This is a genomic window from Bradyrhizobium vignae (genome assembly GCF_004114425.1).
GTDB classification, from domain to species: Bacteria; Pseudomonadota; Alphaproteobacteria; order Rhizobiales; family Xanthobacteraceae; genus Bradyrhizobium; species Bradyrhizobium vignae.
Genome location: NZ_RDQF01000043.1, coordinates 1 through 54,278 on the forward strand (window position 1 = coordinate 1; position 54,278 = coordinate 54,278).

The window sequence follows — 54,278 nt, forward strand, 5'->3', positions numbered from 1 at the left end:
ACCCGGGAGGCGGCATCGTTGAGGGCCTGCGTGCTCTTCTGAAGATCACCGGCTCCTGCCAATTTAATGAATCGATCGCGCAGGTCTTCCCGCTCGAGCAGCACAAAGATCACGAAAATGACCACGAGCCCGGAAGTCGCGAGCGGTGCCAGCAACGGACCTATGACAGAGCGAATGAGCTCCAACGGTCTCGGCTGGGGCGGCTCCAGCCGCACCGTGACAGGTTCCCGAGTCCCGGTACCTGCGCCAAGCCCGGACGAGGCGGCCTCGGACTTTTTCTCCTCGCCCGAGATCTCTCTGCCAAGATCCTGCATCGTCGTGGTGACCGTGTCGACGACTCCACCGCCTGGGGCCGAACTCTGCAACGAGTGGATCTTCTCGGTGATGGTGGTCTGATAGTTTGGGAGGTTGGTCGCGAGCTGGACAAGTTGCCGCCCGACGACCAAGGCGATTCCCGCGACCACGATAAAAGCAAGGGAAACGGCGATTAGTACCGCTGCGATGCGAGGTACTTTCCAGCGCCTTAGCCAATTGACCAGGGGTGTGAGAACGAAGCTCAGCAGGATAGCAAGAGCAAAAGGAACGAAGATTTCCCGGCCGAGATAGAGCGCTCCGATGGCTAGGACGATGCCACCGGCGGTCAGCATGGGCGAAGACGCGACGCGCGAGGCCGGTGTGCCTTGCGGCGCCGCCGGAGCCAGCTCAGCCATAGGGGCGAGCCTTTCAATAGGGTTTCGGCCAATCAACCCCAGATCAACGGGTTTGATCCATCCCGAACATTTCCAGGTTTCTGGGATCTGCCCGCCGACGCGCTCGGCTCGTAGTCCAGACGGTGGTTTGGCGCGTCGCGCTCGGCCTTCTCGGATCAGGGCGAGCGATGTCAGTCGGGCAGCTAGGAACGCACGACGCAACCGCACGTTCGGACTCCAGCTAGTCGCGATCCGCGATTCCGAAACTCACAGTGGAGGGAGTCAAAATGAGGTCCATCGCGAGCGCTCTCGTGTTCGCCCTGGCGATGTCGGCTTCGGCTGCATTTGCCCAGACGACCAAACCGGATGTCTCATCCGCGCCGAGCGCGCAGAACTCGGGCACTGGCATCGCCGGTCAGCCTGGCAACAAGAATGGTCCGGCGGCAAAACCGGGAGAGACCGTCGGCTCCAGCTCCACGCTCAACCAGCAGAATCCGACCGTCCAGCAGCAGGACACGTCCAACATCAAGGGGCTGCCCGGAAACAAGAGCGGTCCGCCGGCTAAGAAGCCGGATCAGCAGTGACGTTGTCGTTGGCGATCGATAGCCACATGATGATCGAAGCCGAGACGCCGCTCGTCAGGTCTTCACGACTGGGAGGAGACGCGATGCAGTCGGCGCTCGTTCTCGGACTTGCGGCCTCGAGCTCCATGGTCTCGGCTCAACGGGTGAAATGGACGACCTATTCCATCCCGCAGACGGGTACCTCGGTGGATTTCCCGGCCACGATCTTTATCGAAGAAGCCGGCCGGCCGGATGGCTACGGACAGCGATTTCGGACGGCTGACGGCCGAGCCGATCTTACGATACAGGCCGCACCCAACGTCTCGAACGATTCACCCGCCGCATTTCTCGCAAAGAAGCATCCGCCCGCGCGCATTCAGTACAAGCGAACGACGCCTCGGTTCTTTGCGGTGTCCAGCTACAAGGGCGATACGGTCTGGTACAACCGGTGCAACTTCTCGAGCGGATTGATTCACTGCGTCCTGATCAACTACCCGGCGAGCGAAGAGCGCGAGTGGGACGACATCGTCACGCGCATCAGTCTCTCCCTGAGGGGCAGATAAGACGGGTGTGGGTTGGCCCTCGAGGCAGGTCGCTTGAGGCTTGAAAGTGGATAATACCGTTCGTGTTCTGGTCGTCGAGGACGAAGCGCTGATCTGCAGCGTCATCGAGGACGCGTTGCTCGACAACGGTTTCGAGGCCTGCTCGGTCCATTCGGGAGAGGCGGCTATGTCTACGTTTCGCGACGGCCGCGAGGGGTGTCGGGCGCTGCTCACGGACGTCAACCTGGGTGACGGCATCAGCGGATGGGAGCTGGCGCGTCAGATCAGGGAAATCACGCCTGATTTTCCCGTGGTCTACATGACAAGCGCCAGCGCGCCGGATTGGAAATCGCAGGGTGTCGACGGCAGCGTCCTGATCAGGAAGCCCTTTGCGCCGGCGCAATTGGCCGCCGCCGTCTCGCAGCTGCTCGGTGGCGGGGCCGTGCCAGGTTGAACCGGATCGTTGGGAGGCGCGGATGGTTCGGCGCGGACCAACGCATCGTCAGCGTGGCGGCGATGCTTTGGCCGGGCATGCGGCCGCGGCGCGAGCCGTCGCTACCGCCATCCAGTCCCGCAGCAGGCCTCTGTCCTCCCTCGAAAAGGACGCGCGCCGCTTGAGATCGTCCAGCGTCTCGCCGGGATGGCATCGCTCGAAGTCTTCGCGGATCAGCGACTCGAGATAGGCGCGGTCCCAGGCGCCGCCTGATTCGAGATGCTGGTCGGTCCTCATGGTTGGTGGGCACAGTCGAGGGGTCGGGATGCCTGCACAACGGCAAGAGCGAATGTTGGTTCATCTGCCCGATCGGCGAAGACGTATTGAGGCCGAAGCCGTTCGCAACGACGGCGGACGCTTTGCATGGAAGACGTGCCCTCGAACGGCGAACTCGCGCAGTTGGGCCTCGCCCGCATCAGCTACGGCCCCATTCCCTACGTGGAATCCATGAGTAAGCTTCGGGAGAAGGCAAGGAAATTGTTTTCCTGAACCGGGCGGCGGACGGCCAGGGTACCGTTCTCTGGACGGGTGCCGCCGGTTGGCCGAGGGCGACCCGGGCGTCGAAAGGCACGAATCTGGCCGCCCTTCGCGACTTTGGAACTGGCGTGGCCCCGCTCGAGCCTTAAGGGCGGAGCGCTATCGCTTGCGAAAGTCAGGGCCGGCTGCGATGCGGCGTGACGGACATTGACGCCCTCACGTCGAGCGGATATCCGCATTCGGGATCCTGAGCGATCGTCAGAGGATCGATGTCCGAAAACCACTGCGAGATCGCCTCGCGGGGATCTCCCGCCGGACGCTTGCCGCGTCCCTGTCGCACGACCTCGCGGGCCACCCGGGCGAAGAACTGCCGTGCCGTTTTGTCCGCGTCGACGCACTCGCCGACGACTTCCGCGAAAGTCTCGAGCGCGACCTTCCTCACGGCGGTGGGCGCGAACCCGGACGCGACGTCGGTCAACTGCCGCAGGTCGGTGGGGCTCATGGCGCCGACGGTCGCCAGCAGGTCGCCGATGAACGTGCGATGGCCGCGGCGCCAATTACGCCACAGGTCGTCGTCGTACTGATGCGAGAACAGCCCCCGCGGCAGGCCGTCGACGTAGGTCTGGTCCCGTTCGATCGCACCGGACAACCGCTTGAGCATGGTTTCGACGTCCTCGACCGTAAGCATCTGTTTGGGCATCATCGTTTCCTTTGAGCTGGCGAGCGGACCGATCCGTCGCGGCATGGCCAGTGTGGCCTCTGCTTCCAGATTCACGGTATCGGGAGGAACCAAGAGGCTCAAACGCGATAGGGAAGCTAAGGCGAGTTAGCTGCTCGATCGCGCGTTCTCCCCATGTTTATTCTCGTCGCGATCGGCTGGGACTTCCGGTGATCCGGATCTCCCGCACGAGGTCCGGCGTGATCATGATAACCAAGCGAGGCTGACGGCTTCCGGTGCCCTACCTCGTGGATTTGGGCGATCAAGGAAGACCACCGCTCGACGGAGGCGGAACGCTCTCGTTCGAATCGACCAGGCTATCGAGGGTGGCCAAATCCTCGGGTGCGAGTTCCTCGCGAGGATTGCGCCTGTTCAGCGCCCTGAAGCTCTTTTCCAGAGCCTCGACAAGCCGGCTATGCTTCCTCGACACCTTCCGTGCGCCGACGAATAAGGTCCGAAGTGCCTCCATTCGCTTCGTGTCGGTGTCGAAGTCATCCGGAGAAGCGAGCACCGCATCGCGGAAGGCCTGCCGCACCCGCGCTCTGAACAACCGCTTTTCCTCGCGTTGCTCGGAAAATCGAGGGGGGCTGTCGGGTAGCGTCTTATGGAAGATGAACCAGTCTAGACTGCGCATCATGATGCGGAAAAGCGCGTCGATCTGTACCTGGTTGCTCAGAGTGTCGGGGATGGGCGTCGGACCGACGACTTCGATCTGGGCGAACACTTGTTGCGAACGCGGCAGCTTGATCGGTGCCGGCACGCCGGGTTGCCAGAACCGTCTCTCGGAAAAAGCTTCCTGCGTTTCTGCGCGAGCGAAGAAGCCGGGGTAGGGATTCAGCGGTTCGAGACCCGTCACCCGACGATCGATGCCGGAGCTGACGACGCCCACCTGGCTGAAGCGGGGATGGCGCCATACCGCGTGGACCGGCACGCCGCCTGCTGCGTAGACGACGTCGTCGCAGACCATGAAATTCTCTGCGAGTATTCTTTGGAGCTGGGCGGTCACCTCATCGCATTTGTTCGGAAGATCGAACCGCGAGAACGATTCCGTGTTTACGATTTTATCTCCTTCGGGAACGACTTTCAGGAGATCACGCGTCGCGTAGATATCGTCACGCCACTCGTCTGGGGTCACCAAGTGCTGCCGGACAACGAGGAAGTTGCCGAGGTCGCGGAAGTTTGGCTCTCCGTAAGGCCACCAGATTTTGCCGGCGAAGCTCAAGAGTTCGACGACCTGGTCCGAAGCGGCCGGGATCGCGAATCTTGCCACGCTCGACGGATATACGATACGGAAGGCCACGGGCGCGTCTTTACGTGTAACGTGGTGCACGATCCCGACACCCTTGGTGCGCGGATAGGGACCAAACCGCAACAGCCCGCGCAGGGGGTGCAGGTCGACGTCGGATGTTCGCTCGGGATGGAATGCGAGCTCGGCTTCCGGGATGAAAAGGTGAGGCGATATCTCGCTCGTCATGGGCGGCCTCTTCCTGAATAAGCTGTCGTATCGTCGAGCCTGAAGGCCGCATCCACGCCCGCGCTGATGCCGAGGGCCAGGATATCGCGCTCCGGGCACGCGAACAGCGTCGACCAGAACGAGAGAAGGGCATTGAGAGCCGGATTGTAGCGCCTCACTGTGCGCTCGCGGGCAAAATCGGTCGCCGCGGTTCTGTTCCCCTGCGTGATGCCTTCGAACACGGTGCGCGGCTCGAGCAGAAGCCAGAGCCGCCCGTCCGCCCAATCCAGCCGGATGCCCAGGCCCTCCCGCCAACTAAGTTCGGGATGCTTCGGTACCGTTCCACCAAGGCTGCCGGTCAGTTTCTTGAGCGGCCCCCGCTTCGCGTCGTCGATCGAGGCCGGGGTCAAGAGATCGCTGCTTCGGCGACGATCTGCAGTCATCGCATGCGTCCGGGTCAGCGCGCGGGTCAACGCCTCACGGAGAAGCCCACGCTCTTGGCTTTTCGGGGAGACGCGCCGCTGACTTATGTAGAGCTGCTGCTTGAACTCCCAGATCATGTCCCACGCCGTCGGGATACCGGCGGCCGCCGATCCACCGGCTCCGAGCAACCACATCAGATTTCCGCCCCGTTGCGAGAAGCGGCGCGCAAAATCATCCGCAGCGACGGCTAGATAGGTCGAATCGGCTGACATGCGAGTATTCCAGTTGTAGGACTTGCCTTGTACGGCTTAGGATTGGTCTTCTGTCATCCTGCACACCGGAATCTTTTGGTCGCTCCCGTCACTTCGACTTCGCGCGACGTACGCCTTCGCCCGTCTTGTCACTCGCGAAGGTGAACTCGATATCGCATTCGACTTCGAGATATTGCCGCAGCGTCTGCAGCACGGCCTTGCGGCGCGGATCGGTTCGATCGGATGGCTTGGCCGTCTCGAACGTTGCGATGGCCTTCCGCGACACGCCAGCCTTCTGCCCAAGTTCGGTTTGACTCCATCCGAGCAGCGCGCGCGCTGCTCGAAGCAGGGAGGGGGGTGAGCAGGTGGTCGTCCATCGGAATCTATCAGTTCTCCGGCCGGGCCTCCGAACGGGGCGAGCTGACCCAATCAATGGTTAAACTTTTACCTTTCCTGTTAACCTGCAGAACACAGCAGCTAAGTCATTGATTTCAGCTGGCACTGAACGGTTTCCTAAACCGTAGGTCGGATATCGACGGGATTGTCGACCCAGCCCATTCTTGGAGGTCCAGTAGATCGGCAATCTCGGTGCCGCGCTCCAATTGCTTTGCGCCCTGCGGGCCGAAGACAACCACCTCGGCGCGGCCGCGCTGGTTCAGCCATCGCAGGATCGCATACCGATCGAGTTTGTCGCTCTCTTCGCCCCTCGGCATGGGATCGAGCAGTTGCAGGGCTGTCTCCGCAAGCCGCGTCGATCCGAACCTCTGATGCCATTCCGGTGAATGGCGCTCTACCTCTGCGGGACGAACGTCCATTGGAAGCTCCGCCAGGCGTTTGGCCAGGCAATCCTCCAGGGTCTCAGTCACTCGGGTCCGTTGAGTAATGGGTTTGAGCCTGCCGAACCGCTTCACGACTGCGGTCGCGTCCTTCACGAAATAACTGCCGGCCATTGCGATGAGAAGGCGAGAGGCGTCGAGCGGCGTCATCGCCGCAGCACTTCTGCCGAAACCTTTGAAGGTGATCTCCTTGGCAGCGCGGATGGTCTTCAGATGAAGTTGAGCTGTTTCGCGCGGGACACCCAGCGCATCCCCGACGACGTCCGCCAGTCGTATCGATGTAACCTGACGGGGCGACAGCTCCAGCGGCGGCCGGGCTACGAAATCGACGTCGAAAAGGTGCTGCGGGCGTGCGCGAAGCACGAAGTCGTCGTCGAGATCAACGCACATCCGTGGCGTCTCGACTTGGATTGGCGCTGGCACCGGGCAGCCCTCGAATTTGGCTGCATGCTGAGCATCAATCCGGACACGCACTCGATTCCCGAGCTCGACCAAATGCACTGGGGCGTCCTGATGGCCCGCAAGGGCGGTGTCCCCACCGAGCGGGTCCTGAACGCGATGTCGCTCTCAGAGATCACGCGCTACCTGCGCCAGAAGCGGCGCTCGCTCGCCCGCGCCGCTTAATGCCGCAGAAGCACGAATTCTCATTGCGGGGAAGGGTGGTGACGGTCGCCGCCGATCGCGGGCACCACTTTAGCAAGCCTTCACGGGATCGGATCGTGCTGGTTGAAAGCCATGGCGTCGAAGGCGACGCCCACGCCGGCCCCTTCGTCCGACACGGCTATCTCGCCCGCCGCCAGCCTCAGCGGATTATCGCGTGCCGTGAGACGCATCGGACTTCGGCAACACGGCCGCGAGGTCTGAATAGATCACGTCGGCCGTGCGCTGATAGTGCTGCTGGAGCAGTGCGACAGCGTCATCCGTCTTGCGATCGAGCACCGCCTGAAGGATCTGCGCGTGCTCGGTCCCGATCTTGCGGACCGGATAGGCCTTGGCGATCGACATCATGCGATAGCGATAGAGCCGGTCGGCGAGCTGCTCGCAGAAGCCGAGCAGCGGGCGCGAGCCGCACTGCCCGATCAGCGTCGCGTGAAAGGCGCGGTGCGCCTTCTCCCAGTCGGGATTGTCCGTGAACTTGCCCGGATCGAGTGAACGCGGCGTGCGGTCGAGGCGGTGGTGCGTCACCAGCAGTGCCTCCTCCCAGTCCTGGGTGGCGTTCTGCATCGATTCGCGCAAGGCGAGACCTTCGACCCAGCAGCGTGTCTTGGTTAGCTCCTGGAGTTCGTCCTTGCTGACCGGCTTCACGAAGAAGCCGCGCTGCTCCATGCCGATGACGAACTCCTCCGTGGTGAGGCGGTTGAGCGCCTCGCGCAGCGGGGTCTGTCCCACATTGTAGTGCTCCATCAGGAAGCGCGACTGGAGCTTGCGTCCGGGCGCAAGCCGCGTGGTCAGGATGTCGGCCTTGAGGCGGGCATAGATGGTCGTCGCCAACGTCGCCGGCGCATCCGTCTTCGGGCTGAACAGGTCAGAGCTCATAGCGTGCTGATTCATCAGGCTTTTTGTACATCAGGCTGCGCCAAAGCCATAATTTATAAATTTCTGCTTTACGAAGCTGTTTGTATACATTAATCCTCGACCAACAACAATCGGCCTGGTGGCGATCGGCGGCTGTTTCGGCGCGCGTCTCCCGGCCTTTCACGAGGAAGCCCGATGTCCGATTTTCCGGTGGTCGCGTTGCGTAGCGTCGAGATCGCGACGCCGCATCTCGGCGCCTCGGCGGATTTCTATCGGAAAGTCTGGGGGCTCGATTTTGCCGCTGAAGCCGACGGCACGATCTATCTGGCGGCCACCGGAGCGGACTTCCACGTTCTTGAATTGACGCAAGGCACCCGCCCCGCGTTGCGCAAGATCAGTTTTCGCGTGCGTTCACGCGAAGACCTCGACCGCCTGTTCGCGCGTGCGCACGAGGCGAGCTGCGAGATCATCTCCCCGCCCGGCCCATCGCGTGCGCCCTCGGGCGGCGAGCACTTCGTGATCCGCGAGCCGCAAGGCTGCTGCATCGAGTTCGTCCAGGGCGACCGCACCAAGACCGCGCGCGTCCTGGCTGATCGCCCCGAACGGCTCGCGCATGTCAACATCAACAGCGCCGATATCGAGAAGTTGTCGAGCTTCTACCAGCAGGCGCTCGGCTTTCGCCTGACCGACCGCTCGAAGCTGATGGCCTTCCTGTGCTGCAACAGCGATCACCATGCCGTCGTGCTTGCGGAAGCCCCTATCAACGGGCTCAACCACATCGCCTTCCTGATGCCTGACCTGGAATCGGTGATGCGCGGCTCGGGCCGCATGGTCGACCATGGCTTCCCGATCGGCTGGGGCGTCGGCCGCCACGGGCCCGGTGACAATGTGTTCGCCTATTTCGTCGACCCGACCGGAGTCGTCATCGAATACACCGCCGAAGTCCTTCAGGTCGACGACTTCTATCGCGCCAAGGGCCCCTCGGAATGGGTCTGGCCGCCCGGGCGCACCGACCAATGGGGTATCGCGCCGCCGAAGAGCGAAGCCTGCAAGACCGCGCAGCTCTCCGTCTTGTTCGACACGGAGCGCCGCGCATGACGACGTCCTCCGCCCCTATGTATTACGACGTCCTCGTCGTCGGCTTCGGACCAACCGGCGCCGTCGCGGCCGGCCTGCTTGGCCGCCTCGGCCATCGCGTGCTCGTCGTTGACCGTCTCACCGGCATCTACGACAAGCCCCGCGCGATCGCGCTCGACCACGAGATATTTCGCCACTTCGACAATATGGGACTGGCCGAAGCGATCGCGCCCCATGTCGAGCCCTTCACCGCTTCCGAGCATTTTGGCACCGATGGCCAGTTGATCCGGCGCGTCCACATGGTCGCAGAACCCTATCCGCTCGGCTACACGCCGAGCATGGTGTTCAGCCAGCCGCCGGTCGAGGCGGAGCTGCGTCGTCACGCCTTGAGCTTCGCCAGCGTCTGCGCCGAGCTCGGCGTCGAGCTGCTCGATCTCGCGCAGCGATCCGACCGTGTCGAGGCAACGCTGCGGGACGCCGACGGGCAGTCGCGGAAGGTGACGGCGCGCTACGTCCTCGGCTGCGATGGTGCTTCGAGCACGGTGCGCCAGATCGGACGCATCGCCCTCGAAGACCTATCTTCGATGAGCCCTGGCTCGTGGTCGACGTGCGGGTGAACGAGGGCGCGCTTGCAAAGCTGCCGCAAAATTCCGCGCAATTCTGCAATCCGGCACGGCCTGTCAGCTTCCTGATCGGCCCGAAGAACCATCGCCGCTGGGAGATCATGCTGCTGCCGGACGAGGACTCAAAGCAGATGGAGCGGCCGGAGAATGTCTGGTCGCTGCTCTCACCGTGGCTGAGGCCGCAGGATGGCGAGCTGTGGCGCGCAGCCTCCTATCGCTTCCACGCGCTGGTCGCCGCCAACTGGCGCAACGGGCGCATCATCATCGCCGGCGATGCCGCGCATCAGCAGCCCCCCTTCATCGGCCAGGGCATGTGCCAAGGCCTGCGCGATGCGACCAATCTCGTCTGGAAGCTCGACTGCGTGCTCAAAGGCACCTCGCCCGAGACGCTGCTCGACTGCTACACTGCCGAGCGCAAGCAGCACGTGATCGAGCTGACCGGCAAGATCAAGGCCATCGGCCAGTCGATCTGCGAGCGTGATCCGGCGGCCGCGCGGCGCCGCGACGCGCAGATCCTCGACCAAGGCGGCGGCAAACCGCTGGAGATCACGCGGCAGGAGATCATTCCGCCGCTGCGCACGGGCTTCCTGGCGGAGCACGTCGGAGCCGCGCGGGGCACCCTGTTTCCACAACCGATGGTCCTGCACGGCGGCGCGCGCTGCTTGCTCGACAAGATCACCGGGCCGGGCTTGCGCGTGGTCATCGACGGTCGGCGCAGCGATGTGCCCGCTCTGATGGCGCTCTGCGCCGCTCACCCTGAATTGGCCGCAACGGCGATCGCGCCTTCCGGCGTCGGCGCCTCAAACGTGCTCGAAGAGACTGACGGCGTGCTGGCCGGCTGGTTCGACAGGTATGGGGTCGCTGCCGCAATCGTGCGGCCCGATCATTACGTGTTCGGAACGGCGCAGGATGCGGCCGAGCTCGACGATCTCTTGCGCGACGTCACCGCGCGCCTGCATGGACAACCCGATCCCAATCTCAGAATGGAGAAGACAGCATGAAGCTCGCAACCGTTGCCATCGATGGCCGCACGACCTGGGGCCTCGTCGAGGGTAACAATTTCATCGATATCGGCGCCGTGCTCGTTTCTCGCTATGCCGATCTCAGAGCCGCCATCGCCGCCGCTCTGGCGGGCGTCGCGGATGCGAAGCCGAAGGCAGCGGTCACGCCGCTTGCGAAGCTCAGCTTCCTGCCCGTCATTCCGAACCCCGACAAGATCCTGTGCGTCGGCCTGAACTACGAGACACACCGGAAGGAAACCGGCCGCACGGAGGTCGAGCATCCCACCATCTTCTCACGCTACGCTAACAGCCAGACCGGCCATTTGAGGCCGATCGTCCGGCCGCGCGTCTCGACCGACCTCGACTTCGAGGGCGAGCTTGCAGTCGTCATCGGCAAGGCCGGACGTTACATTTCACGCAGCGAAGCGATGGGCCACGTCGCCGGCTATGCCTGCTACAACGACGGCAGCATCCGCGATTTCCAGCGCCACACCCACCAATTCACGCCGGGCAAGAATTTTCCCGATACCGGCGCGTTCGGACCGTGGATGATGACGCCGGACGAGCTCGGCGATTTGGCCGAGCTCAAGCTCACCACCCGCCTGAATGGCGAGGTCGTGCAGGAAGCGCAGATCAAGCACATGATCTTCGATATCCCGCGGCAGATCGAATATTGCTCCACCTTCACTCGGCTCGAACCCGGTGACGTCATCGTCAGCGGCACGCCTGGTGGGGTGGGCGCCCGGCGCAGCCCGCCGCTCTGGATGAAGCCCGGCGACATCGTCGAGGTCGAGGTCGAGCGGCTCGGCGTGCTGCGCAATCCGGTCGAGGACGAGGCGCGGTGAAACGTCCATCGGACGGGAGCTGCTCCGAGCGGCGGCGAAGCCCATCGGCTTCGTCCGCCCGCGGGAATGCTGCTGATTAAAACCAGACAAACAAGACGGAGAGGGGAAACGTCATGAGCAACAGCGCAGATGTCATGGTCGGTACCAACGACGCCACGACGGCAGCGCCGATCATGGCCGCGTTCCGCAAGCTGGTCATCGCCTCCTCGCTCGGCTCGGTGATCGAGCACTACGACTTCTTCATCTACGCCTTCACCGCGCCCGTGGTGTTCGACCGCTTCTTCTTCCCCAAGATGGATTCGACCGCGAGCATGCTGGCCGTGTATGCGACGTTCGCGGTTGGTTTCGTCGCCCGGCCGCTCGGCGGCATGGTGTTCGGCCATTACGGAGACCAGCTCGGCCGCAAGGCGATGCTGACGATCACTTTCGTGCTGATGGGCGTCGCGAGCTTCCTGATCGGCTGCCTGCCGAGCTATGATTCGATCGGGCTTCTGGCGCCGATCGCGCTGGTCGCGCTGCGCTTCGTGCAAGGCTTTGCCTTCGGCGGCGAATACATGAACGCGGTGTCGCTGACGCTGGAGAATGCGCCCTCGGCAAGGCGCGGCTTCTTCGCCTCTTTCGTCAACGCCTCGGGTCCGATCGGCGTGATCCTGGCATCCGGGTTCATCGCGCTGCTCGGTTTCTTTTCGACGCCGCAGGATTTTGCGCAATGGGTCTGGCGCGTGCCCTTCGTGCTCAGCCTCGCGCTGGTGGTGCTCGGCACCTACATCCGCCTCCAGGTCGACGAGTCGACCTTGTTTAAGGCAGTACAGGCCTCGGCCGCGCGGCCGAAGGCACCGCTGCTGGCAGTGGTGCAGTCGTGGAAGAAATCGGTGCTGTTCGGCTGCCTAGCCAACATGGCGCACAGCACGTTCCAGTACATGAGCACGGTCTTCGTGCTCGGCTATGCCGTCAAGACGCTCGGCATGGCGCAATCCAGCGTCACCTTCGGCACCATGGTCGCCAATGTGCTGGAGATGTGCATGGTGCCGCTGATCGCGAGTTACTCGGACCGCCTCGGCCGCCGCCCGTTTATCGCACTCGGCATCCTGCTGGCCGCGGCCTGGTATCCGATCTACTTCCAGCTGGTCGCGACCAAGGATCCGACGCTGCTGATCATGGGCCTCGTTGTCTCGATCGGGATCATCCACGCGCTGATGTTCGCGCCGGAGGCTGCCTTCACGGCGGAGCTGTTTCCGACCGAGGTCCGCGTCAGCGGCTCCTCGCTCGGCAAGCAGCTTGGCATCATCCTGGGCGGCGGCATCGCGCCCCTGGTCGGCACCGCCCTGATGGGATCGAGCGGCAGCTTCACCCCGGTGATCCTCTATTTCGAGGCGATCGCGGCCTGCGCCTTCATCGGCATCCTGTTCGCCCCGGAAAGCGCGAAACGAACCCTCTAGGCAAGCCCGCACCCCGGGAGGAGCCGAGCTCGACGGGGGCTTGATACCCCTCGAAATCGCCCGAGATTGACCGCCCACCGGGCCGAACCGGTGGTACACAGCGGTGGTCACAAGCTTCGGCGGGCCTTCCGGGAATCCTTGTTTTTCGGCGGTATTCGCACACGCGGCGCTGTGAGGAAGAGAGTCCCACTCTCTCCGCCACCTTACGATCAGCACTGATCGATGCCTGGTAACTCTGCCCAAGCGACAAGGCTGAATTTGCGCGTTTGAGGGATTGAGCTTCGCGTTACGGTAACAAATCCTAGCAATTTCAACGGCCCTGACCAGACTACGAATCTGGTGAGTTCGTCTCGGAGAGATTGCGCGCACGCAACATATCTGCGACACGCGATATCTAAAGTATTGACATTATTGCCATCAAAACGGTTTCCTAAACCGTAGGTCGGGCGTGTGCTGGCCGTAGTTACTCTTCTCGCTATTAGCAAACGAGGCCTCAAAGCCTGGCCACGACGCGCGAGGTCTCCCACATGCGCAACCTTCCTACTGAAGGCTTTTAGGATAACCTGGACCTCTACTGGACTAACCTAGTCAGTAGCGGAATCGCCGGATGAACTCGTCCTATCGCGCGGCATCGCATTTGACCGCAGCGTCGAGAACACGAAAGAGTGGCGATGTCACCTACATCGAGAGCGTCCGGATCTCATCTTGGGACATCTCGCCGTTCTTGAACAACCGCCGCCAGCTGTCTCGGACCGGTGGTTTGAATTCAACCGGGGTCATCTCCCAGCTCGTGAAATTCCATTGCAGCGTCGCGAACTCGATCTTTAGCCGGTACAGGTCCCATTCATTCCATGCTTGGGGCGACAGTTGTTCGATCTCGGTGGGTAGATCGAGCTCAGCCATTTCATCCGCAGGGGCCGGCGTCTGGGACTTCATTAGCATGTTCACAATGGCCCCTAACGGGCTGTCGTCACCGCACAGTCCAAGAATATGCCGAGCGTTGACATCTCTCTCAGGCTCACCACGTCGCAGCCTCCGCCGCAGACGATCCATGCCTCTTCGCGTATGAACGTTGGAGTCCACGATGGCTCTGACGCTTTCGTGAAGGGTCGCAATTGGCAGATGTCCAATTTCGCGCGGCGGCTTAGGCTCCGGAAAAGCCTCGATCTCGACCGTCCCGGCCGGTGCCGGTGATTCTGCTTTTCTGACAAAACCAATTTCCGGTGCTTGTGGATCCGGCATGGGTTCGATGACTTGCGACGACGAAAGCGGTCCTACGGGACCTTCCCCCCGCAATATGCCAGCGAGCTCTGCGTTGGGGTCACGCCGAAGTGTCAATTGATGCGGGAGAGCACCGGGAAGCGACGCCGCGGTTGCCAGGATTAGGGATGAGATATTGGTTGCAACCTGCGGGTTGACTGCAAGTACCGAGCCTTGCGCTTGAGCCGCAAGCAGCGTTGCTGCCCACACATGGTGGACATCGTTGATGTCAATCAGAAGACGGTGTCGTCGATCGACATTCCTTGCCTCCCGGATGAGAAGAGCGTGCGCCGGACGGAAATGGGCAAACAGCTTCAAATCGATTGTCGCGTTCCCTCCGCTGAACAGCGAGACCGTTATCTGGTTCTTCTGACTATCGATGTTCAGGACTTGTGCAAGTTCGCCGCGGCGTATGACAGGTGGGCAGCTGGAATAGTCGTCCCGTGTGAACACGATCCACTCGTCGTGTGACAACTGGATGGGTTTGAGCGGATGGCCCAACTGGATGGAAGTCCCGAGTTCGCCGCTGCGAATCCGAAGCGTGCGAATCTGGTCATTAAGCCCCTCGAGAAGGCGTGGATCATTGCAGACTAGAAAATCGAAGCTGGTGCTCTTATCGAAGAAGCGCTCGGCGGGATCGAATTCGATCTTTCGATGTTGGGCCATCAATTCAATGCTCCTAGCGATAAGCCCACAGCGCAGATATCTCTCGACGTCATCTTCGCTCTGAGCCGGATTCAGGGCTGCAAGGCGATCCACCGCATACGCCGCCAAGCGATGGCTCGCGATGCCAGTCTGTTTGCTCTGATCATGCACTAGAACGAGAGGCGCACTTCGCGCGTCTGCCGTTGCGATTAGGCGGGCAAGTGTCTGATCGTGGATGGACTCAGCTCGCGGAACGATGACCAGCCGATTTTTAACGATCAGTGACTGCGTGTTCGGCAACTCGGCCAGCGCAGCCTTAATGGTACCTACTTGCGGCTTCGCTGCTTTAATCGCCTGCGCTAATTGGCGGCAATCGGAATGATTGTTTCCGAGCACCAGGGGTGGGTTGTCATGTTCCGCTGTGTCGACGATGCTTTTGAAGCAGTCGATTGCCGCTTCGTGACTTTGGGCGGTGACCGCGCGAATGGTGCTGATTTGCGATTTATCAGCCGCTCGATCCACCAGCCTGCAGGCCTGTTCGATGGTTGAGCGAACTGGGGCAGTGGTAACGACCCGGGGGTAGGTCGCCGTAGGGAGCACAGCAAAACTTTCGAGATCGCAATGGCTCAGGATAGTCTCGAGATGCAAACTCCGTTCGTTCTCGTTGTCTACGAACCGGTCCATCAAGCGCTGCAGCTCGGCAACGCGGATCGCCGAGCGTCCGCGCAACAGCTTGTCGATCAGGCGGACGGCATCACCGTGGATCGCTTCGATGTTCAGACGCGTCGTCCGCGCCCGTGTGTGCTGAACGCGAGGGTCGTCAAATTTCGTACCGACCGGCCAATGACGGCCGGGAAACGGGGCAATTGGGTCGACGACCAGATCGATGCCGAGCTCGGCAAAGTAGCCCAGCAGTTGGCGCTGATGAAATTCGGGCCAGCGATTGCCTTCGATCGTCGCTGTTTTTCCGCCCGTCTTAAGTTGTAGGGGATGCGCGAACATGTCGCGAATTGCGGGTCCCGAGATTTCGTCGAGATGGATCTCACGGCGCGGAAAAAACACATGACCGTGCCGGTTTCGATCGCGTGGTCGCATCCGCGCCGGATCGTGGATCGCTGCGTGGATCGCAAGGCGCCGCTTTCCAGCGATCAACAGCGCGATGCGTTTAATGAACTCCGCACATTCGGCAAGCGTGATTTCCGAGTCTGGTGGCAAAGCCACGACCACGGCAACGCCATTTTGCCTACGGCTATCGGCGCCGAAGTTGCCCCAATAAACCTCAGCCTCATCGACGCAATTGGCGAAATGTTCAATCTCGCAGAATCGCTCGGAGACCTCGTCCGTACGGATGATTTCGCTATGAACGAGGTCGCCGTCCAAATTCGAGAAATCAAAGTGCCGCGCCAAACGGGTGTCCAACACCCGGCTACGGCCCAGGTACCCTAGAAATCCGGGCGCGCCGGCGTCTCGCTCAACGTGGGTAAATGAAACTCCTAGGTAGATAATTGCCATTGATGCAACCAAATACTCCGATCTGCATATTGAGCTTGCCGTCGATTCCGGAAAATTCAAAGGGGCGACCTTGAAACTAGTCAAAAATAATCGGGTGGCGGAGGCGATTTTCTCATGGCATCAGGGTCTTAGGGGGGGCGCAACAGGCGAGGATGTCATGAGAGGCGAGGCGGCGACCGAGATCAAAAAGTTGGAGGCAGAAGCCGCACGATTGCTCAAACGGCGCCTGCGCCATGAGGCGGAGGCTGGCCAGTTGGCCAAGGACGAGAAGGCTCACGATGAGGCCGTGGAAGCCACGATCCTGAGCAGTCTCCGTGAGGCGGGATTGACGAAATTGCCGCTGACGCAGGTTCTGGCCACAATCCGTGCGCTTGGGGCCGAGGCCGCTGCGAAGGACATCCCAGGAACCGTGCGCTCGAGGCCACTGAGCGTGCGTCGGGTGGATCGCTGTACGGCTCCGAGGACGCGGCTGTGCGCGAGGTGTTCGTCAAGATTTCTCGCAATGTTTCGGCCGATAATCGTGCAATCATCGACGATGCAGGCTTGGGCTGGAACGGCAAGCTCGGGGGCTGGAAGGGCAGGGTGGACAGCACGGCGATCGAGAAATTGCAGAATCACTTCGTGGATCGCGTCGTAATCCTCGGCGAGCAGGAGCCCCCCTCACAGGCTGGATCAGCGGACGAAAGCACACCTCCGGCGCCAATGGGGCCGGACTCCTCCTCAGATGCACTCGCCACTCCAGCAGAGGATGAAGGTGTCGATTTGGGTTCGATGCCTGAGGCCGGGATGATTGTAGGCGCTGCCACTCCACCCGCGGACGACGCCTACGACAACCCCGATGCCGCCGTCGTCACCAGCGCCGGCGATGCTGTTGCCAGGCCGGCCGCGCCGCCGAGATTTGGTGCGTTTCCCAGGCCACTTGCCCGTCTCTCGCAGGTCGATGAAGAACCGGATCGTCCGCCGGGCCTCTGAAGAAGGACGACGAAGCGAGCTTCCGGCTTGCCTTCTGGATTTCGTACTCTCATTGGCGGGAGTTCCGACCTCCTCTGCCACGGCTTGTTGGCCGCCCGCACCGCGGTCGGCTGACGGCACGCGGCTGCTTTCGATCGCGCGTCACTTCGTCGGGGCCTTCCATGGCGTCCCCGGCGCGCGTTCCGCTGGCACCTCGCGGAGAACGGCGTGCGGCTGGGTGCGAGGATCGACGTGTTTTCCGATGCGATCGCACGCGTCGACGATCGCGCACTCGCGCCGGTCGCGGCCTGAGAGCGCGAGACTATGGCTTGCGCTGCCGCCGCGTGACGTCTTGTGCGATCTTCAGGAAATTGAACAAATGCGGCATCCGGTTGTCGCGACGGTAGTTCAGCGACAGCGCGGTCCCTGGATTATGTCCCTCATAGGCGCGGTAGGAGACGCCGGGGCGTTCCGCCTCCGAGACCGATTTCGGCACCAGCGCGATGCCGACGCCGACCGAGACCAGGCTGATCGCGGTCTGATAGTCCTGGGCCAGCACCTGCGATTTTGGAATGAAGCCCTCTTCGAGGCAGATGTTGAGGATGTGGTCGGCGAAGCTCGGGCGTGGCTTGCGCGGGTAGAGGATGAATGTCTCCGCCTTCAGCGCCGACAACCTTGTGATCGCTTGTTCGAGCAAAGGCGATGTGTCGGACAGCGCGAGGATCAACGGCTCCTGCAGCAGCGGCTCCGACTTCAATTCCTCGTCGTCGAGCGAGGGGCGGGCGATCGCGATATCGATCTCGCGCTGGATCACCGCGCGTTTCTGCTCGGCGTTGTTCATCGCCGACAGCGCGAGTTCGACGTCGGGATAGGCGGAGCGAAACGCCTTGATCACATTGGGCAGCACGCCATAGGTCGCCGATCCAACGAAGGCGACGCGCAGATGTCCCGAAAAACCTTCTCCGATCCGCTTGATCTCGCGATGCGTTCGGTCGAGTCGCTCCAGCACGTCGCGCGCACGCTCCAGAAGCACGCTGCCGGCCTGGGTCAGCCGGATCTGGCTTCGGCTCCGGTCGATCAGCATGACGCCGAGATCGCTCTCGAGTTGCGCGATCTGCCGGCTGAGCGGCGGCTGCGCGATCGCGAGCCGCGAGGCGGCACGGCCGAAATGCAGTTCCTCGGCGACGGCAACGAAATAGACCAGTCGCCTGAGATCCATGACGTCGTCGCGATCGGTCACGGTCAGCCGGACGCTTGTTCGCGCGCTTCCGCGGAAGCGGCCTGGAGGTCCTGCCTGGTTTGGTATCGCGTGGTCATCAGCGCACGATCGAGACGATGGTTCCAGCGTAAAGACTGGGCGTAGGTCCCCGGGTTGTCAATTGTCCGCGGAACGACGCCGCCTGCCTAGTCCTTCCGGGCGAAGGCGCGGATCTTGTCCTCGTCGACCTCGACGCCGAGACCGGGACCGTCGGGAACGCAGATCTCGAACTCCTCGAATCTGATCGGGTTGACGACCAAGTCCTCCATGAGGATCCGCGGGCCGAAATGCTCGGTGCCCCATTCGAGCTTGGGCAGCGTGGCGAATGCGGCGAGATGCGCTGCTGCGCCGATGCTGCTCTCCAGCAGGCAGCCGCCATAAAGCTCGAGGCCGTGCGCGCGGGCGACCGCAGCGGCGCACTTCATCTCAAACAGTCCGCCGCTCTTCACGAGCTTCAGCGAGTAGACGCTGCCGCAGCCCATCGTGCCTGCACGGGCGATCTCTTCCTTGGTGAAGGCCGCTTCGTCGACCAGCAGCGGGATGGACGTGCGGGCCGCGACGCGTGCCATGGCGTCCAGCTGCAGCGCCGACACCGGTTGTTCGATCAGGGCAACATCCAATTCCTCCAGCTCGGGCATGAAGCGGATGCATTCGGCCTCGGTCCAGCCCTGGTTAACATCGACGATCAGGCGGACCTCGTCGCCCAGGCCGGCGCGCAGCGCCTGCAGCCGCTTCAGATCGGCTTGTGGCCGATTGAAGCCGAACTTGATCTTGAACTGACGGTGTTCGCGGCGCCGCAGCTTCTCGCTGGCTTCCTCGACCTCCTGGCCGCTGTCGCCCGAGGCCAGCGCCCAGATCACCTCGATGCGTTCGTGTATTGCACCACCGAGCAAGGCGCTGGCGGGGAGGCCGAGTGTCTTGCCCGCGGCATCCAGCAGGGCGGACTCGATCGCGCCCTTGGCCGCGAAATTGCGGGTCGCGGCTTTGCCCATGCGGAGCGCATTGGCCTCGAAGGCGAGGGCAGGCTGCCCGAGCAGCGCCGGCCCCAGATAATTCGTGACCGCGGCCTTGATCGATTCCACGCTCTCCTCGGCCCAGCGCGGCCCGCCGAGCGTCGAGGCTTCGCCGATGCCCGTCACGCCGTTGTCGAGCAGGACGCGCACCAGCACGTAGCCCTGATGCGTGACTTCCGTGTTCGACAGCTTGTGCCGACGGCGGGTCGGGGCCTCCACGATGGTGGCGCGGATGCTGCGGATCGCGGTGTCCTTTGTGTGAGCCTGCACTCGCTCCACAGGCTCGGCGACTTCGATCACGGCACGACTCATATATCCTCACAGGTAAGTTCAGAATGAGCCCTGCCAGGCTGGTGGGGCCTGGCAGGACATCACGGTATTACTCGGCCGCGACGAGCCGTTCGACGGCCGCCTTCTTGAGCTTGAAGTCGAAGTTGAGAACCAGATCGGTGTCGGCACCGGCCGGTGCCTTGTTGAACTTGCCGATCAGGCTCTGCTTCACGGCGAAGACAGAGTCGTTGTCGAGATACTTGGTCTCGGAATCGTAGATCTGCGAGATCAGCGATTGATAGCCGTCCTTCGCGAGCATGAAGTGGATGTGACCCGGGCGCCAGGGATGGTGCCCCATGTACTTCAGGAGCTCGCCGCCCGCGCCGTCATAGGGGATCGGATAGGGCTCGGGGCGGAGCGCCACGAACGCGTATTCGCCGTTGGCGTCGGTGGTGAACCGGCCGCGCAGATTGTAGGCCGGCTGCTCCGGATCCTGCAGATCGTAGAGCCCGTTCGGCGCGTCTTCCCAGACGTCGATGGTGACGCCCTCGATCGGCCGCCCTGCGGTGTCGCTGATGCGCCCGCTGACCTTGACAGTCTGCGCGTTGTCGAACGTCTTCTTGATGATGGAGGCGCCCTTCGGCAGTACCGGCGGGTTTTCCCGGTAGAACGGCCCAAGCACGGTGGACTCGCTCTCGCCGTCCGTGACTCGGTGGTCGAGCATATCGACCAGCACCTCGACACCGAGGATATCAGCGATCAGGATGAACTCGTTGCGCTTCTCGTCCGAGATGTCGCCGGCGCGCCGCAGGAATTCGCAAGCCGCGAACCACTCGGCAAAGGTCAGGTCGACCTCCTTGCAGAACGCGTGCATGTGGCGGATCAGGCTAGTCATGATCTGGCGGTTGCGATCCGGAATGTCCTTCGAGAGCGCGGCGATCACGTGGTCGGTGATGGTGTCCTTGGTGACGTTCAGCATGGTCATTTCCTCCTCTTGTTGCAGGTTGATCAAACTTGCATCCCGTTTTCGGGAATATCGGTTGTTGGCTTCACCACACAAATTCGTAAGCAGCATTCTCCAGCATCGCGGGCGCAGGCTGCGCGTCGGCAAGGCCGCCAAAGCGGCCGCGAAAGAACAGCAGCGGCTTCTTGCTGGGCTCCAGCGCCATCTCGCGGACGCGGCCGAGGAAGATGGTATGGTCCCCGGCGACGATCTCGTCGGCGAGATCGGTCACGAAATAGGCCGCCGCGTTGGCGATCACGGGTAGCTCGTTGCGCCGTTCGAAGATGTCGCAAAGGTCGAGCCTCGGCTTGCCGGCGAAATGCCACGCGAAATCCTCCATTCCCTCGGCGAGGACGCTGACTGCGAAGCGGCCGCTGTTCTGGATGTTGCGAAGCATCTTCGCGCTTTTCGCGATCGAGATGGCGACCAGCGGCGGATCGAGCGAGACCGACATGAAGGCGTTGGCCGTCATGCCATGGTCGCGGCCCTCGCAATGCGTCGTGACGATGGTCACGCCGGTGCCGAACTGCCCACACGCATCGCGCAGTTCGCGCGGATCGATCGCGGTCATTGGCCTGCGGCCTCGGCTTGGGCCAGATCGGATCGATTGGCCGGTGGCGCGGTCACGATGTCTCGCCAGTTTTCCAGCGTCGCCGCGGCAGCAGCAAGGCCGGATCGCCGCAAGCTCCGGATCCGGCTGCTGGAGACGACCTCGCCATTGCCGCAGCGCACCGGCGGCAGGATGCGGGTGTTGAAGTGTTGCCGCAACAGCAGCGCAGTGCCGCCCTTACAGGACCCGAAGCGGAAATCCTCGCCGACGATCACTTCACGCGGCTGCAGCCGCTGCAGCTCGGCGAGGAAATCCGCCGCGGTGCGCCGCACATAGAATTGGTTGAAGTCGGCGACGATGATGTGGTCCGGCGCGAATGTTGCGATGCGCGCAAGCTTTTCGCGCAGCGATATCAACGGCTCGGCCTGGCCGAAGTACACCTTTGGCGGCGGATCGAAGGTGTAGACCACGGCGGCAACGCCGCGGCGTTGCGCTGCCGCAATTGTCTGCCGGAGCAGCTCCTGATGGCCGCGGTGGACGCCGTCAAACGCGCCGATCGTCACGACGCAGGCGTCGAGGGCCAGCTCCCCATCACGATGGAAAGCGACAGCGCTGCTGTCAAAACCCTTGCCCAAACCCGTCGCCATGGCTCGCTCCGGTTTTCGCTCCCTGGCCGTGCTGCGCGAGTGCTCCGTCAGCTGCGGCGTTGCGTCGGCCGGACGATCATTGCAGTCCGGTCGTGCCATCGAGTCATAGCCCCACTTGGGCCGGTCCGCGCGGTATGGTGTGATACCTTTCGCCCGCTCCTTGTGAGCGCGTAGCGTTCCCTCCGATGTCGCGCCGACCAAGAGCGTGACGGGATTGGTCTCGGGCCGGTGTTGCAATGCCGCCGGTCCAGCGACACAAACGGAGGAGAAGTGTCCATGACTACAGCAGCCGCCCTGCGAGCCGACATGCCTGCGTCGACCACCAGCGTCTATACCGGCGCGGAATTCCTGGACAGCATCCAGGACGGAAGAGAAATCTACATCTACGGCGAGCGCGTCAAGAACGTCACCCAGCATCCCGCCTTTCGCAATTCGGCGCGGATGGTGGCGCGCTGGTACGACCGTTTTCACGAGAAGAAGGATCAGATCGGCGTCCTGACCGACACCGGGTCGGGACAATTGACCCATCCGTTCTTCCTCGGCTCGAAGACGGCCGACGATCTGATCAAGGGCCGCGACGCGATCGCCGAACTCCAGAAGGTTGCGTTCGGCTGGATGGGCCGTTCACCTGATTACAAGGCATCTTTCCTTGGCACGCTGGGGGCGAATTCGAGCTTCTATGGCGACTACGCCGGCAACGCCAGGAAGTGGTATGCCCGGACCCAGGAACGGCTCGACTTCTGGAATCACGCCATCGTCAACCCTCCGATCGATCGCGATCGGGCGATCGAGGAGGTGCGCGACGTCTTCATGCATGTGGAGAAGGAGACCGACGCCGGCCTGATCGTCTCCGGGGCGAAGGTGGTCGCAACCGGCTCGGCCTTGACGCACTACAACTTCATCGCGCACTACGGCATCCCGATCAAGGACAAGTCGTTCGCGCTGATCTTCACGGCGCCGATGGATGCCAAGGGCGTCAAGTTGATCGCCCGCTCGTCCTACGAATTCACGGCGGCGGCGACCGGCTCGCCGTTCGACTACCCGCTGTCGAGCCGCTTCGACGAAAATGACTCGATCCTCGTATTCGACAAGGTGCTGGTGCCTTGGGAAAACGTCTTCATCTATGGCGACGTCGCCAAGATCAACCAGTTCTTCCCGGCGTCCGGTTTCATCCCGCGGTTCACGCTGCATGGCGTGACGCGGCTGGCCGTGAAGCTCGACTTCATCGCCGGCCTGTTTTCGATGGCCGTCGAGGCGACCGGCTCCAAGGACTTCCGCGGCGTGCAGACGGCCGTGGGGGAGGTGATCGCCTGGCGCAATCTGTTCCACGGCATTGCGGACGCGATGGTGAAATCGCCGATCGCCTGGCAGGGCACCGAGGGCTACAATTTGCCCAATCTAAACTACGGGCTGGCCTATCGTGTGTTCGCGCCGATGGCCTATCCGCGGATCAAGGAATTGATCGAGCGCCACGTCGCGAGCGGCCTGATCTATCTGCCCTCGAGCTCGGCCGATCTGGAGAGCGATGCGATCCGGCCCTATCTCGACCGCTTCGTGCGCGGCTCGAACGGCTATGCCGCGATCGACCGGATCAAGCTGCTCAAGCTGCTGTGGGACGCGGTCGGCTCCGAATTCGGTGGCAGGCACGAGCTCTACGAGCGCAACTATGCCGGCAATTACGAGAACCTGCGGGTCGAGACGCTGAACGCCGCGGCCGCCACCGGCGACCTCGGCGCCATGCAGGATTTCGTGCGCAACTGCATGAGCGACTACGACGTCTCCGGTTGGACGGCGAAGGATCTGGTTAATCCCGATGACATCAACCTCGTCAGCCGCGGACTGGTGCAGGGCTGACGACAGGGCTGACGATAAAGACGATCAAGGGAGCCGCCGCGATCGCGCCGCGGCTCCACGCCATTTTTGCGCGGTCGCTTTATCCTTGCAGAAAGAGTTCATCGTCATGCTTTTTCACGTCGAAATGGAGGTGCGAATCCCGCACGATCTGCCGACTGAGCGAGCCGACGCTCTGAAGCAGGCGGAGCGTGTTCGCGCTATGGAGCTGCAGCGCACAGGGGCCTGGCGCCATTTGTGGCGGGTGGCCGGGCGCTACGCCAATGTCAGCATATTCGACGTCTCGGGCGCGCAAGAATTGCACGACATTCTGTCCAGCCTGCCGCTGTTTCCGTTCATGGAGATCCGGGTCACGCCGCTGTGCCGGCATCCGTCGTCGATCCATGACGACGACCGGTAGGTCTCGAACTATCCTGCTCGAGTTCGACATTCCAATGTGCCTTTCCCACCGGGAGTATTGCGGCGCGCTGCAGGCTGCAAAAGTTAGGGTAGGCAAACCAAGGGCCGCTGAAAGCTTGAGGTCGCCCGAAGGCCAAAAGCGAGCCATCGTGTGGGCCCTCTGCTCTCGCGCATACGTTCGATAGCCGTCGATTAAGCGAGCTTTCCACGAGCTTTGTTTGCGGCTGACCACCGACGTTCGATGTCCTTTACTGCCATCTTCATGCTTGGCAGATACTTTCGCGCGGCCACCTCCGGCGTCATTGACGACGAGAAGAAGATCAGGTTGAGGCTGCCGAGCACCGGACCGCCCCCCGGGATGGCCAGCGCGATAGCACTGATGCCAGCCTCTGATCCGCCCACCGATGAGGCGTATCCGTCCTCTTTCGTCTTCAAGAGGATTTCGTTGATGAAGCGACGATCCTTCGCCAGCCCTGCGTCTTCCTCGACAAGAGAGGCCGTCAGCTCGAGCATCTCGCGGCGCAGCGCGGGCGTTGAGGCGGCCAGGATCGCCTTTCCCAGGGCGCTCCGGACTAACGACCTTCTGCGGCCGACCATCGAGCGGTGAACAGAGAACGGGCTGAAGGGATGGGTGCTCTCGCGGATAAGCACCGAGCCGAGCTCGAAGACCCCGAAGTCGCTGGGCCAAGAGACATCATCCAAGAGACCGAACATCGCGGGCAGGGCCGCCTGGCTCGATAGGTCGCGTGAAGACACGCCTTCGCTCAGGGTGCGCACCTGCGGCGTCAATGCGAATAGGGCGTTGGTCTCGTCCAACGTTACGTAGCCGTCTTGGCGCAGCGTATCGAGCAAGCGATAGCAGGTCGTCCGGTTGAGACCGGTCCTCTTCGCGAGCTGCACGACGTTCGATGGCCCGCTCGCATTGAGCTCATTGATCAGCGCCAACCCTCGGGAAAGTGCCCTGACATTGCGGTGCATGATCACCTCTGGACGTGTTCGCACCGCGAACATTTCACAGACTCAGCTGGAATCATAGTTCAATCGGCGGCAATCCAACACCCGCACGCCCAAACAAGTGGCGATGGGAGGAAACGATGGTCCGTTCAAGCCTTTATTTGTCCGCGGCCGTGTGTCTGGCCTTGACGGCGCCAGCGGCGGCGCAGACCGCCGGAAGCACCCCGAAGCTCAGCGATGGCAAGGTCAAGATCGGCGTTCTGACCGACATCGCCGGTCCGACATCCATGGCGAACGGCAAGGGCTCGGTCGCCGCCGCCCAGATGGCCGCCGAAGACTTCGGCGCCGGCCTGAATGTCGAAGTGATCTCGGCCGACCATTCCGGCAAGCCCGACATCGGATCCCAGATCGCTGGCCGCTGGTTCGACGTGGAAGGCGTCGATGCAGTCGCGGACATGCAGGGCTCGCCGATCGGCTTCGCCGTGCAGAACATGGCCGCGCAGAAGAGCAAGATCATGCTGCTCTCGGGATCGACCTCGTCGGATTTCAGCGGCAAGGCCTGTTCGCCGCTCACGGTGCAGTGGACGGTCGATACCTACAATCTCGCAAAGGGCGCAGCCAAGTCCGTGATCGATGCAGGTGGAACCAAGTGGTATTTCCTGACTGTCGATCAGGCGTACGGCAATGCCTTGACGCGCGATACGTCAGAGCAAGTCAAGCTCAACGGCGGCCAGGTGGTGGGAAACTCCGTGTTTCCGCCGAACACGTCCGACTTTGCATCCTTTCTGCTGACCGCCTCCAGCGCCGGCGCCAACGTCATCGCGATCGCGGCTTCCAGCGGCGATACCGTGACGGCGCTGAAGCAGGCCGATGAATTCGGGCTGAGCGCAAAAGCCAAGATTGTGCCCCTGCAATCGGTGCTGACGGACGTGCACGCGGTGGGCCTTAAGATCGCGCATGACGCCTACGAAGTCTCCCCGTTCTACTGGGACCGGACGCCCGAAACGCGCGCCTGGGCCGAGAAATTCTTCGCGAAGGCGAAGCAGATGCCGACGAGCTTCCATGCCGGCGTCTACTCCTCCGTCGCGCACTACCTCAAAGCGGTCAAGGCGACGGGCACCGACGACGCACCGACGGTGATGAAGCAGATGGAAAAGGAGCGGGTACACGACTTCTTCGCGGCCGACGGCTACATCCGCGCAGATCGCAAGATGATCCACGACATGTACCTGCTCCAGGTGAAGAAACCCGGAGAGAACAAGGGCGCTTGGGATCTCTACAACGTCGTGCAGACGCTGCCAGGTGAATCCCTCAACCGCCCGCTTTCCGAAAGCCCGTGCCCGCTGGTGAAGAAGTAGCCTGCCGCAGCCACTTTTCGACAAATTCAACTAGGCGTTGGAAGGAATCCGGTCATGTCAGTAGCCGTTGTCTGCGCTTCCCATACCCCCCTGATGTACAAGGGGCCTGCCAGCAATGAGACCGAGCAACGCGTCCGAACCGCGTTCGGACGTCTTGGAAGCTTCGTGAAGGAGTTTGCGCCTGATTACATCGTCCAGTTCGCGCCCGATCACTTCAACGGCTTCTTTTACGACCTGATGCCCTCGTTCTGCGTCGGAGCGGGAGCCGTGTCCCTGGGTGACTGGGGAGGCGGGACGGGCCCGCTGGATGTTCCGGAGAAGACGGCGCTCGAACTCATCGACCATTTGCGGGACGAGGATTTCGACGTTGCGGTGTCCTTCCGCATGCCGGTCGATCACGGCTTCGTCCAGTTGTGGGAAGCGATGTTCGGGGACTTCAAGTCCATCCCGATCTTGCCGATCTTCGTGAACGCCGCTGCGCCGCCAGTGCCGACCTATCGCCGGGCCCGCCAACTCGGTGAATCCGTTGGCCGCTTCGCAATGCGGTCCGGCAAGAGGGTGCTGTTTGCCGCGTCCGGCGGCCTCTCGCACGATCCACCGCTCCCGTCGATCAAGGATGCACCGCCCGAAATCCGCGAGCGGCTGATCAACGGCCGGAATCCGACGGCCGAGGCCAAGGAAGCCCGCGAGAAGCGCGTGCTCGAGGCGGGTGTTCTCGCCGAGGCGGGTAAGGGGCCGTGCCAGCCGCTCAATCCGAAGTGGGACGCCGAATTCATGGAGATCCTTCGCAGCGGCCAGATCTGGCGCGCAGACGCGCTCGATACCGGCAAGGTCCGCGAAGTCGCGGGCCGCGGCGCCAACGAGGTCCTCGCATGGGTCGCCGCCTTCGGAGCCTTTTCCACGGGCGGCCACTTCAAGATGGAGCAGGAATTCTACGAAGCGATTCCGGGCTGGATCGCCGGCATGGCGATGATGGCGGCCAAGCAGGTCGACGGCGCTCATTAACCCCGGGCGAATGCGGAAGCATCGCGGAGCAGGCAAATGGCATACGAAACGGACGTGCTCATCATCGGCGCCGGCCCCACGGGCTCGACGACCGCCCTGGCGCTCGCCAATTGCGGCGTTCGCAGTCACATCGTTTCGCGCGGCAACTGGATGGCCGACAGCCCGCGCGCCCACATCACGAACCAGCGCGCCAACGAGGTCTTCCGCGATCTCGGGATAGCGGACGACGTGGCCCGCTACGCGAGCCCCTGGGAGCTCATGGGCGACACGACCTTCACGACCAGCCTGGCCGGCTCAGAGCTGATCCGGATGCGGACGTGGGGGACCGGCGACGACCGCCGCGGCGATTATCTGCGCGCAAGCCCCTGCGGCATGGTCGACATCATCCAACCATTGCTCGAACCAATTCTGTTCCAGAAGGCGGCCGAGAAGAGCGCGACCTTCGCGTTCAACACCGAATACGTCCGGCATGAGCAGGATGCGGACGGCGTGACGGCCACGCTGCGCGATCGTCTCGACGGGCGAGAGTACACCGTCCGCGCGCGTTACATGGTCGGCGCGGACGGCGCGCGCTCGATGGTGGTTGACCATCTGGGCCTGCCGATCGAAGGACAGATGGCGCGCGCAGGCACCGTCTACACCGTCTTCAACTGTGACCTGACCAAATATAGCAAACACCGGCCGAGCATCCTGAACTGGATCGTGACGCCGGATGCGAGCTTCGGCGAGATCGGCATGGGCTTGCTGCGGGCCGTGCATCCGTGGACGCAGTGGATCGCCGGTTGGGGTTTCGACATCAGCAAGGGCGAGCCGGACTTATCTCCGGAAGCCATCATTCCGAAGATCAAGGTGCTGATAGGAGACCCCTCCGTCGACATCGACATCGTGCGCACATCGATCTGGTACGTGAACCAGGCCTACGTGACCCAGTATTCGAAGGGCAGGGTGCTCTGCGGCGGCGATGCGGTCCATCGGCATCCGCCATCGAGCGGATTGGGCAACAACACCTGTGTCCAGGACGCCCACAACCTCGGTTGGAAGCTCGCCTACTCGGTGAAGGGGTGGGCCGGTCCGAAGCTGCTGGAAAGCTACTCGCAAGAGCGGGCGCCGGTCGGCAAGCAGATCGTGCTGCGGGCAAACCAATCCCGGCTCGATTACGCCCCGCTGAGCGCATGCTTCAGGGTGCAAGGCGCTGAGAACCCGGTCGCTGCAGGCATCGCGCGCTTCCGCGATCCGGGTCCGGACGGTGTGGCCGCCCGGAAAGCGGCGCAGGCCGCGCTGGACCTGAAGCAAACGGAGTTCAATGCCCAAGGCACCGAGATGAACCAGCGGTACGAATCTTCGGCCGTGATCCCCGACGTCGGCGCCAAGCCGGAAGAGTGGCGGCGAGATCGCGGCCTCTACAATCAGCCAACGTCGCGCCCTGGGGCGAAGATCCCGCATGCATGGCTCGTCGACCGTGACGGCTTGCGCGTGTCGACGCTCGACGTGACCGGAAAGGGCCTCTTCACCGTCGTGACCGGCCTCGCCGGCGGGGCGTGGAAGGAAGCGGCGCTGCGCCTCGATCTGCCATTCCTCCGCGTCGTGGTGACGGGCTCGCCGGATGCGCAGGACCTCTATTGCGAGTGGCAGCGCATCCGCGAGATCGAGGAAGCCGGAGTTCTGCTTGTTCGCCCGGATGGCGTGGTCGCCTGGCGCGACATTGAGGGAACGTCCGACGCAAGCGTGGCCCTTGACCGGCTCACTGCAGCCATCCGAACGGTCCTGGATCTCCCGGACCTGTCTGCCATCCCGCGCGAGAAACCATCCCGTCCATCGAAGCCGAGCGGCACGCCGCTTTTCGCCTGACATCAACGAACGAGATCCAGCTATGAGCGACACAAGACCGGAGAACTTTTCCAGCGTCTGGGCTGATCTGAGGGGCGTTTCCTTCAAACAGCACTACGTCGACGCTGGCGGAATCCGCACCCGCTGCATCGAGTCGGGCGATCCGTCCAAGCCGCTCGTCCTCGCGCTGCACGGCGTCGGCGGCCATGCCGAGGCATATTCGAGAAACTTCGGTCCGCACGCCGATCATTTCTGGTTCGTCGCCATCGACATGCTGGGCCACGGATGGACCGACAAGCCGGCTATCGACTACCAGGTCAAAGACTACGCTGACCATGTGCTCGCCGTCCTCAAGACGCTCGGCAGGGACAAGGCGATGATCAGCGGTGAATCGTTGGGCGGTTGGGTCGCGACCTATCTGGCCGTGCATCGTCCCGCTGCGGTCGAGAAGCTCGTCCTCAACACCGCCGGCGGCTGGACAGCGCACCCCCAGGTGATGGAGCGGCTGAAAAAGCTGTCCAACGAGGCTGCATCCGATCCCTCCTGGGAGCGGATCAAGGCGCGCCTCGAATTCCTGATGTGCGACAAGAGCATGGTCTCGGACGATCTGATCGAGACCCGCCGCGCGATCTACGCGCAGCCGGGTTTCGCCGACACGATGAAGCGCATCATGTACCTGCAGGAGATGGAAATCCGCCAGCCCAACATGATCACCGCCGACCAATACCGGTCGATCAAGGCGCCCACAATGGTCGTGTGGACCTCGCACGATCCGACCGCGACGCCCGAGGAGGGAAAGCAGATCGCGGACATGATTCCGGGTTCGAAATTCGTGGTCATGAACCGCTGCGGCCACTGGCCCCAGTTCGAGGACGCCGAGCAGTTCAATCGGCTCCACATCGAATTCCTCCGGACCGGCAAATAAGGATCGTTCAGATGAACCAGCAAGCCAAGCACAGCGAACTCGCCGCACAGATCCGTGGCGCTTACGCCGGCGTCCCGATCGCGCCCATTCGACCCCAGTTGGCGGACCTCGACGTTGATGGGGCCTACGCCATCCAGCAGGAGAACACCGCGCATTGGGAGAAGGAAGGTCGGCGCGTGGTCGGAAGCAAGATCGGGCTGACATCGCGCGCCGTACAGAAGCAGCTTGGCGTCGACAGGCCTGATTTCGGAGTTCTCTTCGCCGATATGATCGTGGGCGAGGACGAGCCCGTCGCTGCGGGGCGTGTTCTTCAGCCGAAGATCGAGGCGGAGGTGGCTTTCCTTCTTGATCGGGACGTCGAGGTCGAGGTGCCCACGGTGGCCGACGTTCTCAGGGCGGTGGTCTATGCGATGCCGGCCCTTGAGATCGTCGGGAGCCGCATCACCAATTGGGATATCGGCATCGTCGATACCGTCGCCGACAACGCGTCGTCCGGCCTCTTCGTGCTCGGAGGGCCCGTCCGCCGGCTGGATGGGTTGGATCTCCGTGCTCTCAAGATGCAGATGACGAGGAAGGACGAGGTCGTCTCGAAAGGGACCGGCGCGGCCTGTCTCGGCAATCCGCTCAACGCGATGGCCTGGCTCGCCGGCGAGCTGGCCCGCCGCAAACGGCCGCTGCGCGCCGGCGACGTCGTGCTCTCCGGAGCGCTCGGCCCGATGGTGCCGGTGAGCGCCGGCGATGTGTTCGAGGCCAACATCGCTGGCCTTGGATCCGTCTCGGCGCGATTCTCCTAGGCACGTTCGAAGGAACACCCAATGAAGCTAGTTCGCTTTGGAAATCCCGGCGCCGAAAAGCCGGGGCTCATCGACGATCAGGGGCGCCTGCGCGACTTGTCAAATATTATCGCCGACGTCACGCCAGGCACCCTGTCGCATTCAGCGCTGAAAAATCTCGCGGCGATCTCGCCATCCGCACTGCCGCTCGTCACTGGCGAGCCGCGTTTGGGTGTCCCGATTGCAGGCGTCGGAAAGTTCATAGCGATCGGCCTGAACTACGCCGATCATGCCGCAGAGGCGAATCTTCCACTGCCGTCCGAGCCCATCGTCTTTCAGAAAGCGATCACCTCGCTCAGCGGACCGAACGACGATGTCGTTCTGCCGAAGGGTTCGACGAAGTCGGACTGGGAAGTGGAACTCGGGATCGTCATTGGCACTCAGGCTTCCTACGTCGACCGCGCCGACGCGCTCGCCCACGTTGCCGGCTACTGCATCGTGAACGACGTGAGCGAGCGTGAGTACCAGATGGAACGAGGCGGCACGTGGGACAAGGGCAAGGGCTGCGACACCTTTGGTCCTGTCGGACCATGGCTGGTGACGACGGACGAGATCACCGACCCCCAGGCACTCGGCGTCTGGCTCGACGTCAACGGGCAACGCATGCAGGCAGGCAACACCCGGACCATGATCTTCGATTGCGCCGAGATCGTCAGCTACGTCAGCCGCTTCATGACGCTGATGCCCGGCGATGTCATCGCGACCGGCACGCCGCCCGGCGTGGGCATGGGCAAGAAGCCTGCAGCGATCTATCTCAAGCCGGGCGATGTCATGACGCTCGGTATCGAGGGACTCGGAACGCAGCGCCAGCAAACCCGCGAGTGGTCGCCACCTACGGGGCCGTGGACGTGACCATGTACAGCGGACGGTTCGAAGGACGAACGGCCATAGTCACCGGAGCGGCCTCCGGCATCGGCCGCGACGTGGCGCGTCGCCTCGCGGCCGAAGGCGCCCGTGTTTCCATGTGGGACTTGAACGCCTCCGTCCTTGCCGCCGCAGCGGTGGAAGTCGGCGCCGCTCACACGCAAGCAGTCGACATCGCCGTAGAAAATGCCGTCGACGCGGCCATGCGGCGGAGCATCGACGAACTGGGCGGACGGCTCGACATTCTGGTCGCCAGCGCTGGCATCACGGGGCCGAACGCAGCCGTGAAGGACTATTCGGCGAGCGATTGGCGCAAGGTGTTCGATGTCAATGTCAACGGAGCTTTTTACAGTAACCGTGCCGCCGTCCGCATCATGGAGAAGAGTGGCTACGGCCGCATCGTGAACGTCGCCTCGGTGGCGGGAAAGGAAGGCAATCCGAACGCGTCCGCCTACAGTGCGTCCAAAGCGGCCCTTATTGCGCTCACCAAATCGCTCGGCAAGGAAACGGCTGCGACCGACATCCGCGTCAACTGCATCACGCCGGCGGCGATCAAAACGCCGCTGTTTGATCAGATGACGCCCCAGCACATCGAATTCATGCTGTCGAAGATTCCGCTCGGACGGTTCGGGGCGATCGAGGAGGCGACGTCGCTCGTCTGCTGGTTGGCGAGCGAGGAGTGCTCGTTCAGCACGGGGGCGGTGTTCGATTTATCCGGGGGGAGAGCAACTTATTAGCGCCCATTGTTATCAGCTAATCTGGGATAGACTGAATGGACGGGAGTGGGTTCTTTGCGAAGATTGTGAGAGGAGAGCTTCCTCAGGCGCCGATCGCGACGCTGCTGGGGTGGAAGTTCGTTGACTTCGACGCCGAGCAGCAAGTGATCAAGGTCGAGATGCAGGCTCGGCCGGAGTTCTTGAATCCGGCTGGCCTCATCCATGGCGGCATGTTGGCCGCGATGCTGGATGAGACGCTGTCGCCCGCTCTTGCTGCGACCCTCGGGCCCGGTGAATTCGCGCCGACGCTCGAGATCAAAGTCAACTTCGTCTCGCCGGCGAAAGTCGGCCGAATCTTCGGCACCGGTCGTATCGTGAGTCGGGGGCGCTCGATCTGCTTCTTGGAAGGCCAACTCCACGACGAACAGGCTACTCTGCTTGCGACCGGCTCGGCGACTTCGAAGATCGGCCGCAGTCGCTGAGAGATTGCGGGTGGCGCACGTGTCCGCAGCCATCGCCGCTAGACTAACGAGCGTTCCGTCATGTTCGCGTTGCGAACAGTTTGCGTGAATTGGTTGTGGCCTAGGCCCGCTCGTTCGATAATCAGAGCAACAAGAAAAGGCGCCGTAAGTCGTCATCGCGTCGATTTAACGACGGGAGGAAACCGACATGTCTACCTCGACCCGCGCCGGTTCAGCCGCGCCGTCCATCGCCCTGAATTTCGATTCCATCGCCGCGGCCAGGGCGATCGTTCCGCGCCTGGCGGCCATCTCGGAACGTAGCGAACAGCTTCGTCGGCTTGACGACGAGGCCGCTTCGCTGCTTCGTGGATCGGGCCTGGCTCGCGTGATCACGCCGCGGGCGTTCGCCGGGCTGGAAATGTCGCCCAGCGCCCATATCCGCGCGTGTGCGGAAGTCGCCCATGGGTGCGCCGCGGCGAGTTGGGTGCTGATGGTGTGCGTCGCGCACGACTACGTCATCGGGCGCTTCCCCGAGGCCTGCCAGAAGGAGGTCTACGAGGGCGATGCGGACAACCTGATCGCCGGAGCCCTCGCTCCGCAAGGAACGCTCGAACGGACCCCGGAGGGATGGCGGCTGAATGGCCGCTGGCAGTTCGGCAGTGGATGCGATCACTCGCCTTGGTTGCTGATGGGCGCCCGCGTCGCCAATCCGGAGGCGGGCGGCTACCTTACCTACCACGTGGTCGTGCGGCAGTCCGATATGGAGATCGACGACACCTGGCGCACGCTCGGCATGCGCGGCACCGGATCGAAGGACCTCGTCGCCCGTAACGTCCTGGTCCCCGACCATCGCGCCGTGCCGACCTACCCGACCTTCATTGGCCAGAGCCCCCATGCCACCGCTCCGACCTACCGCCTTCCGGTGTTCGCGGGGCTGCCGTGCATGCTGTCCGGTTCGGTGCTCGGCATGGCTGAAGCCGGGCTGGAGGCTTTCATCGGGCACACGAAGAGTCGCCGCGACGTGACGGGGGCGTCCAAGAGCGCGAACGCCAACATGCAGCAGCGGGTGGCCGAATCCAGCGCCGAAATCGCCGCCGCCCGGCGGCTTCTGGAGAGCGCCTGCGACCGGTTCGACGTGGCGTGGAGGAGGTAGTCTTGTCGCGTCCGTTTACACCTACGATCCGGCAACGGCTTCAGACATTGCTTTTGGGATCGCACCTCAGCACGGTCGGATCGCCTTTATCGATCGCGATTGCGCGAAGGAACAAACTGGCCACGGCTCGCCGATGCCCCATCTTGTACATGGCGGACCCGGACGAGCCGGAGGCGGGGAGGAACTGGGCGGCGTTCGCAGCCTGAGCCATTACATGCAGCGCACCGCCTTGCAAGGATCGCCGGGAAGGATCACCAGCCTCGCCGGAAGCTGGGTACGCGGTGCCCGGCAGATTGTGAAGGACAAGCATCCCTTCCGCTACCATTACGAAGAACTCGATCTCGGCCAGACGTTCATCACCGGCGAGCGCACGATTACGCTGGACGACATCGAGAAATTTGCACATCTCACAGGCGATACCTTCTATGCCCACATGGATGAGGAGGCGGTCAAAGGCCATCCCTTCTTCAAGGGCCGCGTCGCGCACGGGTATCTGGTGCTGTCGTATGCCGCCGGCCTCTTTGTCGATCCGCCGCCGGGTCCGGTTCTCGCCAACTATGGGCTCGACTCCCTGCGTTTCGTGAAGCCGGTCGAGCCCGGAGACACGATCAAGGTCCGCCTCACGGTGAAGGAGAAGTTCCCTCGTAGCGATAAGCTCGGCGAGGTTACGTGGGACGTCGAAGTGACGACAGCCACGGGAGAGACGGCAGCATCCTACCAGTTGCTGACGGTGACGGCGCGCTTGCCGAAGAGCTAGACCGCTCGCGTAGGTCGATGCTCTACAAGGACGTTCGATCTGCTGGTCCCCTAAGCTTACCACGGCCTGTCACACTCATAGGTGACAGACAGTTCCATCGCGAGCGGGAAGAGTTTCCGTAGAAACAAAATGACGCCCTGGGCCTCACATGAAAGAGGCAAGGGCACGATCAAGGGAGGGGGACAAGCGTCGCGGGAGTTTGGCGCACCTATGGCTCGTTGGCTCAATTGCGCTCGCGACTACGAGCGCATTCGCCCAGACACAGCCGGTTAGGATAGGGGTGCTAACCGATATGGCGTCCGTCTATTCTGACGCAAGCGGACAAGGCTCGGTCGAAGCTGCCAAGATGGCGGTCGAGGACGCTGGGCCGATTTTGGGACAGCCCGCGGAAATCATATTCGCCGATCATCAGATGAAAGCCGATGTCGGTGCCAGCACGGCGCGGCGATGGTTCGAACGCGAAGGTGTCGACACTATCGTCGACGTTCCCAGCTCCAGTGTGGCCTTCGCCCTGCGCACGCTCTCGCTTGAAAGCAGAAGGTTCTATTGCTCACCGGCGCGTTGAGCGCTGACCTCACTGGCGCGCAATGCTCTCCATATCTGACGCAGTGGGTCGAGCTTCCCGAAGTCGCTCGACTCTCTTCATGGCGCTGCCGAACACTTCGTCAAGCGAGTCGCTGAGATCACCGATAATCGCTTTCAAATCCAACTGTTCTCTTGCGGAGAGCCCCGGCAGGGAAGCTCTGATGATCGCGGTCGAGCATGCGCCCGGCGGCTCGAGCGCGATGCATCGGCACAATGCCCATGCGTTTGTTTACGTGCTCGAGGGCTCGCTCGTGATGCAGCTGAAGGGCGGACAAGAGGTGACGCTAACGCCGGGACAGTCTTCTATGAAGGCCCTTCCGACGTTCATGTCGTTGACCGGTACGCAAGTGCCACCCGGCCCGCGAAATTCCTGGTGCTCTTGATCAAGGACAAGGGCGCTCCGGCGCTGGTACCAGCACAATGATCGTAGCCAAATGCACTAAACTGACTCCGTGAAAGGCCCTCCTGACTGACGCGGCATTCGCGAAGCGGAAGCGGCATCGCTTACGATCGGCCATGCTACGTTCGCGAATGCGTACCGACATGAGTCTCGCGTGCAGCGCTTCGAAAATATGGGCCGCGAAAATACTGGTACTCAGCATTGCCAGAAACGCAACCAACATCTTGATAGAGGCTTTATCTGTTCAGCTTTCAGCCGCATGAGGGGGCCACCACGATCGCAGTTTGCACCATGTGGCAGGGCTGTGCTGTCCTGCGTTCATTTTTGACTGCGGTCGCATAATTGCGTGATCCGGGGCCGAGGACTTTGACGGTCGCAGTAGCTCCTGCAACGAGTTCGTTTCGCTCGGTGCCTTCTAGCGCGATCCGGACCGGGACACGTTGCGCCAGCCGCACCCAGTTGAAGGTCGGATTTACGTTGGCAAGCAGGGTCGAACCGTTGCTGCGGTCGCGGTCTTCGATACCGGCTGCAACGCTCTCCACTTTTCCAGGCAACGCACGGCTGCTTCCCATCAGCCGCACGTTGACGGGATCGCCGATATGGATGCGCTGCAGCTTGGTTTCCTCGAAGTAGCCCTGGACATGCAGCGTGCCGGTGTCGAGCAGCGCCATCACGCCCTTTCCGGGGGTGAGATAGGCGCCCGGCCGCAGCTCATTGTTGGTGACAATGCCGGTGACCGAGGCCCGCACCTCGCTGCGTTCGATGTTGAGCTTCGCAAGGGCAACGTCCGCGACGGCTTGGTCATACGCCGCCTGGGCCGAGCCCTGGATGGCGACAACCTGGTCCATCCGCTGCGTGGAAACCACGACGCCGGGCGTCAGCGCACTGTAGCGCTTCAAATCTGCATTGGCATTGTCGAGCGTGGCGCGCTTGCCTTCCTGTACCGCCTCTGCCTGCTTGAGCGCGATATCATAGCGCGCCCGATCGATCCGGAAGAGCACGTCGCCCTTTTGGACTTGCTGATTGTCCCGAACCAGAACCTCGCTCACAAAGCCGGAAACATCGGAAGCCACGGGCACCACGTCGGCCCGTACGTGTCCGTCGCGGGTCCAGGGCGCATCAAAGTAGTAATCCCACAGCTTGTAACCGGCCCAAATCGCGACCAGCACGATGAGACCGGTCAGCGCGAAAGGACGCAGCGACTTCACGACGGCTTTCATGACACCAACTCCTTGGAGGCGAGGTGAGGAACGGGCGGGACGCCATCTGCGGCTTCTCGATCCCGGCAACGTCTGGCGGCCTCGAAGCCGTGCATGCCGGTCTGCCATTGCAGCCCAACAATTGCCCCTTTCACGGGCTGCAGCAGAAAGAGCGCCGAAAATCCGGTGGCAGGGAGCCAGATCAGCAATTGAAGCCAGGCCGGAGGTGAATAGGCCATCTCGACGGCAAGAAGCCCTGGCACGACGAGGTGGCCGACGATCGCGATCACGAGATAGGCCGGAAGGTCATCGGCGCGTTGCGGCGTGTAATCTTCGCCGCAGACCTCGCAGTTGCCGACCACCTTGAGAAAGCGGCCGAACAGATGGCCATGACCGCAGTTCGGGCACTTCATCGTGAACCCGCGCCATAAGGCTTTCTGGAACGAAACGGGTGCTGTCATGAGAATAACTCCGTGGAGCCTAAGACGAGGCCGGTGACCAGGCAGATAAAAAGCGCGAAATCGAAGAGTGCGGGATGCCAGATCCATCGATAGAGGCCGATACGAGCAATCAGCTTGCTGACGAGGCGCGCAAGCACGTAGGCAACCACGCTCCAGAGCAGGAGCGTCGGGACGAGCACGCCGAAAAGGTCAAGTTGGTATCTCATGCGGCGATCGTCCCAGATTCGATTTGCTGCGGTTGATAGGCCGGCGACTCCGGAAAGAGCCCGGAACGTACGCCGGTGAGACCGACCAGCACGTCATCGCGGGCTTCGCTCCTTGATTCCTGCAACGTTAGTGCGATGGTGCCGTCGAGCTGTCCCACCAGGTCGTCGGGGAGCGCCCCCGCAGTGTGGGTCCGGCAAATCGGGGCAAGACGAGCAAAGAACGCTTCGGTGGCCGCTCTTGCGCAGCGTGACAGCCCCAAGCTCGAGCGCCTCACGCCGAGAATGTTGAGCGCCGTCCGAAGCTGACGAAGATTGGCGGCGCCGTTCCTTGCGTCGGCGGGGACGACGGCGATACGCGCAGCAAGCAGGGCGAGGCGATGCTGCATGAGGCTGGCAAGCGCAAAGGGGTCCTGATCCGAGGTGCGCTCGGCGACTGATGCAAGCGCGGTCCAATTGCTTTGCAGCAATCGCTTTGCGATCCAGTCGGCTCCGGCCATGCGAACGATGCCGCAGGTCACGCCTGTCAGCGCCACACCCAGCATCAGCGCAACGCTGGAGTTGGCATAGGTGATAAAATCGGCCGAATAGGTCTCGGTCAACGCTAGTTGCACCGAGAGGTAGATGGCAAGTATGGCGCCGATACGCGCGGTCGCGGGCCGCGCAGCCATCCAGCCGAACAGCACGAAAGGCGGCATCAATGCGACGATGAGCACCTCGAGAGCCGTAATCCGCGGCAACACGCCAAACAGGTAGATGCCATGGACGGCGATCACGACGAGGAATAGTCCGTAGAAATTGCGGAACGCCGGCAGCGGATCGTCCGCGCCCGCCAGAAAGCTGCCGACGACAGCTGCGAAAAGCGGTGCGGCAACCCCGTCCGACCAGCCAGTAGCAATGGAGAAGCAACTGCAGCACAGCACCGCAAGGGCTACAGACCCGGCCGCCAGGAGCGCAGACCAGTAGTCGCGATGCGGGACGGCAACAGCCGTAGCGCCATGAGAGACGACGAGATGAAGCGATTCGGGATTGCGCCCCTCGGCGAGGGCTTCGCGCAGGAGCTGGCAATCCTGCATGACATCGACGAGGTTGCGCAGCCGTACGATGAGACCTGAGATCGCGATCTCGATCCAGCCGGCGTCCACGCTCAGCACCGGTCGTGCTTTATCAAGCGCTGCGCGCAACGCATCGGCTTCCTGTCCATCGCGGCCGCCCCCTTCGAGCCATGCAGCTATTCTTGTGCACATAGACGAAATGCGCGCAGCCGCCTCGTCGTGCGGACCCAGAGGCAGCTTGCGATCCTCGATCGATCCGAGAAGCGGCAGCAGCGACAGCATGTGTTGCCGGAGCAATTGCAGCCCTAGCCCGATACTTGTGGACGTGGTCGCCTCAAAGCCGAGATGTCGCCCAAGTTGGTCGATTTCGGCGGCGGCGGCGGCGAGGCGTATGCGTTCGCCGTCATGCTCCCGATCGCTGCCGCGGCCCGTCAGGACGTCCGCAGCGAGCCGGCGCGCGCCGGCGAGCCATGCATCGGTTTGTATGGTGACGCCGGAGGCCACGCTGCGGGGCAGCACGAGCATCGCGACGACGCTCGCGCAGACGATTCCGAGCATGATCTCCTGCACGCGGGAAACCACGATGTCGAAGGCCGACTGGGGCGTCGAGACGATGGGAAAGCCGAGCAGCGCCACGGTGTAGCCGGCCAGCATGAAGACGTAGCTGCGTGGCGTGCCGTCGATCAGCGAGAGATATAGAAAGATGCCGACCCACAGCGCGATGCAGAGACTGAGCAGCTCCGGCGCATTGACGAGGTTCGGGACCAGCACGATGGTCCCCGCCGCGCCGATCAGCGTGCCCAGGATGCGGTAGACGGCCTTGGAGGTGGTTGCCCCCGTGAACAGGTTCGAAGTGATGTAGACCGATGCCATGGCCCAATAGGGACGCGGCATGTCCAGCAACAGCGCGATCGAGAACGCCAGCATCGCCGCTGCAAAGGTCCGCAGCGCGAAGATGAGGGCGGCATGTCGATCCCGGAATGAGGCAGCTTGGGTCATGGCGTCGGCGGACCGTTGCGTCAGCAGTGAGCGGGGTTTCTATGTGCGATGCATGACGTCGCGTCGGCTAGCGAAGCTCTCGCAAATACGTTCGAAACGCATTGCTGCAGCCCTGAACGTTCCATCCTGCAGTCGACAGGACGCGCCGACGTCTGGATGACGCCGATGGCGTCCGGCTTCAGAACCGTCACGAACATCGCGAGGCACAGGATTTTGCCAGCGAACACGGCGAGGCACAGAGCGTCTTTCATGTTGGTTCTCGATCAATGGATCTTGGCCGCACTAGTCATGCGAGTTCTGGGCTGCTGTGGCTTTGCACGGATTGCCGATGCATTTTCATTTCTTGCTGTCGGGGCAGGGGCCGCAGCTTCTTCCACCGCAGCGAAGGCATCGCGTGGGCTGCGCCACGAAGTCTGGGAAAAGACTTCGGGGACGAGGTTCGCCGCGAGGCCAGACTCAGCAATGTAGTGTGTCACTGGCGCGTGAGCGGTGTCGAACACCACCCGCTCCGGCCATTTTTGGTCCGAAGTGATGCGCAGGTTGGCCCGTTCGCTCGGAGCGACCGCGGAATGTGAATATGCAGGAGGCGCTGGGAGCAGCCAGTCAGCCGCAAACAGCAACACGAGGAGGGCGCCTCCCACCCACACGAAGTATTGACGTATCGGCACGTCGAGCGGCCTTTCAGTGAATGACTAGCCCGGCGAAGATAGTCGTATGACGGCCCGCGTGCTTTGCAGCGCGTGCTCTCGTCTTGTCATGTGTTGCTGCCGCTGGCTCGCAAACGATATGCAGGCTCAGGCAAAAACCGAAAGTGAATGCCTGGCGTCCATCAGAGAGGATTTGGATGCTTGTGATCCCGCCGTTTGACGATATTGACCTGGCGCCTGCCCGGTCGCCTGCTTGAAGGCTCGCGTGAAATTGGCTTGGCTGGAAAAGTTGAGCGTCAACGCGATGTCCACCAAGGGCCGATCGCCACGTGTCAATAGGGCTTTCGCCCGCTCCAGGCGCTTGGCACTGACGTAGCGATGGGGAGATTCTCCGACGGCTTGTCGAAAGGCTCGCGCAAAATGGTATCTGCTTAGACACGCGATCCTTGCCATACTTTCAAGGCTGAGGTCACCCTCCAGGTTCGCATCAATGTAGTCCAGCACACGAAAGAGTCTGCGCTGATCGAGCCCATGGTGAGCACGACGAGGAAAAAGTTGAGTGCGTGATACGCTGGCTCGCTTTTGAAGCAACCTCGCCGCCAGACTAGATGCGAGGGATTCGACGAACAGACTGCCGGCTGAAGTTTCAATCTTTAGCTCGGAGGCTACGGCAAATCCGATCTCGGCCAGCAGCGGATCTTCGAAAGCCGTTTCGTAGTTTAGCGCGTGGATTGCCGATTCACCGGTCTCGTTGTGGAAATTGCTCGACGCGAAGTGGCTTAGCGGAAGATAGATGTGCAAGAATTCCGGCAGATCTTCAGCGAAATCAACCGCACCCTCCTGCAAGCCGGGAGGAGAGAGCCAAACCGTACCTCGCTCGGCGACTATCCGACTTTCGATGCCCGGCGCCCGCCGCGTGAGAATCGTTTGATTGCTACGGGTGGCCACGCAAATCCGGATATCGGATGGTGGGGTCCTCCACGGGCCAACGCCTCTTCTAGCAGTGCACAATTCGGCCGACAGGCCGGACCAACCCCGATCCGTCGAAGACAGCAGCAGCTCGCCTGGACAGTGCCGATCCCAAACGCCACGGTGCGGCCACTGCTCATAGCGGCCTGCGGCGGCCGGCTGCTCTGATTGCATCTCCATGTGGCGCTCCAGGATCGCATTCATCATTGTTGCGAAGCTAACTTGGCACAGGCAGCGCAATTTGCTCGTTATTGGTTGTTAGGGGCTGTTAGTGTTTGCGAGTCCCACACCAAGCCGCGGGAACAGCCGGTTCACATGAGGTAGCCGGAAACTCCATCCCATAACAATTTCAGCGCCGTCACGACCAACAATCCGTAGCAGACCCGATAGATCTGGCGCTGGTCCAAGCTTCCGTGAAGCCGCCAACCCGCCCACACGCCAGCGGGAATGGCGAGCAGGCAAATCGCCATCAACGTCCAGACGTTTCCCGTCGGCCTCACTAGCAAGAGCCACGGGACGGCCTTGGTCGCGTTGCCGACAGTGAAGAACAGACTTGTCGTTCCTGCGTAGACCTCCTTGCTGAGGCCGAGGGGCAGCAGATACATCGCGAGCGGCGGTCCGCCCGAATGCGCGACCATGGTCGTCACGCCCGAGGCGAGGCCGGCCGTGATGGCCTTCGGCGTCGAACGCGGACGCGTTATCACCTCCGCGCCTGCAGCAAGCCACAGCGCCACGAAGATCAAGGTGGTCGCGGCCATCGCGATCGCGATGGCGCGGTGGTCAAGAAAGCGGAACAGCAGATAGCCCAGTCCGATCCCGGTCACGAGGCCCGGCAACAGCAGCAGAAGATCTTGCTTCGACCAGGTCGAAGGCTTCCAGTAGCGAAGGGCGAACAAGTCCATCGCGATGAACAACGGCGCGAGAAGGCCGCCGGCGGTAACGGGATCCATCACGAGAGACAATAGCGGAATGCCCACAATCGAGAATCCGCCGCCGAACGCGCCCTTCATGAAGCAGATCAGGAACATGCCGGCAAAGGTGATCAGGATCGTGGCTACGGTCAGCTCCATGGCTGTGACTCCAGGGTTGGAGCGCGCCGGCGCTCGCGCGAAATCGCTACCGCTGCGGCGCTCACCATCCCTTCGTCCGCTTGTGCAGAGAATGTGATGAGACCGTCGACGGCGGCCTCGATCTGAAAACGGCGGATGCCGATGTCCCGCAGTGCGCGGTCGTCTAGATCGTGAAGGCAGGCAATGGCGGTCCGTCGGCCGAGATAGCCCGCGAACCTCTCGCAACCGCCGGCAAGCAGCCGAGAAGCTATCCCGGCCCCTTTGATGGCAGCAGGCAGGATGATCGTCGAGACTACCGCAGGCATTTTGGTCTCCAATGCTCCGAGTGAGGATCTCAATGCTCCGAGCAACATTCATGGCTGGCGCTGTCAACCCGCCGTGAAACGGCTTTGAATGCTGGCCCCTCTACGAGCTTGGTTGACAGAATGATCCGAGACATTACTCGGTGCAATAAAAACATTGAACCGAGTACAATCTGGAGAGTTTCGCCGGTGCGTCGTTGGATGTCCGAACAGGAACGACTGGTCGGCTGCGCAATGGTGGGCCAACACTCAGTCATCCGCCGAATTTAGAATCATCCACGCTGAGACTGTCTGCCAAACGCCGTCGCTCGACTTGCGCTGATACGTGACGAAGTCGGCGTCGTCGCTGTACTGGATTTCGTACCGATAGGATTCGAGATGCCTTGTCATTGAACTCTCCTGTTTTGAAGGCGGCGCTTCTCGCGTCATCATCCAAAGACATCGATCGGAGAGCCCACCTCAGAAAGGGCCATAGGTGGAAAGGGTCCTTCCAGGCAGCGGAAGGCTCGCTTCGCTCGAAGGGCCATCCGGATCACCCCCGGCGATGCCGTCTTCCGCAGTCCGGGGTGATATGGCAAAATCGGAAGGTATCCTCCCGAATTATGGAAGGGATCCGATGGATCGCCTGGAAGCGATGTCGACCTTTCTGACCGTGGTCGAGCAGGGCAGCTTGTCCGCGGCGGCGCGGCGGTTGAAAACGCCGCTCACAACAGTCAGTCGCAACGTATCCGAGCTCGAGGCTCACCTGCGGACGAAGCTCTTCAACCGATCGAGCCGGCAGCTGGTGCTAACGGATGCAGGCACGTCCTACGTTGCGGCTTGCAAGCGCATTCTCACCGATGTGCTCGAAGCGGAGCGTACCGCCTCCGGCGAGTATACCACGCCGACGGGCGAGCTGGCCGTGACCACCCCATTGGGCCTTGGGCGCATCATTCTGATGCCGATCATTGCGGACTTCCTCAAGACCTACCCGGACATCAAGGTCAGGATGATCCCCACCGACCAGAAGCTGAGCCTTGCCCAGGAGCAAATCGATGTCGCGGTGCGCATCGGCGAATTGCCGGACTCGAGCCTGGTCGCGCTGCGGCTCGGCAGGACGCGCCGGGTGGTGTGCGCCAGTCCCGCCTATCTTGCGGCGCGCGGAACGCCGCGCACGCCGGAAGATTTGGCCGGACATGATTGCATCAGCTATCCTGGCTTCTCGCCACCGGATGTCTGGACATTCGTCAGAGGCAAGGCGACCATCGCGGCGCCGGTGCATACGCGGCTCACCGTCGGCAGCGCGGAAGCGGCTTGTACGGCAGCCCGCGCTGGCGTGGGAATTTCCATCGCCTTTGCCTACCAACTCGAAGCTGGTCCGGAAGCGGGAGCATTGATGACCGTACTGGATGAATTCCAGCCACCGCCAATGCCGGTTAATCTCGTCTACACAGCGAACCGGTTTCTGCCGATCAAGGTCAGAGCGTTTCTGGACTTTGCAGCCCCGCGGCTGAAGCGGGTTTTCGCGGAGTAAACCGAGGCGGTGCTCACTCCGCTGTCGAGCTTCCAAAATCCGGAAGGATGACTCCCGGTTTCCCCGCCTGTTGACCCGGGCCTTTCGCCCCACCTCCCAGTCACGACCTGCCGGAAACGGCGTCACGAACTGGAGGCGAAACATGGGTGAAGTCATCCAATTTATCCCGAAGGCCGAGCGCGAACGGCTCCGCCTGATACGAGAAGCCCGGTCAATCTACGACAGCGTCTTCCCGCCGGCTGATCCGGTCAACGGGCAGCCCGACAGCACACCGATCGCCATCAACGGAACCTGGATTCATCGGGGCGGCGAACCGCTGTCGTGATCAACGACTTCGCCGTGCTCGATCGCCAATCATTAGGAGCAATCGTCATGTCAATCCGCAACACGCTTTTCGCCGCCGCATTCGGTATCGCTTCTCTGACGGCGGCCCACGCAGAAGGGCTGCGTCCCATTGAGGCCAAGAGCATTAACCTCGGCGGGATATCGGGGGTCGCCTACTACACCGTCGAGCGCGATGGATTTCGCGTGGTCGCCACTCTGGCGCAAGGCGAGACAGGAACACCGTTCCGCGTCGTATCTCTTCTCACACCTGGTCAGCGCCTGCTGCTCTCGACACCGCAGCCAGCGGGCGTGATCGAAATCAGCCGGGAAGGGGACAGCGTGCTCGTTCGCAAACCGAACACAGCCTCGAACTGAACCCGAGTTGAACGGCTGCGCTCACCAAGGAGCACCGCCAAGGAAAACTGCATATGTCGACCATCCACCTTCATCGAACTACCACGGCGACGCCCGAGCAGTACGTGGCCGGCCTGACCGATTTCGGGCCCGGCCGCTCGAAGCTGTTTGACAACAGCAGCGATGCGTATCTCAAGGTGCATCATCGGACCGGCTCGCATGCCGATGTCACTGAAGGTTCAGGCGGAATCTGGGAGCGCCTGCATTATGACTGGTCTGATCCTGAGCACGTCGTCCTCACGACAACCGACTCCAATGTGTGGAGTGGCGCCTCGGGTCACACCTATACTTTTACCCGTAAACCCGACGGCACGACCGACATTGATGTGGTCGTGATACGCGACGGCAGAAACCTGACGGGTCGGCTGCTCGGCTTCGTGCTCGGGACCATCGGCAGGGGTGTTCTGGAAAAGGCTTTTGAAAACTCCGTCAAGGCCATCGAAGCCCGGAACAGCAAGGGTGGGCAGCAAGACCCAGGCATTTCCGACCTCGCCGCCTAAGCAGTTGGATAGCACCCCGATGCCCTCGTCGCCGGCGCATGCTAGGATGTTGCCCAGAGTTCTGGTTGAGAGATCACCCGAACGGATTGCTCCGGAACGGGGAATGGCGAAACGGCTGACAAAAACTGCGCCACCGCAGCAAAATCAGCGCGCGCGCGCCCCGCGTTCGGGAGAACTTTCACTGCTTGGGCGAGAAACTGAAATTGCTCTCATCGATCAGCTTCTCGACAGGATCCATGACGGCGGGGCAACTCTCTTTATCAGCGGGGCACCGGGGATTGGAAATCAGCGCTGCTCGAGAAGGCCAAAGATAGGGCCCGTGAACGGGACATCGTCGTATTGGGCATGACCGGCGTGCTCGCTGAAGTTAATCTGGCGTTTGCCGGACTTCAGCAGGCGTTGCGTCCACTCATGAAGCTGGCAAAGGCGTTGCCGCCCCGCCAGCAGTCTGCCTTGCTGAATGCGTTCGGGCTGGGCGAGGAAGCTGCTGAACCACCCGATGTCTGGCTGGTCGCGCTTGCAACGCTGACGCTGCTCACTGAAAGCGCAACTCACAAACCGATCCTCCTGGTCGTTGACGATGCGCAATGGCTGGATGAAGCGACGCGTGACGTGCTGTCGTTTGTCTCCCGGCGTCTGAGTGCGGATTCGATCGTTCTGCTGCTCGCTCTACGAGAGGGTTTTTCCCTTCCATTTGGCCTGCTCGACATCCGGGCCCCTGACCTCTCCGGGAAGCTGCGCGACCGCTTTCTCAAGGAAGCCGCCGGCAATCCATTGGCGTTGGTAGAGTTGCCGCACAACTTGCGAACTGAGGACGACGGGGAAGCTCCATGGCTTCCCTTGACGGAGCGACTTGAACGCACCTTCTCCAGCCGCTTGTCCGGTCTTCCGGGCGCCACTCAGATGCTGTTGAACGTTGCCGCTGAAAACGACGGAACGTCTCTCCACGAAATCCTGCGCGCCGGCGAAGTGCTGCTGGCCCAGAATATCGGAGTCGACGCCCTTGCGCCCGCCGCCTCCGCCCAGCTGATCGATCTCGATGCAATGCAGGTTCGGTTTCGACACCCGCTCGTGCGATCCGCGATCCATCGAACCGCCGACGTTGCAACGCGCCAAAGGGTTCATTCCGCGCTTGCGGCGGTCATCGAGGATCAAGACCGCCGGCTTTGGCATCGTGCTGCGGCGACCGTGGGGCCCGACGACGACCTGGCCGCCGAACTCGATCTCATGGCGAGCCGTGCGCAGAGCCGGGGCGCCAACACCATGGCCATGGAGGTTCTGCAGATCGCGGCAAAGCTGAGCAGCACGGCGAAGGCCAGGAGAGAACGATTCTTGCAGGCCGCCGAAATTGCAACCGACCTTGGTCGACCGGGGTTGCTGGAGCATCTGTTGCGGGAAGCCGAGGTGGAGCCGTCGGATAGGCTGGGCGGCGCCCGGGTCGGCTGGTGCCGCGAGATGAGTCAACCTCTTATGGTCAATGATCTCGGCAGGATTTCCGCCCTCGTAAATCTTGCCGACCAGGCGCGCGCGGCTGGCGCGAAGGACTTGGCGAGCAATCTTCTCTGGCGAGCGGCGCAACGCTGCTGGTGGAGCAACGCGGGTAGCGAGCTTCGCGCGAGCGTCCTCACCGCCGCAAGATCACTCGAGTTATCGGAGCTCGACCCGCGCGGCATCGCCATATCCGCCTATTCCGACCCGCTTCGACGAAGCAGCGAGGTATACGCGGGGCTGAAGCTGCTTTCGCAAAAGGGCGGCCACGATCCTCATGTTGCGCGAATCCTGGGAAGCACTGCAAACGTCATCGGCGCGTTTGATCTTGGTGTAAGTTTCCTGGCTGAGTCTACCGCGGGGCTGCGCAAACAGGGGCGAATCGGCAATTTGGCGCGAGCGTTGTTCGCTCAGGCATGGGCTGAAATGGAAGTCGGCGATTGGATCGGGGCGAGGCGAGAAGCTGAGGAAGCCGCCCGTTTTGCCGAGGAGACCGGATCTGCAGTATGGACCGCAGCGGCCACGATCGTGAAAGCGCAGCTTGCGGGCATGCAGGGCAGGCTTGAGCAGGCCGAGACATGCGCGACGGAAGCGGAGCGCCTGGTCTTGTCGACTGGCGCCAGTTTCCTGCTTGCGATGCTGCAGTTGGGGCGCGGCATAACGGCCATCGGTGCCGGTCGGCATTTGGAGGCCTTCGAGCATCTGCAGCGGCTGTTTGCGCCGGCCGATCCGGCTTTCAACTCTGGCCTGCAATTCTTCGCGCTGGCCGACTTTGTCGAAGCGGCCGTCTATTCCGATCATTCGCAGGATGCACGCAAGCTGATCGATGAGGTCGAGCGCGTATCCGATCCGGATCCGGTGCCGTGGGTCGCAACGATGTTATGCATGGCATGGCTTCGATCGCCTGTCTGAGCCGATACCATTTTGCCCGCGCCTTCAAGCAGGCCGTCGGACATTCTCCTCATCGCTATGTCAGCATCAGGCGCCTTGATCGCGCGAAAGCCTTGTTGACGCAAGGTGATCGATCGTTGGTGGATATTGCGCTGGCGCTCAGCTTTTCCGACCAAGCCAGTTTCACACGCGCATTCAGCCAGGCAACAGGTCGGGCGCCCGGCCAATATCGCCGCGAGTTTGGATCGCGACAACACGATTCGTCGCCGGCTGATATCAGACAGGCTCTTCCGGTGCTGGCGTGAATCCGGAGGTCGCGTCATCGCCACTCTCAAACACGCACGGCCATCATCCAGCATCTGCATCCGTCTTCATTGGCCAGCAACAAATGACAAAACAAAAGCATGTGACGCAAAGAACTCGCTCGGTCCCTTAACTATGTTCGATCGCGACGAAGCAAGGCACACGAAGCGTCCAGCGATTGCTCAGTGCCGACATCGAACGGCAACACGACTGAGGAGCTCTGTGATGAGCATCATAGATGCAAGTGCATTGCCGAGCGGCTCCGCATCACGCCAACGCCATATCACGATGACGGGATCATTGATGCGCTCGCGCAAGCGCTGCTGGATGTATGGGGGCGGGTCGAATTGCCGTTGCGACACCGCGCCCTTGCTGCTGAGTGATCAACCATGCGTGCCCGGCGGCATGCGCCGTATTGATATCTGCAAACCGAGCCGATTGGCCAAAACACACATGGAGCAGACAATGAAAAACCTTCTCACTCATACGATCGCCGCAAGTTGCCTAGTCGCCTCTGTATCGGTCGCACAGGCCCGCACAGTTTACGACGGCTCTTGGGACCTTCTCTTCGTGACGCAAAGGGGCGCGTGCGATCCGACCTACACGTTTTCCGTCAATATCACTGACGGGGTCGTCACACATCCCAACCTCGTGAGGTTCAGGGGCCGTGTGGCGCGCTCGGGCGCCGTCCGCGCTTCGGTGACCGTTTCGGACAAATATGCGTCCGGCTCAGGTCGGCTCTCGAGCCATACCGGTCGGGGAACGTGGAGCGGCTATTCGGGAGGGGCGCGTTGTTCGGGGTATTGGTCTGCCCGGCGGAACTGACGAATCTGTTTCCGACTACTGGTTCGTCCGAGGCAATGCTGGTGTTCGGCCGGCGACTGCTGAGCCGCGTCAGTGGTGAATGTTACTCGCGAATTATCGTGCGGCCGCGCCGGTGCGTGTGGGTTTCCGCGCGCCGGGGCCCGGATGGACGTGAACCGCCTTCGCCGTCAGCGGCTCGCCGCACTCCGAGCAGACCATGACGGGATCAAACATCTTATGGCAGTTCTTGTGTTCGTGCAGCAACGGTCGTCCGCGCGAGTCGACCATGTGAACGTTGCCCCAATGCACGATCGACATGATGATCGGATAGAGGTCGAGATCCTTTTGCGTCAGGATGTATTCATAGCGCTTGCGCGCTTAGCGGTCGAGAACAGCATCGCGGCTGTGACTGCCATAATTCTAAGCTTCAGCGAAGTCATGGATGACGTCCCCTTACGCTGCGGACGAACAGGCAGGCCGTTGATCACGCGGTGCGCCAGCCTACCGGCGACGAAAAGGCATAAGCATAAGGTGATCAAACCATTTCATATTCCGGTAGCCGTTATGCTCCTCCTCAACTTCATGGTCAATTATAGTGCAATTTAACTATTTGCGTCGTTTGATTGCGTCCGACTAATTCGTCAGTCCGAAGAAGGGTAAAACCGGATTGCGACCGAAAATTTGGGGGCTCGCAAGACGTGACCCGTTTGGGTCATGCGACAGATGAGCGTTTGCTTAGTTTGACCTGCAGGTGGCCTAGGGCTGGCGTTATGACAGCCGGAGGGGTCGTCGCTGCACTGCAGCATTAGAGGCGTGAATGTTCACCAGGAGCCTGCTCGCGCTCGGAGCTATGTTGGCTATTGTTCACCCTGTCCACGCAGGCGAATCAATTTGGGATCACAACGGGTCAAGGCTCAAGTGGTTGAGCGACGGTCAGAGGCGGTCAGCTGTCTACTTTGAACCGCGAGAAGGTCTCTCGGCTGCGGGAATCGAAGTAGGAACGGTCTTATTCGAAGGCTATAGAAGAGGAAGTGCACTCAGCGGAAAGAGCTATTTGCACCGCAAGGGCTGTCCCCCAGCTTCGTTTGATGTGGCGGCCACGATAACAGACGAGCGTTCAATCTCCCTGATAGGTAACGCGCCTGTTCGGGCGGCAGGCTGCGATGTCGGAAGTGCAACTAAGCCTGTCACAATTCAGCTCGATTTCAACAAGGAAGCCACGGACCGACTCACCAACGGCAACAATACCAACATCTCCAGCCTATCGAGCGAACCTTCGTCAGGCGATATTCCGAAGCCAAGCGCTTCTCTGGAAGGGAAGATCGCGACCACCAAGTGTGGCCCCGACGAGACGCTGTCGGGAAACGACTGTGTCCCGAACAAGCGGTACGGCGCGCTTGCGCTAAGCAGTACCAGCCGCCTCGCTTACGGAATGTCATGGGACCGAGTCACTGCGAGCCAGGCGCAAGCCGATTCCATGGACCGCTGTCGAAGTAATAGCGCCGGGGTCGCCTGCCGGGTCATTTTGACCACCGATGCCTGTATTTCACTGTATTGGACGAGTACCGGGACCGGCTGGGGAGCTGTCGCCCGAAGCACCGCAGAGGAAGCCGATCGTGATGCTTATGCGCAATGTCGAAGCGCCAATCAGTCTTGCGTCAAAGCGGGAGAATTCTGCAACCGCACCGCGCACTGATCGACGTGACCGGCTGCTTTTTGGGGAACCTAATATGAGACGCTCGATCGCCCTTCTGCTGTTGTTGGCCTGTGCTGTGCCCGCCGGGGCTGCGCCGCCATCCAGTTGCGCGGCAAAGTTCATCGGGGACTGGAGACATTCGGGCAGTGGTAACAGAGGCACCATAACCCCCGATGGCAGGGCGTTGTGCAGCGAGCACCCCTCCTGCGTGCAGGGCACCTGGACTGTTCGGGAAACGTCCTGACCTACACCAACAGCCTGGGGTCGTGGAATTACACGCTCGCGCCCGACGGGAAATCGATGTCGACGAACGGCGGCGCCGCGGTTGCAACCCGGATCGGAGCGGTACCGGCCAGCGCACGCGCCAAGGATTCCGGATCTGCGGTCAATAACGTTGCTGCGGACGTTCTCGGAATCGACAGGACGCCGTCGCCGGCCCCGGATGCGCCGCCGCCCGCCGCTGCCTTGCCGGCAAAGCCGAGCCCCGCGGAAGATGATCCCGCCAAGGCCGCGGCGGCGCGGTACGCCCGTACACTCTTCAGTGCCGGTCAGGCCGCAGCGCGTGTTGCCGGTCAGTCCGGCGGAGGACCCGCGGACTGGTCCACGTCCGAAGACCGCTTCCGGGAGGCGGCTTTAGAGTTCAGAAAGGCTGGCGATGCGAGAAACGAGAAGATCGCCTTGAAGAATGCGGACGTGGCCAGGAGGGAGTCTGCCAAGCCACCCCATCGATTGGTGCAGGCGCCGAATGCAAGGAAATCTCCGTCGGCCAAATACAGTCTGCGTTGCAAGATGTACGAAAAGCAGCTCGAGGCCAACGCAGACGACGCCCGAACGGCTGAACTGCTGGCGAAACTCCGCAGCGAGCACGGGGATGCGGGGTGCTGAAACGCGTCGCGTACCTTTGAAACTCGACTCTCGAGGCATTTGCCGGGCGTGTCGTCAGCCATCGAACAAAAACTCGCAGAGATCGCGCAGCTCGAATCGGAGTTCGGTCCGCACGACCTGGGGCTCGCGGACGCCCTCGAGGATTTCGCGCTGTGGTACGCCGATAACCGCATCTATTCGGGCGCCGAACCCTATTTCCGCCGCAGCCTGGAAATCCGGGAACACATTTTTGGCGCTGACATCGCTGTTGCCGATGCGCTGGAGCGTTGGGCGAAATGTGCGGAGCGCAGCGACAAGGGCGATGCGCAAACGTTGTTCAGCAGAAGCCTGGCGATCCGGGAGAGCCTCGCGGGCCCAATGAGCCTCGATCTCGTGCCCTGTCTCGATGCGCTCGCCGGCTGGTATCAGCGCCAGTTTTTTGGCCGTGACCAGGCCGTATCCTATTTCCGGCGCAGCCTTGAGATCGTCGAGAGCCATGGTGCCGCCCCGGCCGAGGTGGCGTGCAGGGTGCTGAATATCAGCCGACTCCTCCTTCCCGGCCGGCCGGCGGAGGCCGAGCCGCTGCTGCGCCGGGCGCTTGCCATCCATGATGAGCAGCATGCGCCTGACGACGCGGAGCTCGTCGCTACGCTCGATGCTCTGGTAGGGACGTTGATTGCGACTGGCCGGCATGACGACATCGGACCTCTGATCGCGCGCAGTCTGAATGCAAAAGCGGTGTTGATCGCCGATCAGCCGGCGAAGCTGTTTGAGGTCTTCGAAGCCGCCATCGAAACGTTCGCAACGTATGGTCGTGTCGAGGACTTCACGTCGACGCTGCGAGGCGGCGCCGTCGACAAATGGCCGCATCAGGTCAAGCTGCTGCTTCGTTTCGCCCACCGACTGCTTCAGCACGGCCGCGAGGCGGACATGAACGAAGTCGTCCGGCTTGGCGTCGGGGCTTTGCAAGAGACCCTTAGTCTTGAAGAGGACGATCGCTTCGACGCGCTATGGGAGCTTTGGCCGGGTTTCTCTGACGACGACTTCAGGCAGATGAGCGAGGCGTCCGGTCCCGGGATTGATCGGGTGGCCCATGCCCTCGGTAGCATCGCTGCGGGCGATTCCATCACCCCGCCTCGGCGCTGGTCGCCCATCGTCCCTGGCGATAAAGAGATCATCGAGATCGACGGCAGCGAGCGTTCGCCGGACGACCCTGACGATGAGGACAAGGGAGGTGAATCGCCATGACGTCCTTCTATGCACCCAATCACCTCAAGCACATCGCGGGACTTGAAAAGCGCTTCGGACCGGTCAGCGACGAGGTCGCGACCGGCTTGAGGTCGCTCGTCCGGGTGATCTGCCAGCATGAAGATCCCGTCGAGGCCATCCCCTTTCTCGAGCGCTGTCTTGCGATCGAGGAAGCCCTGCATGGTTCCGAAGCGACACTTTCCGATCTCAATACCTGGATCGGTCAGGCGGGAGGCGTGGAGTTCGAAGACCTCGAACCGCTGCAGCTGAGACGGCTGGCCGTCAAGACCGAGGTCTTCGGCGAGACGAGCAACCAGGTTGCAGCCGAATGCCAAGCCCTCGCCCAACGCTATGGGTCGAACGTACCCTATCGGAAGGCACGGGCATTGCTCGAGCGAAGCATCGCGATCAAGGAAAAGCTCCATGGCGCTGATAGCGTCGAAGTTGCGGAGGCGGTCGATCTTCTGGCGGAGACGAGCGCGCGCTTGGAGAAATGGAAGGACGTCGAGGCCGATCTCCAGCGCAGCCTGGAGCTGAAGGAGAAAATCTTCGGAGCGAGAAGCGAGCAAGTTGCTCGGTCGCTGCTCGCCGCCGCCATCGTCTACGCCAATGCCAGCAAGCTGCAGCAAAGTGGAACGAGGCACGAACGCATCCGCAAGGCCGTCTCCGCGTTCGATTCTGGCCTGAACCTTCTGGAAGAGCGATTCGGGCCGGACAGTTTCGAGGTTCAGAATGCGCTCGAAGCCATGATACGCGCCTATGTGGAGTGCCGGGAATTTCGGCGGGCCGAGCCGCTGTTGAAGCGGCTGCTTGCGATCCGCGAAAAAGCGTATGGCAATGACGCCCCCGCCTTGCTGTGGATTCTCACGGAGCTGGCCAAGGGATATGCCGAGGAGAGCGTCGACGAAGCCGAGCCCATGCTGGAGCGTAGCTTTGCAATGCTGCGGATGTTGCTCGACGCGAAGAAGCCAATCTTTCGCCCCGGCATCGCGAATCTGCCAGGCAATGGCGACGGCGTGCTGGAACAGCTTGTCCGGGCGTCGGACAGATTCCGGAGCAATCTGAGGAAACGCTGGGGAGCGGCGGGCTAGAGCGCACATGACGGACTATGACAAGATAAAGCGCAAATGCTATTGCTGCGGCATGCTTTCCGAACGCTGGGAGCTCATGAGCTCGAACTCCTTCG

General features: G+C 62.1%; 58 protein-coding genes and 7 pseudogenes (1 of these 65 running past the window's edge). 39 read left to right on the forward strand and 26 right to left on the reverse strand.

The features are described from left to right. Positions 1-710 (reverse strand): AI-2E family transporter (locus EAV90_RS28030; RefSeq protein WP_129145337.1); only part of this gene is annotated, 710 nt, incomplete at its 3' end. A gap of 266 nt (positions 711-976) precedes the next feature. Here EAV90_RS28030 and EAV90_RS28035 point away from each other — a divergent pair. From EAV90_RS28035 to EAV90_RS28045, 3 genes are all read left to right on the forward strand, one after another. Next, the gene (locus EAV90_RS28035) at positions 977-1,273 is read left to right on the forward strand and encodes a hypothetical protein (RefSeq protein WP_122401626.1); all 297 of its coding nucleotides are present in this window, start codon (positions 977-979) and stop codon (positions 1,271-1,273) included. 83 nt (positions 1,274-1,356) lie between these two features. After that, positions 1,357-1,815 carry a hypothetical protein gene (locus tag EAV90_RS28040; protein WP_122406463.1) on the forward strand — a complete coding sequence of 153 codons (459 nt, stop codon included), beginning with the start codon at positions 1,357-1,359 and terminating at the stop codon, positions 1,813-1,815. 46 nt (positions 1,816-1,861) lie between these two features. Then, positions 1,862-2,248 (forward strand): response regulator, encoded by a 387-nt coding sequence (locus EAV90_RS28045; RefSeq protein ID WP_122406464.1) that lies wholly within the window; start codon positions 1,862-1,864, stop codon positions 2,246-2,248. Between the two features lie 48 nt (positions 2,249-2,296). Here the strand turns inward: EAV90_RS28045 and EAV90_RS28050 are convergent, their stop codons facing one another. After that, on the reverse strand, positions 2,297-2,524 hold the full coding sequence (locus EAV90_RS28050; protein WP_122401627.1) for a hypothetical protein: 228 nt from the start codon (positions 2,522-2,524) through the stop codon (positions 2,297-2,299). A gap of 126 nt (positions 2,525-2,650) precedes the next feature. Here EAV90_RS28050 and EAV90_RS40810 point away from each other — a divergent pair, with 126 nt between their 5' ends. Continuing rightward, positions 2,651-2,776, forward strand: coding sequence for an isocitrate lyase/phosphoenolpyruvate mutase family protein (locus EAV90_RS40810; protein WP_244607909.1), 126 nt, complete (start codon positions 2,651-2,653; stop codon positions 2,774-2,776). Positions 2,777-2,939: 163 nt separating this feature from the next. Here EAV90_RS40810 and EAV90_RS39710 read toward each other — a convergent pair whose 3' ends face one another. The 6 genes and pseudogenes from EAV90_RS39710 to EAV90_RS28070 form a co-directional block, all read right to left on the reverse strand. Then, positions 2,940-3,464, reverse strand: a complete 525-nt coding sequence (locus tag EAV90_RS39710; RefSeq protein WP_160118791.1) for a hypothetical protein — start codon at positions 3,462-3,464, stop codon at positions 2,940-2,942. Between the two features lie 280 nt (positions 3,465-3,744). Further along, a complete protein-coding gene (locus EAV90_RS28055; RefSeq protein ID WP_129145338.1) occupies positions 3,745-4,956 on the reverse strand; it encodes a hypothetical protein in 1,212 nt (403 codons plus the stop codon). Then, on the reverse strand, positions 4,953-5,495 hold the full coding sequence (locus tag EAV90_RS28060) for a hypothetical protein (protein ID WP_245509633.1): 543 nt from the start codon (positions 5,493-5,495) through the stop codon (positions 4,953-4,955). Before EAV90_RS28060 ends, EAV90_RS28055 begins: the two co-directional genes overlap by 4 nt. 223 nt (positions 5,496-5,718) lie before the next feature. Further along, a complete protein-coding gene (locus tag EAV90_RS41505) occupies positions 5,719-5,895 on the reverse strand; it encodes a hypothetical protein (RefSeq protein WP_347338440.1) in 177 nt (58 codons plus the stop codon). A gap of 9 nt (positions 5,896-5,904) precedes the next feature. After that, positions 5,905-6,042 (reverse strand): annotated as a pseudogene (locus EAV90_RS41510) (hypothetical protein); the annotation flags it as partial. A gap of 58 nt (positions 6,043-6,100) precedes the next feature. After that, the gene (locus tag EAV90_RS28070; RefSeq protein ID WP_162500032.1) at positions 6,101-6,835 is read right to left on the reverse strand and encodes a hypothetical protein; all 735 of its coding nucleotides are present in this window, start codon (positions 6,833-6,835) and stop codon (positions 6,101-6,103) included. Between EAV90_RS28070 and EAV90_RS28075 the strand changes: the two are divergent. Further along, positions 6,728-7,069, forward strand: a pseudogene (locus EAV90_RS28075) (PHP domain-containing protein); the annotation flags it as partial. The gene EAV90_RS28070 and the pseudogene EAV90_RS28075 sit on opposite strands and share 108 nt — an antisense overlap. 80 nt (positions 7,070-7,149) lie before the next feature. Here the strand turns inward: EAV90_RS28075 and EAV90_RS41300 are convergent. Next, a complete protein-coding gene (locus EAV90_RS41300) occupies positions 7,150-7,278 on the reverse strand; it encodes a hypothetical protein (protein ID WP_283809949.1) in 129 nt (42 codons plus the stop codon). After that, on the reverse strand, positions 7,256-7,981 hold the full coding sequence (locus EAV90_RS28085; protein WP_122401631.1) for a GntR family transcriptional regulator: 726 nt from the start codon (positions 7,979-7,981) through the stop codon (positions 7,256-7,258). The genes EAV90_RS41300 and EAV90_RS28085 overlap by 23 nt, the downstream gene beginning before the upstream one ends. Positions 7,982-8,155: 174 nt before the next feature. On the opposite strand from EAV90_RS28085, the gene EAV90_RS28090 reads away from it, so the two are divergent. From EAV90_RS28090 to EAV90_RS28105, 5 genes are all read left to right on the forward strand, one after another. Then, positions 8,156-9,058, forward strand: coding sequence for a VOC family protein (locus EAV90_RS28090; RefSeq protein WP_122401632.1), 903 nt, complete (start codon positions 8,156-8,158; stop codon positions 9,056-9,058). After that, entirely contained in the window at positions 9,055-9,654 is a 600-nt protein-coding gene (locus tag EAV90_RS41515) for an FAD-dependent monooxygenase (protein ID WP_347338819.1), read from the forward strand. The genes EAV90_RS28090 and EAV90_RS41515 overlap by 4 nt, the downstream gene beginning before the upstream one ends. Next, positions 9,636-10,661 carry an FAD-dependent monooxygenase gene (locus EAV90_RS41520; protein WP_347338820.1) on the forward strand — a complete coding sequence of 342 codons (1,026 nt, stop codon included), beginning with the start codon at positions 9,636-9,638 and terminating at the stop codon, positions 10,659-10,661. Before EAV90_RS41515 ends, EAV90_RS41520 begins: the two co-directional genes overlap by 19 nt. Beyond that, complete coding sequence (locus EAV90_RS28100) at positions 10,658-11,506, forward strand: fumarylacetoacetate hydrolase family protein (protein ID WP_122401634.1); 849 nt, start codon at positions 10,658-10,660, stop codon at positions 11,504-11,506. Before EAV90_RS41520 ends, EAV90_RS28100 begins: the two co-directional genes overlap by 4 nt. A 113-nt stretch (positions 11,507-11,619) precedes the next feature. Continuing rightward, the gene (locus tag EAV90_RS28105) at positions 11,620-12,945 is read left to right on the forward strand and encodes an MFS transporter (RefSeq protein ID WP_129145339.1); all 1,326 of its coding nucleotides are present in this window, start codon (positions 11,620-11,622) and stop codon (positions 12,943-12,945) included. A gap of 678 nt (positions 12,946-13,623) precedes the next feature. Here EAV90_RS28105 and EAV90_RS28110 read toward each other — a convergent pair. Next, positions 13,624-16,362, reverse strand: coding sequence for a MobA/MobL family protein (locus EAV90_RS28110; RefSeq protein ID WP_122401636.1), 2,739 nt, complete (start codon positions 16,360-16,362; stop codon positions 13,624-13,626). A 471-nt stretch (positions 16,363-16,833) separates the two neighbouring features. Between EAV90_RS28110 and EAV90_RS28115 the strand changes: the two genes are divergently transcribed. Beyond that, a complete protein-coding gene (locus tag EAV90_RS28115) occupies positions 16,834-17,334 on the forward strand; it encodes a hypothetical protein (protein ID WP_129145340.1) in 501 nt (166 codons plus the stop codon). Between the two features lie 109 nt (positions 17,335-17,443). Then, positions 17,444-17,625, forward strand: a pseudogene (locus tag EAV90_RS40815) (tRNA dihydrouridine(20/20a) synthase DusA); the annotation flags it as partial. 10 nt (positions 17,626-17,635) lie between these two features. Here EAV90_RS40815 and EAV90_RS28125 read toward each other — a convergent pair. The 5 genes from EAV90_RS28125 to EAV90_RS28145 all read right to left on the reverse strand — a co-directional run bounded on the left by EAV90_RS28125 (position 17,636) and on the right by EAV90_RS28145 (position 22,054). Further along, positions 17,636-18,532, reverse strand: coding sequence for a LysR family transcriptional regulator (locus EAV90_RS28125; protein WP_122406465.1), 897 nt, complete (start codon positions 18,530-18,532; stop codon positions 17,636-17,638). 185 nt (positions 18,533-18,717) lie between these two features. Beyond that, positions 18,718-19,884, reverse strand: a complete 1,167-nt coding sequence (locus tag EAV90_RS28130; RefSeq protein ID WP_245509634.1) for a muconate/chloromuconate family cycloisomerase — start codon at positions 19,882-19,884, stop codon at positions 18,718-18,720. 79 nt (positions 19,885-19,963) lie between these two features. Then, positions 19,964-20,833 (reverse strand): intradiol ring-cleavage dioxygenase, encoded by an 870-nt coding sequence (locus EAV90_RS28135; protein ID WP_129145361.1) that lies wholly within the window; start codon positions 20,831-20,833, stop codon positions 19,964-19,966. Between the two features lie 70 nt (positions 20,834-20,903). Beyond that, positions 20,904-21,428 (reverse strand): flavin reductase family protein, encoded by a 525-nt coding sequence (locus EAV90_RS28140; protein WP_122401639.1) that lies wholly within the window; start codon positions 21,426-21,428, stop codon positions 20,904-20,906. After that, entirely contained in the window at positions 21,425-22,054 is a 630-nt protein-coding gene (locus tag EAV90_RS28145) for a nucleotidyl transferase family protein (RefSeq protein ID WP_244607913.1), read from the reverse strand. The genes EAV90_RS28140 and EAV90_RS28145 overlap by 4 nt, the downstream gene beginning before the upstream one ends. Positions 22,055-22,330: 276 nt before the next feature. Between EAV90_RS28145 and EAV90_RS28150 the strand changes: the two genes are divergently transcribed. Both EAV90_RS28150 and catC read left to right on the forward strand, forming a co-directional pair. Continuing rightward, complete coding sequence (locus EAV90_RS28150) at positions 22,331-23,908, forward strand: 4-hydroxyphenylacetate 3-hydroxylase N-terminal domain-containing protein (protein WP_244607914.1); 1,578 nt, start codon at positions 22,331-22,333, stop codon at positions 23,906-23,908. 106 nt (positions 23,909-24,014) lie between these two features. Continuing rightward, positions 24,015-24,305: a muconolactone Delta-isomerase gene (catC, locus tag EAV90_RS28155; RefSeq protein WP_122406468.1), complete on the forward strand. Its 291-nt coding sequence runs from the start codon at positions 24,015-24,017 to the stop codon at positions 24,303-24,305. A 191-nt stretch (positions 24,306-24,496) separates the two neighbouring features. On the opposite strand, the gene EAV90_RS28160 is transcribed toward catC, so the two are convergent. Further along, the gene (locus EAV90_RS28160) at positions 24,497-25,282 is read right to left on the reverse strand and encodes an IclR family transcriptional regulator domain-containing protein (protein WP_160118792.1); all 786 of its coding nucleotides are present in this window, start codon (positions 25,280-25,282) and stop codon (positions 24,497-24,499) included. A gap of 116 nt (positions 25,283-25,398) precedes the next feature. Here EAV90_RS28160 and EAV90_RS28165 point away from each other — a divergent pair, with 116 nt between their 5' ends. The 13 genes and pseudogenes from EAV90_RS28165 to EAV90_RS40825 all read left to right on the forward strand — a co-directional run bounded on the left by EAV90_RS28165 (position 25,399) and on the right by EAV90_RS40825 (position 36,125). Continuing rightward, positions 25,399-26,616 carry an ABC transporter substrate-binding protein gene (locus tag EAV90_RS28165; RefSeq protein ID WP_129145342.1) on the forward strand — a complete coding sequence of 406 codons (1,218 nt, stop codon included), beginning with the start codon at positions 25,399-25,401 and terminating at the stop codon, positions 26,614-26,616. A 54-nt stretch (positions 26,617-26,670) separates the two neighbouring features. Next, on the forward strand, positions 26,671-27,621 hold the full coding sequence (locus EAV90_RS28170) for a 3-carboxyethylcatechol 2,3-dioxygenase (RefSeq protein ID WP_129145343.1): 951 nt from the start codon (positions 26,671-26,673) through the stop codon (positions 27,619-27,621). A 54-nt stretch (positions 27,622-27,675) separates the two neighbouring features. Then, positions 27,676-29,469: an FAD-dependent monooxygenase gene (locus tag EAV90_RS28175; protein ID WP_244607915.1), complete on the forward strand. Its 1,794-nt coding sequence runs from the start codon at positions 27,676-27,678 to the stop codon at positions 29,467-29,469. 22 nt (positions 29,470-29,491) lie between these two features. Further along, complete coding sequence (locus tag EAV90_RS28180) at positions 29,492-30,373, forward strand: alpha/beta fold hydrolase (RefSeq protein WP_122401645.1); 882 nt, start codon at positions 29,492-29,494, stop codon at positions 30,371-30,373. Between the two features lie 11 nt (positions 30,374-30,384). Further along, positions 30,385-31,167 (forward strand): 2-keto-4-pentenoate hydratase, encoded by a 783-nt coding sequence (locus EAV90_RS28185; protein WP_129145344.1) that lies wholly within the window; start codon positions 30,385-30,387, stop codon positions 31,165-31,167. A gap of 21 nt (positions 31,168-31,188) precedes the next feature. Further along, the gene (locus tag EAV90_RS28190) at positions 31,189-32,058 is read left to right on the forward strand and encodes a fumarylacetoacetate hydrolase family protein (RefSeq protein WP_129145345.1); all 870 of its coding nucleotides are present in this window, start codon (positions 31,189-31,191) and stop codon (positions 32,056-32,058) included. 2 nt (positions 32,059-32,060) lie between these two features. Continuing rightward, positions 32,061-32,807, forward strand: a complete 747-nt coding sequence (locus EAV90_RS28195; RefSeq protein WP_122406469.1) for an SDR family NAD(P)-dependent oxidoreductase — start codon at positions 32,061-32,063, stop codon at positions 32,805-32,807. Positions 32,808-32,842: 35 nt separating this feature from the next. Further along, entirely contained in the window at positions 32,843-33,268 is a 426-nt protein-coding gene (locus tag EAV90_RS28200; protein ID WP_122401647.1) for a PaaI family thioesterase, read from the forward strand. Between the two features lie 946 nt (positions 33,269-34,214). Beyond that, positions 34,215-34,400: a hypothetical protein gene (locus tag EAV90_RS40820; RefSeq protein WP_244608007.1), complete on the forward strand. Its 186-nt coding sequence runs from the start codon at positions 34,215-34,217 to the stop codon at positions 34,398-34,400. Further along, positions 34,381-35,157, forward strand: a pseudogene (locus tag EAV90_RS28210) (MaoC/PaaZ C-terminal domain-containing protein); the annotation flags it as partial. The gene EAV90_RS40820 and the pseudogene EAV90_RS28210, both read left to right, overlap by 20 nt. 148 nt (positions 35,158-35,305) lie before the next feature. After that, complete coding sequence (locus EAV90_RS28215) at positions 35,306-35,722, forward strand: ABC transporter substrate-binding protein (RefSeq protein ID WP_129145347.1); 417 nt, start codon at positions 35,306-35,308, stop codon at positions 35,720-35,722. A 39-nt stretch (positions 35,723-35,761) separates the two neighbouring features. Next, positions 35,762-35,884, forward strand: a pseudogene (locus EAV90_RS41830) (ABC transporter substrate-binding protein); the annotation flags it as partial. Positions 35,885-35,903: 19 nt separating this feature from the next. Continuing rightward, entirely contained in the window at positions 35,904-36,125 is a 222-nt protein-coding gene (locus tag EAV90_RS40825; protein ID WP_245162802.1) for a cupin domain-containing protein, read from the forward strand. Between the two features lie 268 nt (positions 36,126-36,393). Here EAV90_RS40825 and EAV90_RS28225 read toward each other — a convergent pair whose 3' ends face one another. From EAV90_RS28225 to EAV90_RS39715, 8 genes are all read right to left on the reverse strand, one after another. Next, positions 36,394-37,362, reverse strand: coding sequence for an efflux RND transporter periplasmic adaptor subunit (locus EAV90_RS28225; RefSeq protein WP_122401652.1), 969 nt, complete (start codon positions 37,360-37,362; stop codon positions 36,394-36,396). Continuing rightward, positions 37,359-37,802 (reverse strand): DUF983 domain-containing protein, encoded by a 444-nt coding sequence (locus EAV90_RS28230; RefSeq protein WP_122401653.1) that lies wholly within the window; start codon positions 37,800-37,802, stop codon positions 37,359-37,361. The genes EAV90_RS28225 and EAV90_RS28230 overlap by 4 nt, the downstream gene beginning before the upstream one ends. Further along, entirely contained in the window at positions 37,799-38,008 is a 210-nt protein-coding gene (locus EAV90_RS28235) for a DUF1656 domain-containing protein (RefSeq protein WP_122401654.1), read from the reverse strand. Before EAV90_RS28235 ends, EAV90_RS28230 begins: the two co-directional genes overlap by 4 nt. After that, positions 38,005-40,059 carry an FUSC family protein gene (locus tag EAV90_RS28240; RefSeq protein ID WP_122401655.1) on the reverse strand — a complete coding sequence of 685 codons (2,055 nt, stop codon included), beginning with the start codon at positions 40,057-40,059 and terminating at the stop codon, positions 38,005-38,007. The genes EAV90_RS28235 and EAV90_RS28240 overlap by 4 nt, the downstream gene beginning before the upstream one ends. 794 nt (positions 40,060-40,853) lie before the next feature. Then, positions 40,854-41,654, reverse strand: coding sequence for a helix-turn-helix domain-containing protein (locus EAV90_RS28245; RefSeq protein ID WP_244607919.1), 801 nt, complete (start codon positions 41,652-41,654; stop codon positions 40,854-40,856). Positions 41,655-41,986: 332 nt separating this feature from the next. Continuing rightward, the gene (locus tag EAV90_RS28250) at positions 41,987-42,745 is read right to left on the reverse strand and encodes a sulfite exporter TauE/SafE family protein (protein WP_122401657.1); all 759 of its coding nucleotides are present in this window, start codon (positions 42,743-42,745) and stop codon (positions 41,987-41,989) included. Then, positions 42,736-43,050, reverse strand: a complete 315-nt coding sequence (locus EAV90_RS28255) for a YjiS-like domain-containing protein (RefSeq protein WP_122401658.1) — start codon at positions 43,048-43,050, stop codon at positions 42,736-42,738. The genes EAV90_RS28250 and EAV90_RS28255 overlap by 10 nt, the downstream gene beginning before the upstream one ends. A 246-nt stretch (positions 43,051-43,296) precedes the next feature. Then, positions 43,297-43,437, reverse strand: a complete 141-nt coding sequence (locus tag EAV90_RS39715; RefSeq protein WP_164937136.1) for a hypothetical protein — start codon at positions 43,435-43,437, stop codon at positions 43,297-43,299. 226 nt (positions 43,438-43,663) lie between these two features. Between EAV90_RS39715 and EAV90_RS28260 the strand changes: the two genes are divergently transcribed. The 7 genes and pseudogenes from EAV90_RS28260 to EAV90_RS40830 form a co-directional block, all read left to right on the forward strand. Continuing rightward, positions 43,664-44,560 (forward strand): LysR family transcriptional regulator, encoded by an 897-nt coding sequence (locus tag EAV90_RS28260; RefSeq protein WP_122401659.1) that lies wholly within the window; start codon positions 43,664-43,666, stop codon positions 44,558-44,560. 142 nt (positions 44,561-44,702) lie between these two features. Beyond that, positions 44,703-44,885, forward strand: coding sequence for a hypothetical protein (locus tag EAV90_RS28265; protein ID WP_122401660.1), 183 nt, complete (start codon positions 44,703-44,705; stop codon positions 44,883-44,885). After that, a complete protein-coding gene (locus EAV90_RS28270) occupies positions 44,882-45,259 on the forward strand; it encodes a hypothetical protein (RefSeq protein ID WP_244607920.1) in 378 nt (125 codons plus the stop codon). Before EAV90_RS28265 ends, EAV90_RS28270 begins: the two co-directional genes overlap by 4 nt. 53 nt (positions 45,260-45,312) lie before the next feature. Continuing rightward, positions 45,313-45,798, forward strand: coding sequence for a hypothetical protein (locus EAV90_RS28275; protein WP_122401661.1), 486 nt, complete (start codon positions 45,313-45,315; stop codon positions 45,796-45,798). Positions 45,799-46,128: 330 nt separating this feature from the next. Next, positions 46,129-48,198 (forward strand): ATP-binding protein, encoded by a 2,070-nt coding sequence (locus EAV90_RS28280; RefSeq protein WP_430644754.1) that lies wholly within the window; start codon positions 46,129-46,131, stop codon positions 48,196-48,198. Next, on the forward strand, positions 48,177-48,482 hold the full coding sequence (locus tag EAV90_RS28285; RefSeq protein ID WP_244607921.1) for a helix-turn-helix transcriptional regulator: 306 nt from the start codon (positions 48,177-48,179) through the stop codon (positions 48,480-48,482). Before EAV90_RS28280 ends, EAV90_RS28285 begins: the two co-directional genes overlap by 22 nt. A gap of 252 nt (positions 48,483-48,734) precedes the next feature. After that, positions 48,735-48,863: pseudogene (locus EAV90_RS40830) on the forward strand (5-aminolevulinate synthase); the annotation flags it as partial. A gap of 535 nt (positions 48,864-49,398) precedes the next feature. On the opposite strand, the pseudogene EAV90_RS40835 reads toward EAV90_RS40830, so the two are convergent. Further along, positions 49,399-49,656 (reverse strand): annotated as a pseudogene (locus EAV90_RS40835) (winged helix-turn-helix transcriptional regulator); the annotation flags it as partial. A gap of 445 nt (positions 49,657-50,101) precedes the next feature. Between EAV90_RS40835 and EAV90_RS28305 the strand changes: the two are divergent. The 5 genes from EAV90_RS28305 to EAV90_RS28325 all read left to right on the forward strand — a co-directional run. Beyond that, positions 50,102-50,980: a DUF4189 domain-containing protein gene (locus tag EAV90_RS28305; protein WP_129145348.1), complete on the forward strand. Its 879-nt coding sequence runs from the start codon at positions 50,102-50,104 to the stop codon at positions 50,978-50,980. Between the two features lie 300 nt (positions 50,981-51,280). Beyond that, the gene (locus tag EAV90_RS28310) at positions 51,281-51,865 is read left to right on the forward strand and encodes a hypothetical protein (RefSeq protein WP_129145349.1); all 585 of its coding nucleotides are present in this window, start codon (positions 51,281-51,283) and stop codon (positions 51,863-51,865) included. A gap of 48 nt (positions 51,866-51,913) precedes the next feature. Then, a complete protein-coding gene (locus EAV90_RS28315) occupies positions 51,914-53,092 on the forward strand; it encodes a tetratricopeptide repeat protein (protein WP_129145350.1) in 1,179 nt (392 codons plus the stop codon). A 104-nt stretch (positions 53,093-53,196) separates the two neighbouring features. Further along, positions 53,197-54,183 (forward strand): tetratricopeptide repeat protein, encoded by a 987-nt coding sequence (locus EAV90_RS28320; protein ID WP_129145351.1) that lies wholly within the window; start codon positions 53,197-53,199, stop codon positions 54,181-54,183. 7 nt (positions 54,184-54,190) lie between these two features. After that, positions 54,191-54,278 carry the 5' portion of a hypothetical protein gene (locus EAV90_RS28325; protein WP_122401668.1) on the forward strand. 644 nt of this gene lie beyond the right edge of the window, so 88 of the gene's 732 nt are visible here — the first part of the coding sequence; its start codon is at positions 54,191-54,193; its stop codon lies off the right edge, out of view.

Bases quoted from the DNA above. Each gene is read 5' to 3' on its own strand.
- EAV90_RS28035 (WP_122401626.1), top strand. From the start codon at position 977: ATGAGGTCCATCGCGAGCGCTCTCGTGTTCGCCCTGGCGATGTCGGCT.
- EAV90_RS28040 (WP_122406463.1), top strand. From the start codon at position 1,357: ATGCAGTCGGCGCTCGTTCTCGGACTTGCGGCCTCGAGCTCCATGGTC.
- EAV90_RS28050 (WP_122401627.1), bottom strand. From the start codon at position 2,524: ATGAGGACCGACCAGCATCTCGAATCAGGCGGCGCCTGGGACCGCGCC.
- EAV90_RS40810 (WP_244607909.1), top strand. From the start codon at position 2,651: ATGGAAGACGTGCCCTCGAACGGCGAACTCGCGCAGTTGGGCCTCGCC.
- EAV90_RS39710 (WP_160118791.1), bottom strand. From the start codon at position 3,464: ATGCCCAAACAGATGCTTACGGTCGAGGACGTCGAAACCATGCTCAAG.
- EAV90_RS28055 (WP_129145338.1), bottom strand. From the start codon at position 4,956: ATGACGAGCGAGATATCGCCTCACCTTTTCATCCCGGAAGCCGAGCTC.
- EAV90_RS28060 (WP_245509633.1), bottom strand. From the start codon at position 5,495: ATGATCTGGGAGTTCAAGCAGCAGCTCTACATAAGTCAGCGGCGCGTC.
- EAV90_RS28070 (WP_162500032.1), bottom strand. From the start codon at position 6,835: ATGTGCGTTGATCTCGACGACGACTTCGTGCTTCGCGCACGCCCGCAG.
- EAV90_RS41300 (WP_283809949.1), bottom strand. From the start codon at position 7,278: ATGCGTCTCACGGCACGCGATAATCCGCTGAGGCTGGCGGCGGGCGAG.
- EAV90_RS28085 (WP_122401631.1), bottom strand. From the start codon at position 7,981: ATGAGCTCTGACCTGTTCAGCCCGAAGACGGATGCGCCGGCGACGTTG.
- EAV90_RS28090 (WP_122401632.1), top strand. From the start codon at position 8,156: ATGTCCGATTTTCCGGTGGTCGCGTTGCGTAGCGTCGAGATCGCGACG.
- EAV90_RS41515 (WP_347338819.1), top strand. From the start codon at position 9,055: ATGACGACGTCCTCCGCCCCTATGTATTACGACGTCCTCGTCGTCGGC.
- EAV90_RS28100 (WP_122401634.1), top strand. From the start codon at position 10,658: ATGAAGCTCGCAACCGTTGCCATCGATGGCCGCACGACCTGGGGCCTC.
- EAV90_RS28105 (WP_129145339.1), top strand. From the start codon at position 11,620: ATGAGCAACAGCGCAGATGTCATGGTCGGTACCAACGACGCCACGACG.
- EAV90_RS28110 (WP_122401636.1), bottom strand. From the start codon at position 16,362: ATGGCAATTATCTACCTAGGAGTTTCATTTACCCACGTTGAGCGAGAC.
- EAV90_RS28125 (WP_122406465.1), bottom strand. From the start codon at position 18,532: ATGGATCTCAGGCGACTGGTCTATTTCGTTGCCGTCGCCGAGGAACTG.
- EAV90_RS28135 (WP_129145361.1), bottom strand. From the start codon at position 20,833: ATGCTGAACGTCACCAAGGACACCATCACCGACCACGTGATCGCCGCG.
- EAV90_RS28140 (WP_122401639.1), bottom strand. From the start codon at position 21,428: ATGACCGCGATCGATCCGCGCGAACTGCGCGATGCGTGTGGGCAGTTC.
- EAV90_RS28145 (WP_244607913.1), bottom strand. From the start codon at position 22,054: ATGGCGACGGGTTTGGGCAAGGGTTTTGACAGCAGCGCTGTCGCTTTC.
- EAV90_RS28150 (WP_244607914.1), top strand. From the start codon at position 22,331: ATGACTACAGCAGCCGCCCTGCGAGCCGACATGCCTGCGTCGACCACC.
- catC (WP_122406468.1), top strand. From the start codon at position 24,015: ATGCTTTTTCACGTCGAAATGGAGGTGCGAATCCCGCACGATCTGCCG.
- EAV90_RS28160 (WP_160118792.1), bottom strand. From the start codon at position 25,282: ATGCACCGCAATGTCAGGGCACTTTCCCGAGGGTTGGCGCTGATCAAT.
- EAV90_RS28165 (WP_129145342.1), top strand. From the start codon at position 25,399: ATGGTCCGTTCAAGCCTTTATTTGTCCGCGGCCGTGTGTCTGGCCTTG.
- EAV90_RS28170 (WP_129145343.1), top strand. From the start codon at position 26,671: ATGTCAGTAGCCGTTGTCTGCGCTTCCCATACCCCCCTGATGTACAAG.
- EAV90_RS28180 (WP_122401645.1), top strand. From the start codon at position 29,492: ATGAGCGACACAAGACCGGAGAACTTTTCCAGCGTCTGGGCTGATCTG.
- EAV90_RS28185 (WP_129145344.1), top strand. From the start codon at position 30,385: ATGAACCAGCAAGCCAAGCACAGCGAACTCGCCGCACAGATCCGTGGC.
- EAV90_RS28190 (WP_129145345.1), top strand. From the start codon at position 31,189: ATGAAGCTAGTTCGCTTTGGAAATCCCGGCGCCGAAAAGCCGGGGCTC.
- EAV90_RS28195 (WP_122406469.1), top strand. From the start codon at position 32,061: ATGTACAGCGGACGGTTCGAAGGACGAACGGCCATAGTCACCGGAGCG.
- EAV90_RS28200 (WP_122401647.1), top strand. From the start codon at position 32,843: ATGGACGGGAGTGGGTTCTTTGCGAAGATTGTGAGAGGAGAGCTTCCT.
- EAV90_RS40820 (WP_244608007.1), top strand. From the start codon at position 34,215: ATGGCTGAAGCCGGGCTGGAGGCTTTCATCGGGCACACGAAGAGTCGC.
- EAV90_RS28215 (WP_129145347.1), top strand. From the start codon at position 35,306: ATGAAAGAGGCAAGGGCACGATCAAGGGAGGGGGACAAGCGTCGCGGG.
- EAV90_RS40825 (WP_245162802.1), top strand. From the start codon at position 35,904: ATGATCGCGGTCGAGCATGCGCCCGGCGGCTCGAGCGCGATGCATCGG.
- EAV90_RS28225 (WP_122401652.1), bottom strand. From the start codon at position 37,362: ATGAAAGCCGTCGTGAAGTCGCTGCGTCCTTTCGCGCTGACCGGTCTC.
- EAV90_RS28230 (WP_122401653.1), bottom strand. From the start codon at position 37,802: ATGACAGCACCCGTTTCGTTCCAGAAAGCCTTATGGCGCGGGTTCACG.
- EAV90_RS28235 (WP_122401654.1), bottom strand. From the start codon at position 38,008: ATGAGATACCAACTTGACCTTTTCGGCGTGCTCGTCCCGACGCTCCTG.
- EAV90_RS28240 (WP_122401655.1), bottom strand. From the start codon at position 40,059: ATGACCCAAGCTGCCTCATTCCGGGATCGACATGCCGCCCTCATCTTC.
- EAV90_RS28250 (WP_122401657.1), bottom strand. From the start codon at position 42,745: ATGGAGCTGACCGTAGCCACGATCCTGATCACCTTTGCCGGCATGTTC.
- EAV90_RS28255 (WP_122401658.1), bottom strand. From the start codon at position 43,050: ATGCCTGCGGTAGTCTCGACGATCATCCTGCCTGCTGCCATCAAAGGG.
- EAV90_RS39715 (WP_164937136.1), bottom strand. From the start codon at position 43,437: ATGACAAGGCATCTCGAATCCTATCGGTACGAAATCCAGTACAGCGAC.
- EAV90_RS28260 (WP_122401659.1), top strand. From the start codon at position 43,664: ATGGATCGCCTGGAAGCGATGTCGACCTTTCTGACCGTGGTCGAGCAG.
- EAV90_RS28265 (WP_122401660.1), top strand. From the start codon at position 44,703: ATGGGTGAAGTCATCCAATTTATCCCGAAGGCCGAGCGCGAACGGCTC.
- EAV90_RS28275 (WP_122401661.1), top strand. From the start codon at position 45,313: ATGTCGACCATCCACCTTCATCGAACTACCACGGCGACGCCCGAGCAG.
- EAV90_RS28285 (WP_244607921.1), top strand. From the start codon at position 48,177: ATGGCTTCGATCGCCTGTCTGAGCCGATACCATTTTGCCCGCGCCTTC.
- EAV90_RS28305 (WP_129145348.1), top strand. From the start codon at position 50,102: ATGTTCACCAGGAGCCTGCTCGCGCTCGGAGCTATGTTGGCTATTGTT.
- EAV90_RS28310 (WP_129145349.1), top strand. From the start codon at position 51,281: ATGTCGACGAACGGCGGCGCCGCGGTTGCAACCCGGATCGGAGCGGTA.